The 54,095-nt window shown below is 61.8% G+C and carries 56 protein-coding genes and 1 pseudogene; 26 read left to right on the top strand and 31 right to left on the bottom strand.

What is annotated here, in order from left to right; translation table 11 throughout:
• From FH061_RS19545 to FH061_RS19530, 4 genes and pseudogenes are all read left to right on the top strand, one after another.
• Positions 1–456 (top strand): TRAP transporter large permease subunit (locus tag FH061_RS19545; protein ID WP_151637500.1); only part of this gene is annotated, 456 nt, incomplete at its 5' end.
• Positions 457–669: 213 nt separating this feature from the next.
• The gene (locus tag FH061_RS19540) at positions 670–1,446 is read left to right on the top strand and encodes an HpcH/HpaI aldolase family protein (protein ID WP_151637499.1); all 777 of its coding nucleotides are present in this window, start codon (positions 670–672) and stop codon (positions 1,444–1,446) included.
• A 27-nt stretch (positions 1,447–1,473) separates the two neighbouring features.
• A pseudogene (gene glxR / locus FH061_RS19535) lies at positions 1,474–2,391 on the top strand (2-hydroxy-3-oxopropionate reductase); the annotation flags it as partial.
• Between the two features lie 21 nt (positions 2,392–2,412).
• The gene (locus FH061_RS19530; protein ID WP_225984737.1) at positions 2,413–3,684 is read left to right on the top strand and encodes a glycerate kinase type-2 family protein; all 1,272 of its coding nucleotides are present in this window, start codon (positions 2,413–2,415) and stop codon (positions 3,682–3,684) included.
• A 118-nt stretch (positions 3,685–3,802) separates the two neighbouring features.
• Here the strand turns inward: FH061_RS19530 and FH061_RS19525 are convergent, their stop codons facing one another.
• The 3 genes from FH061_RS19525 to FH061_RS30565 all read right to left on the bottom strand — a co-directional run bounded on the left by FH061_RS19525 (position 3,803) and on the right by FH061_RS30565 (position 5,862).
• Positions 3,803–4,555, bottom strand: a complete 753-nt coding sequence (locus FH061_RS19525; RefSeq protein ID WP_151637496.1) for a FadR/GntR family transcriptional regulator — start codon at positions 4,553–4,555, stop codon at positions 3,803–3,805.
• Positions 4,556–4,676: 121 nt separating this feature from the next.
• The gene (locus FH061_RS19520) at positions 4,677–5,402 is read right to left on the bottom strand and encodes a FadR/GntR family transcriptional regulator (RefSeq protein WP_151637495.1); all 726 of its coding nucleotides are present in this window, start codon (positions 5,400–5,402) and stop codon (positions 4,677–4,679) included.
• Positions 5,403–5,700: 298 nt separating this feature from the next.
• Positions 5,701–5,862, bottom strand: a complete 162-nt coding sequence (locus tag FH061_RS30565) for a hypothetical protein (RefSeq protein WP_192805145.1) — start codon at positions 5,860–5,862, stop codon at positions 5,701–5,703.
• On the opposite strand from FH061_RS30565, the gene FH061_RS19515 reads away from it, so the two are divergent.
• On the top strand, positions 5,861–7,372 hold the full coding sequence (locus FH061_RS19515) for an Ig-like domain-containing protein (protein WP_192805144.1): 1,512 nt from the start codon (positions 5,861–5,863) through the stop codon (positions 7,370–7,372). The genes FH061_RS30565 and FH061_RS19515 overlap by 2 nt on opposite strands.
• Positions 7,373–7,857: 485 nt before the next feature.
• On the opposite strand, the gene FH061_RS19505 is transcribed toward FH061_RS19515, so the two are convergent.
• The 11 genes from FH061_RS19505 to FH061_RS19455 all read right to left on the bottom strand — a co-directional run bounded on the left by FH061_RS19505 (position 7,858) and on the right by FH061_RS19455 (position 16,502).
• Positions 7,858–8,058 carry a hypothetical protein gene (locus FH061_RS19505; RefSeq protein WP_151637494.1) on the bottom strand — a complete coding sequence of 67 codons (201 nt, stop codon included), beginning with the start codon at positions 8,056–8,058 and terminating at the stop codon, positions 7,858–7,860.
• Positions 8,059–8,148: 90 nt separating this feature from the next.
• Positions 8,149–8,391: a hypothetical protein gene (locus FH061_RS19500; RefSeq protein ID WP_151637493.1), complete on the bottom strand. Its 243-nt coding sequence runs from the start codon at positions 8,389–8,391 to the stop codon at positions 8,149–8,151.
• Positions 8,392–8,474: 83 nt separating this feature from the next.
• Entirely contained in the window at positions 8,475–9,452 is a 978-nt protein-coding gene (locus tag FH061_RS19495) for a 2-hydroxyacid dehydrogenase (RefSeq protein WP_151637492.1), read from the bottom strand.
• A complete protein-coding gene (locus tag FH061_RS19490; protein ID WP_151637491.1) occupies positions 9,453–10,409 on the bottom strand; it encodes a sugar kinase in 957 nt (318 codons plus the stop codon). It abuts the gene before it with no gap.
• On the bottom strand, positions 10,406–11,215 hold the full coding sequence (locus FH061_RS19485; protein WP_151637490.1) for a sugar phosphate isomerase/epimerase family protein: 810 nt from the start codon (positions 11,213–11,215) through the stop codon (positions 10,406–10,408). The genes FH061_RS19490 and FH061_RS19485 overlap by 4 nt, the downstream gene beginning before the upstream one ends.
• A gap of 26 nt (positions 11,216–11,241) precedes the next feature.
• Positions 11,242–12,027: an amino acid ABC transporter ATP-binding protein gene (locus FH061_RS19480; protein WP_151637489.1), complete on the bottom strand. Its 786-nt coding sequence runs from the start codon at positions 12,025–12,027 to the stop codon at positions 11,242–11,244.
• 11 nt (positions 12,028–12,038) lie between these two features.
• Positions 12,039–12,851 (bottom strand): transporter substrate-binding domain-containing protein, encoded by an 813-nt coding sequence (locus tag FH061_RS19475; protein ID WP_151637488.1) that lies wholly within the window; start codon positions 12,849–12,851, stop codon positions 12,039–12,041.
• An 84-nt stretch (positions 12,852–12,935) separates the two neighbouring features.
• Positions 12,936–13,589 carry an amino acid ABC transporter permease gene (locus FH061_RS19470; RefSeq protein WP_151637487.1) on the bottom strand — a complete coding sequence of 218 codons (654 nt, stop codon included), beginning with the start codon at positions 13,587–13,589 and terminating at the stop codon, positions 12,936–12,938.
• Positions 13,589–14,260, bottom strand: coding sequence for an amino acid ABC transporter permease (locus tag FH061_RS19465; protein ID WP_151637486.1), 672 nt, complete (start codon positions 14,258–14,260; stop codon positions 13,589–13,591). The genes FH061_RS19470 and FH061_RS19465 overlap by 1 nt, the downstream gene beginning before the upstream one ends.
• 155 nt (positions 14,261–14,415) lie before the next feature.
• Positions 14,416–15,471, bottom strand: coding sequence for a LacI family DNA-binding transcriptional regulator (locus tag FH061_RS19460; protein WP_151637485.1), 1,056 nt, complete (start codon positions 15,469–15,471; stop codon positions 14,416–14,418).
• Between the two features lie 71 nt (positions 15,472–15,542).
• Positions 15,543–16,502, bottom strand: coding sequence for a LysR family transcriptional regulator (locus tag FH061_RS19455; protein ID WP_151637484.1), 960 nt, complete (start codon positions 16,500–16,502; stop codon positions 15,543–15,545).
• A 130-nt stretch (positions 16,503–16,632) separates the two neighbouring features.
• Here FH061_RS19455 and FH061_RS19450 point away from each other — a divergent pair, with 130 nt between their 5' ends.
• The 5 genes from FH061_RS19450 (at position 16,633) to FH061_RS19430 (ending at position 22,792) form a co-directional block, all read left to right on the top strand.
• Entirely contained in the window at positions 16,633–17,823 is a 1,191-nt protein-coding gene (locus FH061_RS19450) for a fumarylacetoacetate hydrolase family protein (protein WP_192805143.1), read from the top strand.
• Between the two features lie 48 nt (positions 17,824–17,871).
• A complete protein-coding gene (locus FH061_RS19445) occupies positions 17,872–18,450 on the top strand; it encodes a TRAP transporter small permease (RefSeq protein WP_151637482.1) in 579 nt (192 codons plus the stop codon).
• Positions 18,447–19,730, top strand: coding sequence for a TRAP transporter large permease subunit (locus tag FH061_RS19440; RefSeq protein WP_151637481.1), 1,284 nt, complete (start codon positions 18,447–18,449; stop codon positions 19,728–19,730). Before FH061_RS19445 ends, FH061_RS19440 begins: the two co-directional genes overlap by 4 nt.
• A 162-nt stretch (positions 19,731–19,892) precedes the next feature.
• Positions 19,893–20,897, top strand: coding sequence for a TRAP transporter substrate-binding protein (locus tag FH061_RS19435; protein WP_225984739.1), 1,005 nt, complete (start codon positions 19,893–19,895; stop codon positions 20,895–20,897).
• 89 nt (positions 20,898–20,986) lie between these two features.
• Positions 20,987–22,792, top strand: a complete 1,806-nt coding sequence (locus FH061_RS19430) for an IlvD/Edd family dehydratase (protein ID WP_151637479.1) — start codon at positions 20,987–20,989, stop codon at positions 22,790–22,792.
• Between the two features lie 441 nt (positions 22,793–23,233).
• Here FH061_RS19430 and FH061_RS19425 read toward each other — a convergent pair whose 3' ends face one another.
• Entirely contained in the window at positions 23,234–24,352 is a 1,119-nt protein-coding gene (locus FH061_RS19425; RefSeq protein WP_225984736.1) for a TRAP transporter substrate-binding protein, read from the bottom strand.
• A gap of 176 nt (positions 24,353–24,528) precedes the next feature.
• On the opposite strand from FH061_RS19425, the gene FH061_RS19420 reads away from it, so the two are divergent.
• Positions 24,529–25,218: a DJ-1/PfpI family protein gene (locus FH061_RS19420; protein ID WP_151637478.1), complete on the top strand. Its 690-nt coding sequence runs from the start codon at positions 24,529–24,531 to the stop codon at positions 25,216–25,218.
• A 40-nt stretch (positions 25,219–25,258) separates the two neighbouring features.
• On the opposite strand, the gene FH061_RS19415 is transcribed toward FH061_RS19420, so the two are convergent.
• Together FH061_RS19415 and FH061_RS19410 are read right to left on the bottom strand one after the other, a co-directional pair.
• Positions 25,259–25,585 (bottom strand): ferredoxin family protein, encoded by a 327-nt coding sequence (locus FH061_RS19415; protein ID WP_151637477.1) that lies wholly within the window; start codon positions 25,583–25,585, stop codon positions 25,259–25,261.
• Positions 25,586–25,615: 30 nt separating this feature from the next.
• Complete coding sequence (locus FH061_RS19410; protein WP_225984735.1) at positions 25,616–26,008, bottom strand: cupin domain-containing protein; 393 nt, start codon at positions 26,006–26,008, stop codon at positions 25,616–25,618.
• Positions 26,009–26,322: 314 nt separating this feature from the next.
• On the opposite strand from FH061_RS19410, the gene FH061_RS19405 reads away from it, so the two are divergent.
• Positions 26,323–27,009, top strand: coding sequence for a helix-turn-helix domain-containing protein (locus FH061_RS19405; protein ID WP_151637476.1), 687 nt, complete (start codon positions 26,323–26,325; stop codon positions 27,007–27,009).
• 974 nt (positions 27,010–27,983) lie between these two features.
• Positions 27,984–29,066, top strand: coding sequence for an extracellular catalytic domain type 2 short-chain-length polyhydroxyalkanoate depolymerase (locus tag FH061_RS19400; protein WP_225984734.1), 1,083 nt, complete (start codon positions 27,984–27,986; stop codon positions 29,064–29,066).
• A gap of 410 nt (positions 29,067–29,476) precedes the next feature.
• Here FH061_RS19400 and FH061_RS19395 read toward each other — a convergent pair whose 3' ends face one another.
• Positions 29,477–29,941, bottom strand: a complete 465-nt coding sequence (locus FH061_RS19395) for a hypothetical protein (protein ID WP_151637475.1) — start codon at positions 29,939–29,941, stop codon at positions 29,477–29,479.
• Between the two features lie 117 nt (positions 29,942–30,058).
• On the bottom strand, positions 30,059–30,646 hold the full coding sequence (locus tag FH061_RS19390; RefSeq protein ID WP_151637474.1) for a DUF4214 domain-containing protein: 588 nt from the start codon (positions 30,644–30,646) through the stop codon (positions 30,059–30,061).
• Between the two features lie 452 nt (positions 30,647–31,098).
• Here FH061_RS19390 and FH061_RS19385 point away from each other — a divergent pair, with 452 nt between their 5' ends.
• A complete protein-coding gene (locus tag FH061_RS19385) occupies positions 31,099–31,305 on the top strand; it encodes a hypothetical protein (protein ID WP_151637473.1) in 207 nt (68 codons plus the stop codon).
• Entirely contained in the window at positions 31,302–31,541 is a 240-nt protein-coding gene (locus tag FH061_RS19380; RefSeq protein ID WP_151637472.1) for a hypothetical protein, read from the top strand. The genes FH061_RS19385 and FH061_RS19380 overlap by 4 nt, the downstream gene beginning before the upstream one ends.
• Before the next feature lie 80 nt (positions 31,542–31,621).
• Here FH061_RS19380 and FH061_RS19375 read toward each other — a convergent pair whose 3' ends face one another.
• The gene (locus FH061_RS19375) at positions 31,622–31,900 is read right to left on the bottom strand and encodes a hypothetical protein (RefSeq protein WP_151637471.1); all 279 of its coding nucleotides are present in this window, start codon (positions 31,898–31,900) and stop codon (positions 31,622–31,624) included.
• A 35-nt stretch (positions 31,901–31,935) separates the two neighbouring features.
• Here FH061_RS19375 and FH061_RS19370 point away from each other — a divergent pair, with 35 nt between their 5' ends.
• Positions 31,936–32,283, top strand: coding sequence for a phage protein NinX family protein (locus FH061_RS19370; protein ID WP_151637470.1), 348 nt, complete (start codon positions 31,936–31,938; stop codon positions 32,281–32,283).
• Between the two features lie 235 nt (positions 32,284–32,518).
• Here FH061_RS19370 and FH061_RS19365 read toward each other — a convergent pair whose 3' ends face one another.
• From FH061_RS19365 to FH061_RS19335, 7 genes are all read right to left on the bottom strand, one after another.
• The gene (locus tag FH061_RS19365) at positions 32,519–34,033 is read right to left on the bottom strand and encodes a tripartite tricarboxylate transporter permease (protein ID WP_151637469.1); all 1,515 of its coding nucleotides are present in this window, start codon (positions 34,031–34,033) and stop codon (positions 32,519–32,521) included.
• Positions 34,033–34,509 (bottom strand): tripartite tricarboxylate transporter TctB family protein, encoded by a 477-nt coding sequence (locus tag FH061_RS19360; RefSeq protein ID WP_192805142.1) that lies wholly within the window; start codon positions 34,507–34,509, stop codon positions 34,033–34,035. Before FH061_RS19360 ends, FH061_RS19365 begins: the two co-directional genes overlap by 1 nt.
• 255 nt (positions 34,510–34,764) lie before the next feature.
• Positions 34,765–35,733 (bottom strand): Bug family tripartite tricarboxylate transporter substrate binding protein, encoded by a 969-nt coding sequence (locus tag FH061_RS19355; protein WP_151637467.1) that lies wholly within the window; start codon positions 35,731–35,733, stop codon positions 34,765–34,767.
• A gap of 138 nt (positions 35,734–35,871) precedes the next feature.
• Positions 35,872–36,633 (bottom strand): SDR family NAD(P)-dependent oxidoreductase, encoded by a 762-nt coding sequence (locus FH061_RS19350; protein WP_151637516.1) that lies wholly within the window; start codon positions 36,631–36,633, stop codon positions 35,872–35,874.
• Between the two features lie 93 nt (positions 36,634–36,726).
• Positions 36,727–37,692 (bottom strand): C-terminal binding protein, encoded by a 966-nt coding sequence (locus FH061_RS19345; RefSeq protein ID WP_151637515.1) that lies wholly within the window; start codon positions 37,690–37,692, stop codon positions 36,727–36,729.
• 22 nt (positions 37,693–37,714) lie between these two features.
• Positions 37,715–39,277, bottom strand: coding sequence for a UxaA family hydrolase (locus tag FH061_RS19340; protein WP_225984733.1), 1,563 nt, complete (start codon positions 39,275–39,277; stop codon positions 37,715–37,717).
• Positions 39,274–39,573 carry a hypothetical protein gene (locus FH061_RS19335; RefSeq protein WP_151637466.1) on the bottom strand — a complete coding sequence of 100 codons (300 nt, stop codon included), beginning with the start codon at positions 39,571–39,573 and terminating at the stop codon, positions 39,274–39,276. Before FH061_RS19335 ends, FH061_RS19340 begins: the two co-directional genes overlap by 4 nt.
• On the opposite strand from FH061_RS19335, the gene FH061_RS19330 reads away from it, so the two are divergent.
• The 3 genes from FH061_RS19330 to FH061_RS19320 all read left to right on the top strand — a co-directional run bounded on the left by FH061_RS19330 (position 39,556) and on the right by FH061_RS19320 (position 42,276).
• Complete coding sequence (locus FH061_RS19330; RefSeq protein WP_151637465.1) at positions 39,556–40,314, top strand: SDR family NAD(P)-dependent oxidoreductase; 759 nt, start codon at positions 39,556–39,558, stop codon at positions 40,312–40,314. The genes FH061_RS19335 and FH061_RS19330 overlap by 18 nt on opposite strands.
• The gene (locus tag FH061_RS19325) at positions 40,314–41,384 is read left to right on the top strand and encodes an Ldh family oxidoreductase (RefSeq protein ID WP_151637464.1); all 1,071 of its coding nucleotides are present in this window, start codon (positions 40,314–40,316) and stop codon (positions 41,382–41,384) included. Before FH061_RS19330 ends, FH061_RS19325 begins: the two co-directional genes overlap by 1 nt.
• A gap of 109 nt (positions 41,385–41,493) precedes the next feature.
• Positions 41,494–42,276, top strand: coding sequence for a FadR/GntR family transcriptional regulator (locus FH061_RS19320; RefSeq protein WP_151637463.1), 783 nt, complete (start codon positions 41,494–41,496; stop codon positions 42,274–42,276).
• Between the two features lie 441 nt (positions 42,277–42,717).
• On the opposite strand, the gene FH061_RS19315 is transcribed toward FH061_RS19320, so the two are convergent.
• The gene (locus FH061_RS19315) at positions 42,718–43,809 is read right to left on the bottom strand and encodes a malate/lactate/ureidoglycolate dehydrogenase (protein WP_151637462.1); all 1,092 of its coding nucleotides are present in this window, start codon (positions 43,807–43,809) and stop codon (positions 42,718–42,720) included.
• A 261-nt stretch (positions 43,810–44,070) separates the two neighbouring features.
• On the opposite strand from FH061_RS19315, the gene FH061_RS19310 reads away from it, so the two are divergent.
• The 5 genes from FH061_RS19310 (at position 44,071) to FH061_RS19290 (ending at position 49,066) form a co-directional block, all read left to right on the top strand.
• Positions 44,071–44,769, top strand: coding sequence for a FadR/GntR family transcriptional regulator (locus tag FH061_RS19310; RefSeq protein WP_151637461.1), 699 nt, complete (start codon positions 44,071–44,073; stop codon positions 44,767–44,769).
• Positions 44,770–44,851: 82 nt separating this feature from the next.
• On the top strand, positions 44,852–45,898 hold the full coding sequence (locus FH061_RS19305; RefSeq protein WP_151637460.1) for an L-idonate 5-dehydrogenase: 1,047 nt from the start codon (positions 44,852–44,854) through the stop codon (positions 45,896–45,898).
• A gap of 103 nt (positions 45,899–46,001) precedes the next feature.
• Positions 46,002–46,970, top strand: coding sequence for a sialic acid TRAP transporter substrate-binding protein SiaP (locus FH061_RS19300; protein ID WP_151637459.1), 969 nt, complete (start codon positions 46,002–46,004; stop codon positions 46,968–46,970).
• Positions 46,971–47,076: 106 nt separating this feature from the next.
• On the top strand, positions 47,077–47,658 hold the full coding sequence (locus tag FH061_RS19295; protein ID WP_151637458.1) for a TRAP transporter small permease: 582 nt from the start codon (positions 47,077–47,079) through the stop codon (positions 47,656–47,658).
• 1 nt (position 47,659) lies between these two features.
• On the top strand, positions 47,660–49,066 hold the full coding sequence (locus tag FH061_RS19290; RefSeq protein ID WP_151637457.1) for a TRAP transporter large permease: 1,407 nt from the start codon (positions 47,660–47,662) through the stop codon (positions 49,064–49,066).
• 521 nt (positions 49,067–49,587) lie between these two features.
• Here the strand turns inward: FH061_RS19290 and FH061_RS19280 are convergent.
• Positions 49,588–50,493: a LysR family transcriptional regulator gene (locus FH061_RS19280; protein WP_151637456.1), complete on the bottom strand. Its 906-nt coding sequence runs from the start codon at positions 50,491–50,493 to the stop codon at positions 49,588–49,590.
• A 135-nt stretch (positions 50,494–50,628) separates the two neighbouring features.
• Here FH061_RS19280 and FH061_RS19275 point away from each other — a divergent pair, with 135 nt between their 5' ends.
• On the top strand, positions 50,629–51,447 hold the full coding sequence (locus FH061_RS19275) for a phytanoyl-CoA dioxygenase family protein (protein ID WP_151637455.1): 819 nt from the start codon (positions 50,629–50,631) through the stop codon (positions 51,445–51,447).
• On the top strand, positions 51,444–52,346 hold the full coding sequence (locus FH061_RS19270; protein ID WP_151637454.1) for a phytanoyl-CoA dioxygenase family protein: 903 nt from the start codon (positions 51,444–51,446) through the stop codon (positions 52,344–52,346). The genes FH061_RS19275 and FH061_RS19270 overlap by 4 nt, the downstream gene beginning before the upstream one ends.
• 53 nt (positions 52,347–52,399) lie before the next feature.
• On the opposite strand, the gene FH061_RS30560 is transcribed toward FH061_RS19270, so the two are convergent.
• Both FH061_RS30560 and FH061_RS19265 read right to left on the bottom strand, forming a co-directional pair.
• Positions 52,400–52,567, bottom strand: coding sequence for a hypothetical protein (locus FH061_RS30560; protein WP_192805141.1), 168 nt, complete (start codon positions 52,565–52,567; stop codon positions 52,400–52,402).
• Positions 52,568–52,764: 197 nt separating this feature from the next.
• Entirely contained in the window at positions 52,765–53,910 is a 1,146-nt protein-coding gene (locus FH061_RS19265; RefSeq protein WP_151637513.1) for a glutathione-independent formaldehyde dehydrogenase, read from the bottom strand.
• Positions 53,911–54,095 lie beyond the last annotated feature (185 nt).

The following is a 54,095-nucleotide window of genomic DNA, read 5'->3' as shown; positions in this document are numbered from 1 at the left end:
GTGGTGCTGCTGCTGATCGGTATCTCGGCGGTGTTCCAGCACCTGATGAGCCTGTATGAAGTGGCCGAGCTGACCGGCGAGATGATGTCGAGCATTTCCTCGAGCCCGTGGGCGATCTTCGCGATGATCAACATCATCCTGTTCCTGCTGGGCACCTTCATGGACATGGCCAGCACGATCCTGATCTGCACGCCGATCTTCCTGCCGATCGCGATGAAGTTTGGCATGGATCCGGTGCAGTTCGGCATGCTGATGCTGATCAACTGCGCGCTGGGGCTGAACACGCCGCCGGTGGGCACGACGCAGTTCGTGGGATGCGCGATCGGAGGCATCAGCGTGGGGCAGGTGATGAAGACGATCTGGCCGTTCTACGGCGCGCTGATCGCGGCCATGCTGCTGATCACTTACGTGCCGTCGTTCTCGCTGTGGCTGCCTTCGATTATGCTGGGCAAGTAAGGCCATAAGCAGAGCAGCACAAGCCGCCGGAACCATCTGGAGGCACCTGAATAACGGAGCGCCGGCTGGTGCTCCGTTATTCACAAGGAAACAAAAGAAAAAAGAAGCCTTGCCAGGCAAGCGTATTGTCTATAAAAACAACATGCCGGCCCGGACCGAAGCATCAGCAAGATCCCCGCACGCCGTCGTCCTACTTGATCCATCGAGGCTTCCATGAAAACCAATTCCTTCAAGGCACGATTACAGGCACGACAGCAGCAGATTGGCATATGGAGCATGCTTGCCAGCTGCAACGTCCTGGAAGTGCTGACTCAATCCAGCTACGACTGGGTACTGATCGACAGCGAGCACGCGCCCAATGACGTACCCATGGTGCTGGAGCAGCTGCGCACCGTTGCGCAGAGCGACATGCCGGCACTGGTGCGGCCCGCCGTCAATGACACCATCATCATCAAGCGCATGCTCGACATCGGCGCGCAGACGCTGGTGATCCCGATGGTGGACTCCGCCGACGACGCCCGCCGCGCGGTGGCCGCCATGCGTTATCCGCCGCTGGGCATCCGCGGCGTGTCGGCCGGCACCCGCGCCAACCGCTATGGCCGCGACGCCGATTACTTTGCGCAGGTCGACAACGAAACCTGCCTGGTGGTGCAGATCGAATCCGCCGCCGGCCTCGCCAGCATCGAAGAGATCGCCGCGGTCGATGGCGTTGATGCGCTGTTCGTCGGTCCTTCCGACCTGGCCGCCGCGCTTGGACATCTTGGCGACAACAAGCATCCCGACGTGCAAAAGCAGATTCATTCCGCGCGCGAGCGCTGCCATGCGGCCGGCAAGCCGATCGGCATCCTGATGCCGGATGCGGTGCTGGCTGCGGAATACGTGCGCAGCGGTTTCGATTTCGTCGCCATTACCACCGACATCACATTGCTCCGCAGCGGCGCTGAAGCAGCGCTGCGGAATCTCGCCGAATCAACCCGGCAAGGCGCCTGAGCGCTTGCCTGCCGCAAACGGCAGGCAGCCCGGCGTCGCTCAATCATCGTTAAGGAGAACTACATGGCAAACCTCGGTTTCATCGGACTGGGCATCATGGGCGCGCCCATGGCACTGAACCTGCAGAAGGGCGGACACCAGCTGTTCGTTCATACCCGCACCAAGCCGGCGCAGGATCCGCTCAACGGCCAGGCGACTTACTGCGCTTCGGCGGCGGAAGTGGCGAAAAGCGCGGACATCATTTTCCTGATGGTGCCGGACACGCCCGACGTCGAGAAGGTGCTGTTCTCGGAGAACGGCGTGGCCGCGGGATTGTCCGCGGGCAAGGCCGTTGTCGACATGAGTTCCATCTCGCCGATCGAGACCAAGGAATTCGCCAAGCGCGTCAATGCGCTCGATTGCGAGTATCTCGACGCGCCGGTGTCCGGCGGTGAAGTGGGCGCCAAGGGCGCCACCCTGACCATCATGGTCGGCGGCTCCGTCGAAGGCTTCGAACGCGTCAAGCCTTACTTCGAACTGATGGGCAAGAACATTACCCATGTCGGCGAGAACGGCGCCGGCCAGACCTGCAAGGTGGCCAACCAGATCATCGTCGCACTGACCATCGAAGCCGTCAGCGAAGCCTTGCTGTTCGCCTCCAAGGCCGGCGCCGATCCGGCGCGCGTGCGCCAGGCGCTGATGGGCGGCTTCGCCGCATCGCGCATTCTCGAAGTGCACGGCGAGCGCATGGTCAAGCGCACCTTCGATCCGGGCTTCCGCATCGAGCTGCACCAGAAAGACCTCAATCTCGCGCTGCAGGGCGCCCGCTCGCTCGGCGTCACGCTGCCCAACACCGCGACGGCGCAGGAACTGTTCAATACCTGCGTGGCCAACGGTTTCGGCAAGAGCGATCATTCCGCGCTGTGCCGCGCGCTGGAACTGATGTCGAATCACCCGATCGCCTGATCGGTCCGCATGCCTGCTGCCATGACCAGTCAACATCGGACCGCGCCGCGCGCGGATTTGCTTGACCTCTTCGGCGCGGCGGTGACCGCGGTCAGCGCGGCGGGCTGCGTGCCCGCGCACCTGCCCGCGCCGCCGGCAGGACGCACCGTCGTGATCGGCGCGGGGAAGGGCGCGGCGGCGATGGCGCAGGCGGTAGAGGCGCACTGGCAGGGCGAGCTGTCGGGCCTGGTGGTCACCCGCTATGGCCATGGCATGCCGACGCGCCGCATCGAAGTGGTGGAGGCGGCGCATCCGGTGCCCGACGCCGCCGGCGCGGCTGCGGCGCAGCGCATCCTCGCGCTTGCCGGATCGTTGAAAGAAGACGACCTGCTGCTATGCCTGATCTCCGGCGGCGGGTCTTCGCTGCTCGCGGCTCCGGCGGAGGGGCTTGCGTTCAGCGACAAGCAGGCGATCAACCGGGCGCTGCTACGCTCCGGCGCCAGCATTTCGGAAATGAATTGCGTGCGCAAGCATCTGTCGGCAATCAAGGGCGGCCGCCTGGCGGCGGCTTGCAAGGGGCGTGTCCATACGCTGCTCATTTCCGACATTCCCGGAGACGACCCCAGCCATGTGGCAAGCGGACCGACGCTTTCCGATGCCACCACCTGTGATGAGACATTGAACATCATCGCCAGGTACGGCATCGAAGTTCCCGCCGGTATCAAGGCCCGCCTGGCTTCCGGCGAACTGGAAACGCCCAAGCCCGGCGACCCGCGCTTTGCCGCTCACTCCCATGAAGTCGTCGCGACAGCCATGACGGCATTGGAAGCCGCGGCGCAAAGGGCGCGTGCGCTCGGCATGGAACCGCACATCCTGTCCGATCACATCGAAGGCGAGGCGCGCGAGGTGGCTGCCGCGCATGCGGACAGCGTGCGCGAACTCCGGCGGCGTGCGAAGGCCGGCGGCAAGCCGCAGGTGCTGCTGTCGGGCGGTGAAACGACGGTGACGGTGCGCGGCAAGGGACGCGGCGGACGCAACGCCGAATTCCTGCTGGCGCTGGCGGTGGCGCTCGATGGCATGCCCGAGGTGCATGCCATTGCCTGCGACACGGACGGCATCGACGGCTCCGAAGACAATGCCGGCGCGGTGATCGGTCCCGATACGCTGGCACGTGCCGCCACGGCCGGAATCGATGGCCGCGCCATGCTGGCCGACAATAACGGTTATGGCTTTTTCAGCGCGCTCGGCGATCTCGTCGTCACCGGTCCCACGCTGACCAATGTCAACGATTTCCGGGCAATCCTGGTTCTCTGAACCTGCAGCTGCCGCAACAAGCTAAAAGAAAAGGCCCGGAACCTTCCGGGCCTTTTCTTCAACCGCCGATACAGATTAGAGCTTGCCGGCGGGCTTGATCAAGCATGATCAAGCCCGGTTATGCCGGGCGCGGTTCTTCCGCGATGGCATTGCGCAGGCGCTCAAGGCTGCTGGTCAAATGGGCCAGCATGGCTTCGTGGGCGCGCTCGGCGTTGCCATCCGCGATGGCCTCATAGATGGCCTTGTGCTGCTCGTTCACGATATGCATGTACTGCTGGCGCGGCAGCGGCTGGAACTGATGCGTGCGGACCTGGGTGCGCGGGATCGCGCGGGCGCCGAGAAAACTGAAGGTGTCGGCGTAATAGCGGTTGCCGCTGGCGCCCGCGATGCTGTTATGGAATGCGAAGTCGGCGCCGGAAGTGTCGTCGCCGCGCGTGCGCTGTTCCACCAGTTCATCGAGCGCCGTCTTGATGCTCCGCAGTTCCTCTTCGCTGCGGCGCAGGGCGGCCAGATAAGCGGCTTCGGGTTCGAGGCAGATGCGGAATTCGAGCAGCTGCAGCACTTCGCGGATGGTCTGCACCTCCTTTGGGTCCGTGGCCACGCGTACCCGGCGGCTGGGTTCGAGAACGAAGGTGCCGATGCCATGGCGCGTCTCCACCAGGCCGTCCGCCTTCAGGCTCGATACCGCTTCGCGCACCACGGTGCGGCTGACCCGGTATTGCTCGATCAGCTCGATCTCGGTGGGAAAGCGGTCACCCGCCTTCAATTCGCCGTTCTGGATGCGTTCCGTGAGCAGTTCGACCAATTGCCGGCTGAGGCTGCCGACGTTGCTCCGGTTCGGGTTGTTGGACACTGCAGTGTGGATATCCATGGAGTTCAGATCAATATGGTCAAAAAGCGGAGGTGGAATTCATTTTACACCGGCGATTTGCGCGAAAGCCTCGTCATGACTGCCTGACGGAGGGCTTGCACGATCAAGCCGGCGCTATCCATCACTTGTCGCTGCCGAGGATGCGAATCATCGAGTTGTTGATGTGCGCGCGCATTGCCGCCGACGCCGCCTCCGGGTCCTGCCTTACGATGGCATCGATGACCGCCCGGTGTTCCTTGTCCGCCGACGCCATTCGCTGCGGCCCTTGTTCCCGCGACAGATTGCGCGACAGCGACATGCTGAACAGCGTCTGGCTGCGGATCGCTTCCAGTACCGACTGGAAGAAGGGATTCTTCGCCGCCATGGCGATCGCCATGTGCAAGGCGAAGTCTTCTTCCACCGCGATGTCGCCGCGCGCAGTCACCGTCTGCAGCCTCTGGTAGGCCGAATGGATGCGCTCGAGATCGGCCGCGTCGCGCATTTGCGCAGCGTGGCCGGCGGCGCCGGCTTCGATGCCGCGCCGGAATTCGTAGCACCGCTGGAAGTCGGCGACGCTGGCAATTTCAGTGAAGCTGAGCGCCGGCGCCTGCTGCGGACGTCCGACATAGCTGCCCGAGCCCTGGCGCGATACGATGATGCCGCCTGCCCGCAGGCGCGCCAGGGCTTCGCGGATGGTGGGACGGGAGACGCGGTACTGCTCGCTCAGCGCCTCTTCGCCGGGGAGCCGGTCGCCTTCCTTCAACTCGCCTTCAAGGATGGATTTCAGGATCGAGTTGTAAAGCACGTCGGCAAGCTTTTCGCGCTTCTTGGTCGGGTATGGAGCATTGAGGACAAGTTTGGACGCCACGGCGAAATCACGATTCCTGTTTGGCTTGCAAGATCGTTGTCCGCGTGGGGCGGGGAACAGCCCGCCCCACGCGGACTACGATCTTGCAGCGGTTGTAAGTTCAGACATCTTACAACATAGTGGCGATGAAGTCATTCCCGTGCAGTTGTAAAAACCATTGCGCTTGATAAATGCGTAATCGCCTTCGGCGCAAGGACCGGGACACAGGGTCTTGATGACAGCCCGTCATGCTTTCTGTAACAACGGGTAAGAGTGGGAACGGAGTATGTTTCCGGCAGACAGGCGTTCCTCGTTGGAACTATTCTCTGCCATCGCCTTCACCTGGATTTCTCATGCCTTGCATAACCATGCCGTCCTCTTCGTCTTCTTCGTCCTCTTCCTGCGTATCGCCCGCCCTTGATGCAAAACGCAGCAGCATCGCTGTGGCCATCACTCTGCTCTTTGCCGGGATGCCGGGCATGGCGTTTTCCGCTACCTTGCCGGTCGGTCCGGGAAAGCCATATTCCACACCCTGCAAGGCCATTGCCGCCGCGCAGGCCGGCGATGTCATCGAGATCGACGGAGCGCTCGCCTATACGGGCGACGTCTGCGGCATCTACGCGCATAACCTGACGATCCGCGGCGTCAATGGACGGCCGAAGATCGACGCCGGCGGCAGGAATGCGATGGGCAAGGGCACCTGGGTCGTGGTCGGCAATGGCATCACGATTGAAAATGTCGAGATGTTCGGAGCGAAAGTCCCCGATCGCAACGGCGCCGCGTTGCGGCTTGAAGGCACGGGCTTCACCCTGCGCGGCAGCTTCCTGCATGACAATGAAAACGGCATTCTTTCCGGCGCAAACACCGCATCCGACATCCTGATCGAAAACACCGAGTTCGGCCATAACGGTTATGGCGATGGTTATTCCCATAACGTCTACATCGGCCAGGCGAGAAGCCTGGTGTTCCGCAACAACTATTCGCACGATGCCAACGTCGGCCACAACCTGAAGTCGCGCGCGCATACCAACACCATCCTGTATAACCGGTTTTCAAGTACCGTTCCCGGCCAGGCAGGCACCACGGCAAGCGGACAGCCGAGCTATGAGATCGATCTGCCGAATGCGGGCACCGCCTATGTCATCGGCAATGTGATCGAACAGCCTTCGGCAAATCAGAATCCGGGCATGCTCGCGTTCGGCGCGGAAGGCGCGACCAATCCCGCCCAGGACCTCTACGTCGTGAACAATACCTTCCTCAACGACGACAGTTCGCGCGGCACGTTCATCCTGGTCGGCGCCTCGGTCACCACGCCGATCCTCATGCAGAACAATATCTTTTCAGGAGTGGGGGAAGCCGCAACGCAGGGTTCGGCAATCGACAAGACCAATTACCGCTCGCTCAGCCCGGCCTTCGTCAACCGAGCCGCCTATGATCTCCGCCCGGCCAGCGGTTCGCCCGTCATCAATGCCGGCTCCGCGCCGGGCAGTTCGCGCACGGGCGTCTCCCTGGCAGCCGTGTCGCAATACAAGCACATTGCCTCTGCCGAGCCGCGCGTACTCGACGGGCAGATGGATATCGGCGCCTATGAGGCGAGCGGAACGGTGCCAACGCCAACGCCAACGCCAACGCCAACGCCGACGCCGGCACCAGCACCAGCACCAGCACCAGCACCAGCACCAGCACCAGCACCAGCACCAGCACCTTCGACCCCCGATACGACGGCGCCAAAAGTTTCATTCGCGAGCCCGGGAAACGGTGCAACCGTTTCCGGAACCGTGCGTGTCTCGGTGCGCGCAAGCGACAATCGGGCAGTCTCGAGAATCATCCTGATGATCGACGGGAATCGGGTCGCAACAGCTGCAGGCGGCGCGCTCGATTACAGCTGGAGCACACGCTGGCTGCGCGGCACGCATACCCTGACCGCCATTGCCTTTGATACCTCGAATATCGAGGCGCGCAGCACTATTCAGGTGAGGGTTCAGCGATAGAAGGGCGATCGGGCGGGTGGCGGTTTGAGCGCCTCCTGCCCTAGGCTGTGTTTGATAAGCTGCTACGCAATCCGGATTGGCGCCTGCGGTGCTCGGCGTACCCTGCGTACGCGTGCGCTCCTCGGCACCACTCCGAACCGCTCGCAACGCTTATCAAACACAGCCTAGTGCGGGAGTGATGCCGGCGGCTCCACCAGGGATGCGCATGGGTGACCGGCAAAGGCTCTTTTTCGGATGAGGGGGAGGTAGCGAAGGGATGGTTCGACCTTCCGCGGTTTTGCGGAATCCCTCACCCCTACCCCTCTCCCGCCTGCGGGAGAGGGGTATTCTTTCTCCGCATCGACTTATTTCAAGTCCTTCAAGTCCTTCATGCAATTCATGCCTTCGCGCCACTGCCCGATTTCGTCGACCCCGCCAGGCCCAGTGGGCAGCGGGGGAATATCACGGCGAACAGCTTGACGGTGGAGCAACGGTAAAGGCAGGCATCAATTCTTTTTCTTCATGCTCTTCATGCCGCTGGAACGATAAATGGTGGCTGCCGGCAGCATCAGCAGTACCAGGGAAATGGTTCCCGCCTTCCAGCCGGCGAAAGCGCCAACGATGGCTGCGGCAATGCAGGCAAATGCGACGATGACGAACAGGACGACGCGCAGTGTCTTGTTGTCCGAGGTTTCATGATTGGCCATGGGGGGCGCTGGCAAGGGCGGAGTGCAAGGAAGGGGGAATAGTAGTCCATGTGCGCTTGCAAAGCCATCTCTCCGGCGGCGGAGTTTTTGTCAGGGCTGAGGCTTGTCCGGCTTTTCCGCGACCGTTCCAGGCCTGGCGGCATGCAGCGCATTGTCCAGGCGCAAGAATTCATCCCGTTCCGCCTCGGTGACAGCGCCATTGCGGATTTTCTGCGCGAGTTCCTGATGGCGTTGCCGTTGTGCCATCAGCTCGACGCTGTCGCCGATGCGAAAGCTGCCGGCTTCCGTCATGCCTTGCGTTTTGCCGCGTTCCCCGCGTTCCCCACGTTCCATTTACCGCTCCAGAGTGATTGAAGGTCAAAGCAGCGACTGCGAGCAAACATCATTGCCCTGCGAACAGCTTGCGCCGCAGCCTCTCAGCCCAATGCATACAGCGCCGCCGGCCGTTCCCCGGCCAGCGCCTGCAGGAGGTTGGTGGTGGCCAGCTCTGCCATGCCGTGCCTGGTTTCGTGCGTGGCCGAACCGATATGCGGCAGCGCGGTGACGCGCGGATGCAGGCGCAGCGGAGAATCGAGCGGCAAGGGTTCGGTGGCGAAGACATCCAGCCCCGCCGCCCGCAGGCGTCCATCATTCAATGCATCAAGCAACGCATCCTCCTGCACGATGGCGCCCCGCGCGCCGTTGATCAGGATAGCCCCCGGCTTCATCGCCTGCAACTCGCCCCGGCCTATCATTCCGCGCGTCTCCGCAGTCAGCGGCAGCGTCAGGACGACGATATCGGCTGCGGCAAGCAGCGCCTCCAGCGAGACCCGCGTGGTTTTTCCTTCCAGTCCCGGCGCCTGCACATCGCGGCGGCCGCTGTACAGCACCCGCATGTTGAAACCGAGCGCGGCCCTTCTGGCGACGGCCTGTCCGATGCGGCCGAAGCCGATGATGCCCATGGTCTTGCCATGCACGTCCCAGCCGAACAGGTCCTCGCCGATATTGCGGTTCCAGCGGCCTTCGCGCACATGCAGCGCCAGTTCGACCAGGCGCCGCGAGGTCGCCATGACCAGCGCGAAGATGGTATCGGCGGTGGTCTCGGTGAGCACGCCTGGCGTGTGGCAGAGCGTAATGCCGCGCTCGCGCAGTGCGGGCAGCGGATAGTTGTCGACGCCGACCGATATGCTGGAAATCACTTCCAGACTGGCGGCGCGCTCCAGCAGCCCGGCGTCGACCGGATAGCTGGAACCGATCATTCCCTGCACGCGGGGCAATGCCTGCTCGAACAGGGCAAGCTGTTCCGGCTTGCGCGGGTTGGCCACGATCACATCATGGGCGGCATGCAGGCGCGCCAGCTGATCGGGCGGCAGCTCGCGGAATACCAGGACGCTCTTGCGCGGGGCAGGCTGCATTCAAAGCCCCGCTTCGGCCAGCTGCGCCCTGGTCGGCAAGCCTTCGGTGTCGCCCAGTACCTGCACCGCCCGCGCGCCTATCCATGCGGCGCGGCGCACCGCCTGCGCCACCGGCAAGCCTTCCAGCAGCGCGGTGATGATGCCGACCGCGAAGCCGTCGCCGGCGCCGACGGTGTCGATCACCTTGTCGACGGGGAAGGCGGGCGCATAGCCGCTGGCTTCTTCATTGCCCCACTCGCCGTCGAAATAGGCGCCGTCCGGTCCCAGCTTGACCACCACCAGTTCCGCGCCGCGCTCGCGATAGAAGCGGGCGATGCCTTCGGGCGTCTGCTCGCCGGTGAGAAATCTTCCTTCTTCCAGGCCCGGCAATACCCAGTGGGCATGCGTCGCCATGCGGTTGATGCTGTCGCGCATCAGCTCCGGCGTTGCCCACAGGGTCGGCCGCAGGTTGGGGTCGAAGGAGACGGTGCGCCCGGCTTCGCGCATCAGGGTCATGGTCGCGAGCGCCGCTTCCCGGCAGGAGTCGGAGATCGCGGCGAAGACGCCGGTCGCATGCAGGTGGCGCGCCGACTGCAGCCAGGGCACATCGATGTCGGCCACCGTCATCTGGCTGGCGGCGGAACCCTTGCGGTGGTATTCCACCGGCGGATCGCTGCCGTCCGTGACTCGTCCCTTGAACTGGAAGCCGGTCCGCTGCGCGGGGTCGCACACCACATGCGAGCAATCGATGCCTTCGCGCTGCATCGCCTTGAGCAGGTAGCGGCCCATGGAATCGGTGCCGAGGCGGCTCGCCCACCCCACCTTGAAGCCGAGCCGCGCCAGTCCGATGGCCACATTGGTTTCCGCGCCCGCGGTGCGCTTGTACAGGGCTTCGGCATCCTCGATCGGGCCGGGGCGGTCCGTCACCAGCAGCAGCATCGCTTCCCCGAAGGTCACCACGTCCAGTGCCTGGCTCATTGCATTGTCTCCCTGGCGGCAGAGGCGGAAGCGGCCATGATGGCGCGCAGGCCGCTGATTTCGGATTGCGTCACGGCGAGCAAGTCATCGCCGATCAGCGGGTATTCGATCGCGCACGGCACGTTGGCAGGCAGCGCGCGCAGCAAGGAGCGCCAGGCGGCGCCCGACCGGGTCATCGGCACCGCCGCCCAGCGCTGCGCCTGATGCTGCACGCCCTTGCAATGGATGTAAGCCACGCGCGCGGCGAACGCTGAAGCCGCCTGCTGCGGACATTCGCCGGTCCAGTGCCAGTTGCCCATGTCGAAAGTCATCGGCAGCGAAAGCCCGGCCGCGTCCGCCGCCGCGAAAAACGCCTGCAGCGCATCGACCGTGCCGGCGCTATCGGTCTGGTCGTTTTCGATGACCAGTTCGATGGCGGATTCGGCCAGATGTTTCTTCAGCGCCGGCAGGAAAGCCGGCGATGCCGGTCCGAAATGCCCGATGGACATTTTCAGCCGCGCCGCGCCCAGGCGGCGGGCAATAGCGAAGGCGCGCTCGACGGCGGCCGCATCGAGTTCGCCGCCGCGGGCGAACATGCCCTCGGGACTGGAATACACCACGCGCAGTTTCAGCTCCCGCAGGCCCGCGGCAATGTCGTCGATCTCGCCGCCTGCATGGTGGTCGTCCCGCAGCAGTTCCCCGCGCACCTCGACGCCGTCGGCTCCGGCGGCATGCGCCAGCCTGGCGAACCAGAGCTGGCCGTGGCGTCCGACCTCGGCCGCGCCGAACGAGGAAAGGGAAATGAAGACGGCGGGAGAAAGAGTCATTGTGGGAAAGTTGGAAAGTCGGGAATCTAGTGGGAGCTCAGGATCTGGCCGAGGAAATTGCGCGTCTTCTCGTGTTGCGGCTGGCCGAAGAACTGCGCCGGCGGCGCCTGTTCGAGAATGCGCCCGTCGGCCATGAAGATGACCCGGTCGGCGACGCTGCGCGCAAACCCCATTTCATGCGTCACGCACAGCATGGTCATGCCGTCCTCGGCCAGGCCGACCATGGTGTCGAGCACTTCCTTGACCATTTCCGGATCGAGGGCCGACGTCGGTTCGTCGAACAGCATCACCTTGGGTTTCATGCACAGCGCGCGGGCAATCGCCACGCGCTGCTGCTGACCGCCCGACAGCTGGCTCGGATACTTGTTCGCCTGGTCGGGAATGCGCACCCGCGTCAGGAAATGCAGCGCGATGTCCTGCGCTTCCTGGCGCGTCATGCGTCCCGACTGCACAGGGGCGAGCGTGCAGTTTTCCAGCACCGTCAGATGCGGAAACAGGTTGAACTGCTGAAACACCATGCCGACTTCGCGCCGCACCGCTTCCACATTGCGCCCGCCGGCGGTGAGATCGATGCCGTCGACCAGGATGCGTCCGTGCTGCACGGTTTCCAGCCGGTTGATGCAGCGGATCAGGGTCGACTTGCCCGAGCCGGACGGTCCGCAGATGACGATGCGCTCCCCGGCTTTCACCCGCAGGTTCACATCGGTCAGTACCTGGAAACTGCCGAACCACTTGTTGATGCCTTCCAGGCTGATGATCGCCTGTTCCGGCGCGGCATCGTCACGCACCGCGGCGCTTGCGCTAGCTGTCATGGCCGCTCCGCTCAGCTGCCGGACATCGCCGGCAGGTCGGTTTCCAGCCATTTGCGATACAGCTTGTTGAGTTCGCCGTTGGCCTTGTTGCGGGCAACGAAATCATCCACGGTTTTCTGCAGCTCGGCCTGGCCGGGGCGCATGGCAATGCCCATCACCTGCTGGCGCAGCACGAACTTGTTTTCGAAGGTGTTGGCGGGAGCGCGCTTGTCGATCTGCGCAGCCACCGTGGTCGAGCAGCCGATCGCGTCCACCTGGCCCGACATCAGCGCCTGCATCGCCGAGGCGTCGTCATCGAAGCGGCGGATCTCGGTGCCTTCCGGCGCGGCGGCGGTCAGCGCGATGTCCTGCGTGCTGGCGCGGGCCACGCCGACGCGCACGCCCTTGAGGTCGGGCGCGGCCTTGATGTTGGCCTTCTTGGTGCCGTAGAGAACGATGGTCGCTGCCGCATACGGCTGCGAGAACTGCACCTGCTTGGCCCGCTCCGGCGTCACCGCCAGCGAAGCGACCAGCACGTCGACCTTGTTGGTCAGCAGGAAGGGAATGCGGTTGGGGCCGGTGACCGGCACCAGCTTGACATTCACGCCTAGGTCCTTGGCCAGCAGGCGCGCCACGTCGGCGTCATAGCCGTCGGGCTGGTTGCTGCTGTTCATCGTGCCGTAGGGCGGAAAGTCGACCAGCATGCCGACCGTGAGCTCGCCCTTTTTCTTGATGTCGGCGACCGTCTGCGCGGAAGCGGCCGTTGCGTTCATGCCGAGCGCGGCGGCGATGCCCAGCGCAAGCATCGACGATGTTGCAAGGCGGCGTTTGAAGAAGGATGTCATGGCAAGTCTCCTGTGGTCGTTGTTGGTTGTCTGTCGTGGATCAGGTGTTCAAGATGTGCGGCGTCAAAAATCGAGAGTGGTTCGCTACCGCGCCAGCGCGGCGTTGCGGCGGCGTTCCATGCGCCCGGCCAGCAGCGAGAGCGGCCAGCAGAGAATGAAATAGACGGCCGCGATCACGCTGAACACGATCAGCGGCTGGAAGGTGGCGTTGTTGATGATCTGCCCGGCGCGCGTCACCTCGGTGAAGCCGATGATCGCCGCCAGCGAGGTGCCCTTGATGATCTGCACCATGTAGCCGACGGTGGGCGGCAGCGCGATCTTGAAGGCCTGCGGCAGGATGACCTTCATCATGCGCGACCTGTAGGACAGGTTGAGCGCTTCCGCCGCCTCCCATTGTCCACGGGGAATCGCTTCGATGCAGCCGCGCCAGATCTCGCCGAGGAAGGCGCTGGTATTGAGGATCAGGGCGATGCCGGCCGCCACCCAGGGATTGATGTCGAGCCCGAGGATCGGCGCGCCGAAAAACACCAGGAACAGCTGCAGCAGCAGCGGCGTTCCCTGGAACACCAGGATGAAGACGCGCGACGCATGGCGCGCGAAGGCCAGGTCCGAGGTGCGGCTCAGGGCGATGACGAGGCCGCCGACCGCGCCGCCGAGGAAGGCGATCAGCGACAGCGCCACCGTCCACTGCGCGGCCTCCAGTATGAACCACAGGTCGCCGATGCCGAAGGTTCTCATTATCTGCGCTCCGGATAGCTCAGCCAGCGGCCGGAGATGAGTTTGAACACGGCGGAGAACGCCAGCGACAGCAGCAGGTAGATGATCGCCACCACGATATAGATTTCGAAGCTGCGGAAGGTCTGCGACTGCAGGTTGGCCGCCACGGATGTGAGGTCATCGGCCGAGATCGCCGACACCACGCTGGAACTCAGCATCAGCAGGATGAACTGGCTGGTCAGCGCCGGAAAGATCGCGCGCAGCGCCGGCTTGAGAATGATGAAGCGGAATACCTGCAGGCGGTTCAGGCTGAGCGCCAGCCCGGCTTCGATCTGTCCCTTCGGCACCGACTCGATGCCGGCGCGGATGATTTCGGTGGCATAGGCGCCGAGATTGACCACCATCGCCGTCAGCGCCGCGGTATGCGCGGACCAGCGCAGGCCGAGCGCGGGCAGCGCGAAAAAGAAGAAGAACAGCTGCACCAGGAAGGGCGTGTTGCGGATGACCTCGATGTAGGCGTTGACCAGCCAGCGCACGGGAGCCGGTCCTTCCGTCTTGCCCCAGGCGCAGATGATGGCCACCACCAGGCCGATCGCCATCGCGAGAAAGGACAGCTGGATGGTGACCCAGACGCCTTTCAGCAGCAGCGGCCATGCGGCCAGCACGTCTCCGAATTGAAATGTGTAATTCACGATGCTCCCGGCATGATGCGGCGGCTCATAAACGAGCTATACGACAGGCTCTACAAGGCGATGTAACGGGCTCTGCGATGGGGCCCTGAAAATCATTCTACTGAAACCGGTTTCAAAGCGCAAGAAACCGGTTTCAGAAATCTTCAAAAACAGTTTCACTCCGGCATGGTGGAGCCGCGCGGCGTCAGTCTTCCCGACAGCAGGATCTGGCGCGGCGGCAAGTCGATGCCCTCGATGCGTTCGATCAGGCAGCGTGCCGCCATGCGCCCGAGTTCGTCGGTCGGCTGCGCGATGGTCGTGATGCCGGGGCCGATCAGCGGCGCCCATTCGGCGTCGTCGAACCCGATCAGTCCGATATCCTTGCCCAGCTGCCAGCCGAGACGCGCCGCGACGCCAGCCACGCGCAGCGTCATCACCGCATTGCCGGTGATGATCGCCGGGCGGCGGGAAGGGCGCTTGCCGAGCTTGCGCAGCGCCTGTTCCAGCGCCTCGACGTCATCCTCGGCGTTTTCATGCGTGGCGCCGCTCGCCTTGGATGCGCGGCCGGCGATGCAGTTGCGAAACGCCGTTTCCCGCTCGATGCGGGAACTGACGTTCGACAGCGGCTGCGTCACGAACAGCAGTTCCCGATAGCCGGCCTCCAGCAGATGATCGACCGCCATCGTCATGGCACTGGCATTGTCCAGCGAAACGAAGTCTTCCTGCATGTCGGCATGGCGGCGGTCGACCAGCACCGCGGGCTTGCCGTAATGATTCGGCTGGCGCGACTTGCTCGCCATGTAGCCGGAAGTGTTGAGGATGAAACCTTCCACCTGATAGGACGAGAGCGCGGCGATGGCTTCCTGTTCCCGTTCGCGGTCATTGCTGATATTGAACAGGATCACCAGGTAGCCGGCTTCGCGGCAGGCAGTCTCGACCCCGCGCAGCACGGCGACAGAGTAGGGATTGGTCACATCGGCAACCACCAGCCCGATCAGCCCGGACTTGCCGCGCTTGAGCGACTGGGCCATGGGGCTGGGCGTGTAGCGCAGGCTGGATATGGCGGCCTCGACCCGGCTGGCGATATCGGCGGAGAGCAGCTTGTCTCCGTGATTGAGGAAACGCGATACCGTGGCCTTGGAAACGCCGGCTTCCCGGGCGACGTCGGCGATGGTGGTTTTGGCGGCCGGCGCCGTGCGTTTCGGCGCGCGCTGTATGGTCTTGGATGGCATGGGGACTGAATCGGCTCCACATAAGCAGCGTTTGGGAACCGGCTTTTGAAACCGGTTTCAGCATCCTAACATCAAGTGCTCTTCACCGCCATGCCGCCGTAATGCGTCTGCGCGGCCGTCCTCAGGAAGCCGAGCAGTTCGGCGGCGGTGGGCGACAGCAGATGGCCGCGGCGGGTGATGATGCCGAAGGAATCCATGGTGCAGGACAACTGCAGCGGCAGGATGCGCAGGTTGCTGCCGGCACAATGCCGCGCCGCTTCGGTGGGCAGGATGGCCAGCATGTCGGTGCGCTGCACCAGCGCGGCCAGCGTCTGCAGTTCGACGGTTTCCACCAGGCGCCTCGGCGGGCTGACATCCTGCTCGCGGAACAGCATGTCGAAGCGGTGGCGCAGCCGTCCGCCGGGCGGCGGCACCACCCAGGCCGCCTCGGACAGGGTCTGCCAGGACAGCTTGCGCCGCTTCTGCCAGGGATGGTCGCGGCGGGCGACGAAACAGATCGCTTCCTGGTCGACCAGGGTCTCGTAGTCGTAATTGGTCTTGTCGCCGTCCACCACGAAGCGCCCGATCATGATGTCGATCTCGCCCTGGGCCAGGCGGGGAAACAGCACGTCGCTCGACTCCACCACCACCGAGACGCGCGCCATCCGGTCCTCGCGATAGAAGGCTTCGATGGCGCGCGGCACCATGCTGATCGCCGGGGCCATGATGGAACCGACGGTGACCCGGCCCGAGCGGCCCGACTTCCAGTCGGCGATTTCATCCCAGGCGGTGTTGAGCCCGCGCAGCACCATGCGCGCATGCCGCACCATGGTTTCGCCGTACCAGGTCGCCTGCATGCCGCGCGGCAGCCGCTCGAACAGCGCCACGCCCAGCACCTCCTCGATCTCGCGCAGCAGCTTGGAGGAGGCCGGCTGTGTCATGCCGAGCACCTCCGCAGCCTTGTTGATGCTCTTGTGATCGTAGATGGCAACGATCAGCCACAACTGCCGGGTCTTGAGGCGGTTGCGCACGAACCAGTGTGGTGTCTCCATGGTTTTCCTGTTTTTTTGAGGTATATCGAAATCGGCATAGGTACGGCGCGATATTTCATTGGAATTATATGGTTACCGCGCCTAAGATTCGATGGATATACAAAAATCAACAAGAAACGAAGGAGACAACGTGATTGAAGCGAGCGCCAGCCGCTGCCTGCCCGAGGACCTGGAGCAGGCACTTCTTGTAGGACGCATCTGGGATGCCGCAACGGGCGGCCCGAGCGTCGTCGTGGTACGCGGCGGCATGATGTTCGACATCACATCGACCGTGCCGACGGTTTCCGATCTGCTCGAAGCCGACGACCCGGCGAGCCTGGCACGCAGCGCCGCCGGAACCGGCCTCGGACCGGTGCTGGCATTCATGCAGCGCAGCATCGAAGCCGGCACACCTTCCTTGCAAGCCTCGCCGCAAGCTTCGCCGCAACTGCTGGCCCCCTGCGATCTGCAAGCCGTCAAGGCTTGCGGAGTGACATTTGCCGTCAGCCTGCTGGAGCGGGTCATCGAGGAACAGGCGCGCGGCAAGGCCGAGGATGCGCCGCGGATCCGGGAAACCATCACGGCGCTGGTCGGCACCGACCTGTCCCGGGTTCGTCCCGGCTCCGATGCGGCGAACCGGCTCAAGGCCTTGCTCCTGGAGCGGGGCGCCTGGTCGCAATACATGGAGGTCGGGCTCGGCCCCGATGCCGAGGTCTTCACCAAGGCGCAGCCGATGTCGTCGGTGGGTTTCGGCGCGCCGGTCGGCCTCGCGCACGAGTCGCGCTGGAACAATCCGGAGCCGGAAGTCGTGCTGGCGGTGAACAGCCGGGGGGAAGTGGTCGGCGCCTCGCTCGGCAACGACGTCAACCTGCGCGACATCGAAGGCCGCAGCGCGCTGCTGCTGGGCAAGGCCAAGGACAATAACGGCTCCTGCGCGATCGGACCTTTCATTCGCCTGTTCGATGAGGATTTCGATATCGATGCCGTACGCCAGGCGGAATTGTCGCTGCGCATCAAAGGCGCCGACGACGGCTTCGTGCTGCAGGGCAGCAGCCGCATGAGTGAAATCAGCCGCGACCCGCTGGAACTGGTCGCCCAGACCTGGGGACGGCATCACCAGTATCCCGACGGCTTCATGCTCTTCCTGGGCACCATGTTTTCTCCGATCCAGGACCGGGATGCCGACGGCGCCGGCTTCACCCATCACCTTGGCGATGTCGTCACGATTTCCACGCCGCGCCTCGGCGCCCTCGTCAATACCGTGCAGCTGTCGACCGAGATTGCGCCCTGGACCTTTGGCGTGCGCGACTTGTACCGGTATCTTGCGCGCCGCCGGAGCTGAAGCGATCAAGATCCATGCATGGCGTGCAACGCCGGTTCGGGAGTAGGTATGAATGAAAGATGGAAATGGGCGCGACGGGCCATCGAGGCGCTGCTTGCGCTGATGCTGTTCGTGATGTGCGTTCTGACGTTTGGCAACGTGGTATTGCGCTACGGCTTCAACTCCGGCATCTCGTCGTCGGATGAGATTGCCCGCCTGCTGCTGGTATGGCTGACCTTCATCGGCGCCGTGCTCGCAATGTACGAGGGCGCGCATCTCGGCGTCGACACGATCGTGCGGCGCGCGCCGATGGGCATGAAGAAAATGCTTTTCCTCGCAAGCAATGTCCTGATGCTGATCTGCTGCGTGGTGCTGGCCAGCGGCAGCTGGAGCCAGGTGGTCATCAACCGCACGATCCTGGCGCCGGTCACCGGATATCCGATTGCATGGATGTATGCCGCCGGGCTGTTCGCCGCGGTGGGCCTAGGACTGGCGGTGCTGCGCAACCTGTGGCGGCTGGCCACCGGCCGGCTGAGCGCCGACGAACTTCTGCAGGTGGCCGACAGCGAAGAAGACGTGCAAGCCGCGACCGAACATGCCAGGACCGAAGAGCCGCTTCCCCATGGCGCGCAGGGGAGAACCACATGACGCTGCTCGTCTTTCTCGGTTCGCTGCTGGGGGCGATGGGGCTCGGCATGCCGATCGCGTTCGCACTGATCGTCTGCTCGCTGGCGCTGATGCTGCAGATCGGCAATTTCGACTCGCAGATCGTGGCCCAGTCCACGGTCAACGGCGCCGACTCCTTCATCCTGATGGCCGTGCCTTTCTTCATGCTGGCAGGCGAGTTCATGAATGCCGGCGGCCTGTCGCGCCGCATCGTCAACCTGGCCTCGGCGCTGGTGGGGCATCTGCGCGGCGGGCTTGGCTATGTCGCGGTGTTCGCGGCCATCATCATGGCCAGCCTGTCGGGCTCGGCCGTGGCCGATACCGCCGCGCTGTCGGCACTGCTGATTCCGATGATGCGCGAAGCGAAGTATCCGATCGGCCGTTCCGCCGGCCTGATCGCATCGGGAGGGATCATCGCACCGGTGATTCCGCCGTCGATGGGCTTCATCGTGTTCGGCGTCGCCGCGCAGGTATCTATCACCAAGCTCTTCCTCGGCGGCATCGTTCCCGGGGTGCTGATGGGCATGGCGCTGATCACCGCCTGGTGGGCCGTCTGCCGCAAGGACCTGCCGGAGACGCGTCCGCGCGCCAGCACCGCGGAAATGCTCAAGGCGCTGCGCGAGGGCATCTGGGCGCTGGTGCTGCCTTTCATCATCGTCGGCGGTTTGAAGTTCGGCATCTTCACGCCGACCGAAGCGGCGGTGGTGGTGGCCTTCTATGCCTGGTTCATCGGCACGGTGATCTACCGCGAACTGACCTTGCCCCTGATCTACCGCAGCTTCGTCAGCGCCGCCAAGATGACCGCCGTCATCATGTTCCTGGTGGCGGCGGCAATGGTATCGGCCTGGCTGATCGCAGTGGCTGACATTCCGGCGCAGGTGCAGGCGCTGGCCGCGCCCTTCATCGACTCGCCCAGGCTGCTGATGCTGGTGCTCATGCTGGTCGTGGTGCTGGTCGGCACCGCGCTCGACTTCGTGCCGACAGTGCTGATCCTGACGCCGGTACTGATGCCCATCGTGAAATCGGCCGGCATCGATCCAGTGTATTTCGGCGTGCTGTTCATCATGAACAATGCGATCGGCCTGCTCACGCCGCCGGTCGGCACCGTGCTCAATGTGGTCTGCGGCGTGGCCAAGATACCGATGGAGTCGGTGATCAAGGGCGTGTGGCCGTTCCTGCTGTCACAGCTGCTGCTGCTGGGACTGTTGATTGCGGTGCCGGAGATCGTGACCATGCCCTTGCGCTGGCTGACGATGCGGTAGGGCCGGATCCGCAAATGTTAAGTAAAGAACGTTCCTCCTCCTTAAAAGGGGGATAAAAGGGGGAGCGAGGATTTCGCGACGCAGGCGTCGCGGCTGCGGATTCCAACAGCTTTCAATCCGCAACACCATGCACATCAAAAACCAGGAGACATCATGAAAATCATGCGAAGCCTTTCCGTTCTCACCGCCGCGCTGCTGCTGGCCGGCGCCGCCCATGCACAGCAGGCCAAGGAGCGTGTCATCCGCGTCGGCATCGGCCTCAACGACGAGCATCCGCAGGCCACCGCGGTGCGCAAGTTCGGCGACCTGCTCAAGCAGCAGTCCGGCGGCAAGATCACCGTGCGGCTCTATCCCTCGGGCCAGCTCGGCAACGACGTCACCATGACCTCCGCGCTGCAGGGCGGCACGCTGGACATGACCATCCCCGATACCTCGACCCTGGTCAGTCATGTCAAGGATTTCGGCGTCATCAACCTGCCGTTCAGCATCGCCAGCGAAAAGGAAGCCGATGAACTGCTCGACGGCCCCTTCGGCGAAAAGATCCTTGCCAAGCTGCCCGAGAAAGGCCTGATCGGCCTCGGCTTCTGGGAAAACGGCTTCCGCCACGTGACTAACTCCCGCAAGCCGATCCGCAAGGTCGATGACTTCGCCGGCCTCAAGCTGCGCGTGATTCCCAATCCGCTGTTCGTCGAAACCTTCAAGGCAATGGGCGTCAACGGCATTCCGATGCCTTTCCCGGAAGTCTTCAGCGCGATGGAAACCCGCACCGTCGACGGCCAGGAAAACCCGGTCGCCACCATTCTCGCTTCGAAGTTCTATGAAGTGCAGCAGCACCTGGTGCTGTCCAAGCACATCTATTCCGCCTGGGTCCTGCTGATGAGCAAGAAGACCTGGGACAGCCTGTCGCCTGACGAGCAGAAGATGGTGACCTCGGCGGCGAAGGAAGCCAAGCTCTTCGAACGCAAGACCATCCGTGAATTCTCCGCCAACGCGGTGAACGAACTGAAGAAGAACGGCATGACCGTGACCGAACTGCCGGCATCCGAAGTCGATGCGCTGCGCACCAAGGTGCAGCCGGTGACCGCGCGCTTCTCCAATGAATTCGGCACCGCAGCCGCCAGCGAAATGCAGGCCGAGCTGACCAGGATCCGCGGCACGGTCAAGTAATAGACCACGTGCGATCGATACCGTCCCGGCCCGCGTGATGACGCAGGCCGGGACCGGCGCAAGCATTACCACCCATCCAGGACAATCCAATGAGCAAAGACGATGTGAAGCACGGCGCGAAGCCGGGAGAGCGGCTGCGCAGCCGCCGCTGGTTCGACGATCCCGCCGACCCCGGCATGACGGCGCTGTATATCGAGCGCTACATGAACTACGGCATTACCCGCGAAGAACTGCAGTCGGGCAAGCCCATCATCGGCATCGCGCAGACCGGCTCCGACCTCTCGCCCTGCAACCGCCATCACCTGCAGCTGGCATCGCGGGTGCGCGACGGCATCCGCGATGCGGGCGGCATTCCGCTAGAGTTTCCGATGCATCCCATCCAGGAAACCGGCAAGCGCCCGACCGCCGCGCTGGACCGCAATCTCGCCTATCTCGGGCTGGTGGAAGTGCTGCACGGCTATCCGATCGACGGCGTGGTGCTGACCACCGGCTGCGACAAGACCACCCCGGCCTGCCTGATGGGCGCGGCCACCGTCAACATCCCGGCCATCGTGCTGTCCGGCGGCCCGATGCTCGACGGCTGGTGGAAGGGCAGGCTGGCCGGGTCCGGCACGGTCATCTGGGAAGCACGCAAGCGGCTGGCGGCGGAAGAGATCGATTATCCGCAGTTCATGGACATGGTGGCCTCGTCGGCGCCTTCGGTCGGCCACTGCAACACCATGGGCACCGCGCTGTCGATGAACTCGCTGGCCGAGGCGCTCGGCATGTCCCTGCCAGGCTGCGCGGCGATTCCGGCGCCGCACCGCGAGCGCGGCTGGATGGCCTATGAAACCGGCCGCCGCATCGTCGGCATGGTGCATGAGAACCTGCGGCCATCGGACATCATGACGAAGCAGGCGTTCGAGAATGCGGTGGTTGCGGCGGCGGCGCTCGGCGCTTCATCCAACTGCCCGATCCACATGGTGGCGATCGCGCGGCACATGGGCGTCGAACACTCGCTGGAAGACTGGCAGCGGCTGGGCGCGGAAGTGCCGCTGCTGGTCGACTGCCAGCCGGCCGGGCGCTTCCTCGGCGAAGCCTTCCACCGCGCCGGCGGCGTGCCGGCGGTGATGAAGGAACTGCTCGATGCCGGCCGCCTGCACGGCGATGCGATCACGGTGACCGGGCGCACGCTGGCCGAAGATCTCGCCGCCGTCGAGGAGCCCGACCGCAACGTGGTGCGCCGCTATGACAATCCCCTGAAGGAGGCCGCAGGCTACGTGGTGTTGTCGGGCAACCTGTTCGACAGCGCGGTGATGAAGATCAGCGTGATCGACGAGGAATTCAGGAAGCGCTTCCTGTCCGACCCGGAAAATCCGGACCGTTTCGATGTGAAGGCCGTCGTGTTCGAAGGCCCGGAGGATTATCATGCGCGCCTTGATGACCCGGCGCTGAAGATCGACGAGCGCTGCATTCTCGTGATCCGCAATTGCGGCCCGGTGGGATATCCCGGCGGCGCCGAGGTGGTCAACATGCAGCCGCCGGCCGCCTTGATCAAGGAAGGCATCGAGACGCTGCCGACCATGGGCGACGGACGGCAGAGCGGCACGTCGGCCAGCCCTTCCATTCTCAACGTCTCTCCGGAAGCGGCGGTGGGCGGCGGCCTCGCGCTGCTCAAGGACGGCGACATGCTGCGCATCGACCTCAAAGAGCGCAGCGTCAACCTGCTCGTTCCGGCCGAAGAACTGGAAGAGCGGCGCAGGAACTGGGTGCCGCCCAAGCTCGACAACAAGACGCCCTGGGAAGAGATCTATCGCAGCATGGTGGGGCAGAACGGCAGCGGCGCCTGCCTGGAGCCGGCGGTACGCTATCTCAACATCATCGAGCTGCGCGGCGAGTCGCGGCACAATCATTAAAGATCGTTCATGACGCAGGAAGGGCGGGGCCATGCCGTGCACCGATCTTCCTGGCTGGCGCCGCGTGTCGACAGCATCTGCGGCGTCAGCCGCAGGCTGCCAAGGCTTCGTATCTGAGCGTTGCTGAGCCATAGCGCGCATGGCGACGCTGGTCGTCACTGGTGCGGCCCACAGCACGGCGCTCCTCCCGCCTTGCCCTGCGTTCCAGCGCAAACCGATTCTTCCAGCCACTCGGCTGCAATCCGTCCCAGGCATTCGCACTGGCGCCTCAACGGCTTTCGTCGCCTTCCATGAAGTATTGCCGGGTCTATTCAAGCGAAGGGCTTATCATGTCTGCGATCTGCCGCAAACTTGACGGCTGGCGGATGCCTGACCGTGACCGTGCTCACGCCAAAATGCCCGGCGGCGCTGAGTGAAAGTTGCCGCGATGTTCTTTGCCGTTTATTTTGCCTGCCGTTTGCCGTAATAATGCCGGTATGCGTAAGCTGTTGGCATGACCGTAGTATCCTGCCACCAGACGACGCGGTTCGCCCACGCGCGCTGGGAATCCACGATCTTCTTGAACAGCGGATTCTTCGCGGAATGTCTTTCAATGACCTTGTCCCACGCTTGCAGTTGCGCTTCGAGAATCGCGGCAGGCGTTTTCCTGACCTGGACTTTTTTCGCGCTCATCAGCTCGAGCAGATCGGTCGACATCCTGTCCATCGATTTCCAGGAGATGTCCGAATTCGTGACCATCGCAGCGTACTTGAGAATCTTTTTGAGCTCGTCCGGCAGTGCGGTGTAGACCTTCTTGTTGATCATGAGGTCAAAGACGTTATTCGCCATGTGGTAGCTCTGCTGGTAATAGTTTTTCGTTACATCCGAAAAACCCATCATGCGGTCATCGGTTGCATTGGCGAATTCAGCCGCATCAAGTACGCCTCTATCCAGCGATGGAACAATATCGCCGGGCGCCATCTGTGTCGGCGCCATCCCCATTTCCTCGAACAGTTCCACGGCGAGTCCCGACGTCCGGAATTTCAATCCCTTGAGGTCGGCCACAGTGTTGACGGGGTTTCTGAACCAGCCGAGCGGTTCCACCGGAACAGGCCCGTGAAGAATGCTGACAACGTCGAGCCGCGTCGAGGCAAGCAATTCCTCATAAAGCGCGGCGCCTCCGCCGTATTCGATCCACCCCAGCATTTGCGTTGAGTCCATGGCGAAACTAGGCCCTGCGCCATACAGGCCGAATGCGGAATTTTTCCCGAACCAAAAACCCGGCACGCCATGGCCCGCATCAATAACGCGGCTGCTGACCCCGTCCATCACTTGCAACGCCGGTATCACGGCACCTGAGGCCAGTACCTGGAATTTCAGCTTTCCGCCGGATAGCGCCTCGGCGTGCCGCGCGAAATCACCGCAAAACTCATGGAAGATCGATTTCTGAGGCCATGTGCTTTGCATCTTCAGCGTTATGGAGGACTGTGCTCTGGCAATCATGGGCGCCCCCATGACGCCGGCGCCGGCAGCCAATCCCATCTTCACTGCAGTTCGACGGCTCTGATCCACAATTTTCATGACGACTCTCCTTGAGGGTGATTGCTGCATGAGTCCTTGAAACAAAAGTGCAATGCGTTGTTGCAATGGCTTCGTCTGTACGGTTGTGAAACGATGAGCAGCGCCTTCACTTGCCTCGATAGCCGGGCGCTCAGGCCGCGCCTCTTAAGGCAGGCGATAAAGAGTTTTGATTTTTATTGGCTTCCGGTTTAAGATGGTTTCGTATTAGGAAACTTTATATCAAATTATTGAAAATGGCCATGAAAAAAATAGGAATATTTATTTACGAGGGAGTGGAGCCGATTGAGATCGCCATCTTCGGCACCCTGTCGATGGCCAAGCGCGTCATCCCGGACCTTGAAATGTTCCTGATCAGCGAGAGCGGCGGCGATGTCCTTCTCGCGAACGGCCTTGTAGTCAAGGCTCACCACGATTTCGCAAGCTCCCCGCCGGTCGATGCGCTGATCATCTGCGGCGGGCCAGGCTGGCCCGCACAGGTAAAAAACACGAAGGTGCTGCAATTCATTGATGCTCATCGGGAAACACTCACCGCCTCCGTCTGCACGGGCGCCATGATCTTTGCGGCCACCGGACTGCTGGATGGAAAAGTAGCGACCACCAAGGCAAGTTATGCGGATGGAGAGGCCGATCCCTTCGAAGTGTTCCGCGAGCGCTTTCCGAAGGTCGGACTGAACCGCGCCGCGATCGTCGACCTTGGAAATCAGGTGACAGGCGGCGGCGTCAGTCTCTGCATCGACACTACGCTGCATGTGCTGGCGAAGCTGTACGACGAGGAGACGGCGGACAAGGTGGCGCAGGTGATTTGTTATGACGTCGCGAGAGCGGCGAACCTGCGGGAACGCGGGATCGTTGCCGGGACGCGCTGACAGGCGCTAACCACGCCTGCAGACTTGCCGGGCAATCAATCTAGAGGCCTTCGAGAAGCGGCCCCTTATCCGGCACGTCGACCCATTGTTCGGCATCGGCGGGAACATTGCCCTTGGTCGTGATCTTCGGCCATTGTTTCGCCAACCGCGCATTCAATTCCGCGTAGTCGCTGAATCGTTGCGGCAAGCCGGCGCGCGGCATGATGGCGAGGACGGGGCAAACCATCTCGCATAAGGCGCAATTGGCGCAATCCGAGGGATTGATGACGACGGCGTTCGGGCCTTCATGGAATGCATGGGTAGGACATACCTCCACGCACTCCATGAATTTGCACTTGATGCACCCTTCCGTTACGACGTAAGGCATGCCGCCCTCCCTGCCGGAACCTGGCGCATTTCAGAAGCCTGCATCGACATCGAAGAAAACGTTTGGTTTGCGGTAGATCGCAAGGATAATGCAGCCTTCGTCCGATCGGGTCTCGTGAAGAGACCCCGGTTTTCTCCAGGTAAACTGGCCGGCGCGCGCAATGCCGTCATGGTCGTAAAACGAACCTTCAAGCACGAACGATTGCTCGATTTCGGGATGACGATGAAATGGCAGGACCGTACCTGGCTCCCATTTCAGCAAGCAGGTCAGTTCGCCATTGGCCGCGTCTTCGTACAAAGGCTTGATCTGGATGCCTTTGAATTTCGTCGGCTTCCACTCCAGCTGCGCGGGATCGACATAGGTAGAGCCGTTGACGGTCGGCTCCAGTTTTCCGGAAAGGCGTTTTTCCATGGTGGCACTCATCAAATTCTCCTGATTTTGGCTAGGCTTGCGGCAGGATTGCCTTCAGGCCGAAAAGCCAGGTAGCTGAGCAAAATCGACGCATAGCCTCTGGCAGCCGTCTTAGAATATCATAGGTATCTCAATATGCAACATTTAATGAAAAAGTTTCATTGGCAATGGGCAGGTTGTTTGACTGCAAGCAAGAGGCATTCTTAGATGGAACTCCTCCATCCGTCTACAATTCGCGATATGTAAACCAGACGATCAAGCTGTCCGCCTGCTTGGCATCTTGAAGCGCTACGACATCACTTTTGAACACCTCGCCTAGATTATTTATGAGTACTCACCCAGAGAACAACGATGCAGGGCGCATTATCGACATCCAACCGGTCGAACCACAAACACAGCTTTCTGAAGTCGAGCAGCGATTAGGGCGGCGTCTCTATGATCTTCGGAGTGCGCGCGGATTCACGCAGGACGAACTGGCAAGAGCAACCGGTTTTACGAAAGGCTACCTGTCGAAGATCGAAAACTCGAAAGTGATCCCGCCGATTGGAACGCTGGTGAAGCTGGCGGAGATCCTCAAGATTGAATTGGCCGACTTGCTCGGTTCCGAATCCTCCGCCGAACGCAACGATGATATTTGCGTTGTACGCTCATGGGAGCGGGAACCCGTACTTCGGGGTGGAAGTTCATTCGGCTACGACTATGTATCGCTGGCGCAGAAGAAACGCCACAAGCACATGGATCCCTTCATCATGGTCTTCCCGTCCAACATAGAGAAAGACGTGCGTTTCGAGCATGACGGCGAGGAGTTTCTTTTTATTCTCGACGGCGAGATCGAATTTGGTTTCATCATTGAAGGCAAGGAACGCTTGTGGGTCTTGTCCCCTGGCGACAGCGTCTACTTCAATTCACGGATCCCTCACCGCGGACGGTCCCTGAAAGGAGAATCACGTGCCTTGGTTGTGATTTACCGCACTCCCGAAGGTGCTGCTGGTTCAACATTTTCAGCCACTTGAGAGTGAAAACGCTCTACCCAATCGGGTCTGTAACAAGATGATGGGGAAGCGGCCTGGCCATCGAACATAGTACGGCCAACAACAACATGCTTTTGGCTGTCAGGTTGGCCAGCGAGACCGTAGTCCGTACAGGCGGACAGCAAGCAGATAAACCAGATACGCCCCGAGAGAACCCGCCAGTGCCCCAAGCCTGCCCTGACTGGATCATCAAATGTGAAGTGAAAAAATTTAGCAGCAGGACGGAAATGAAAAGGCCAATGAATCCTGCCGTGCCGAACAGGAGCGTAGCCAGCAAGCGCATACCCGCCGGCAGGAAGACTCAGTTGATTCCGTACGTGAATTCGAGTGCGGTAAAGAACCATTCATTAAACGTGTTCAGTGATAAAAAGCATCATGGTTGCAAGAACCATGGGAAATTGCAGTGAAAGCGAAGCCATCATTTGAAACTTCTGTTGAGGTAAAGCGATTCTTGGCTTGGTGATACGATGCGAGAACTCGGAGCGGACCAGAGCTTAACTTAAGGGCCAATTTGCGTATAGCGTTGGTAAGTCCCTCGCCAGATATCGTGGCAGGCTGATTGGCTGTTCACTTCCCTCGCTGCGGCAGCATCCACCTTCCCGATTACATTCACGGAAAACAACTACCGCGTGTTTTACGGTGGCGCAGTCACGCATGGACTGCAATACCTGGCGCCCGAGCACCGGCGGGTCGGTCCATTCAACTTCTTGAACGGATCAGGCGGCCCCAATCGCCGGCAATGACGCTATTGCCTGACGACAGGCCACCGGGCGATTAAGCTCGTGCGCAAACCCACGGATGAACGCGGAATAAAAACTAGAGTCTCAACAACATGCGGATTTGCATCAGCCCTGAAAATATCGCTTTCAGGCGTATTGAAAACAAATCTGCGGCAAATCAAAAAACCGGCGCTGAAGCAGCCTTAATTTTCCTGAAGCAACGAGGAGACAATCATCATGAGAAAAATTAATTTTCGGTGGGCATGGCCCGCCATGTTCGCCATTGGATTTGTTGCGGCCACGAGTGCTTCTGCACAGACGACAGCGGCGCCGTCCGCCGAAAAACTCCAGCGCTATCAGATCGACCCGGCGAAGGTCTTCGTCGCAGGCATATCCTCCGGCGGCTTCACCGCGGTGCAGATGCACGTGGCCCATTCCGCGACCTTCAAGGGCGCCGCCATCTATGCGGGCGGCGTCTACTGGTGCGCGGGCGCCGGCGGTGCCGCGGCCGCTCTTGCCAACTGTGGCGGCCAGACCTTGCCGACGAACGAAGCGTCCTATAACAGCATGCTTGCCCAGTCGATCGCTTATCTGGACACCCAGTCTGCCCTGGGCACGATCGACTCATCGGTGAACCTCAGCGGTCAGCCGGTTTATCTATGGTCCGGCACCAGGGACGCCACCGTCAATCCACGGCAGATGGCCGACCTCAATGCGGAGTACCTTCACTATGGAGCGAAGGTGGTGTTCGATAATGGCTTTCCAGCCGCGCACGGCTGGGAATCGCCGAACGGTGAACTTGACTGCGGCACCCCGGGCAGCCCCTTCATGGTGAAATGCTTCGTCAATGGCGCCCCCTACGATTCTGTGCAAACCTGGCTGAAGCACTTCCTGGGACGACTAAGCCCGCGCAACAATGGAAAGCTGCAAGGCACGCTGTCGACCTTCGACCAGACCGAATTCGGCGCAGCGCCCAACGTGTCGCTGAATTCCACCGGTACTGTCTTCGTGCCGAAAGCCTGCGAGCAGGGAAAAACATGCGGCATGGTGCTGGCACTGCATGGCTGCAAGCAGTATTCGGCACTCATCGGCAATCGCTGGGTAAACCAGGCGGGCATCAATGAATGGGCCGACACCAACAACCTCGTGGTTGTCTATCCCGACACCATCGCCTCGTCCGCGCCAGAACCGACCAACCCGAATGGATGCTATGACTGGTGGGGCTATTCAAATCAGGTCGACCCCAACTATGCGCTGAAGAGCGGCGCGCAGATGTCGGTACTCTACCGGATGGTGCAGCGTGTGACGGGACGGCAGTAGTACATATCGGCATGGAGACGCTCACGCCCCTTCGCTTACGCTCAATAAGCGAAGGGGCGTGAGCGTAATTCTTTTTGCGGAGGAAACGCCACAGTTCGAGCCACATCGGAAAGTCCGTTCGAGGTGCCACAGTAGACGCAGTGAAGATCGCCTTGAGGGGTTTATATCGACCATCGACCCAGAGCAGCCGCCCACTGCCGGCGGAAAGCCGACTGGATTGAAATTTCTAGTTGTGGTGGTTCGATTTAGCCCTGGATTACAAAGATAGTTAAGGGCTTCGTCTCGGCCAGGCTGTGTTTGATAAGCTGCTGCGCAATCCGGATTGGCGCCTGCGGTGCTCGGCGTACCCTGCGTACGCGTGCGCTCCTCGGCGCCAATCCGAACCGCTCGCAACGCTTATCAAACATAGCCTAGAAACGGCAGTAATACTGAACTGTCGCGAAGTCTGCCCCTCCAGCGAGAACCGGGATATATCGGACGTTGTTTCTTTGCCAGCCATACGTATTGTAATAGACCAGGAATTCAGCCCATGCATACCAAAGGCCGGAACCTGCAGCCATATTGAAAGTCTGCGCTTGCGCAACAGATGTGCCGGGGTTAATGACTCGCCAGGCGCCGTATGCGTTCTCTCTGGTATAGGCATTGGTTACATTGATGCGCACGGCCACATGGGATGGAACGGCAAGCTCCAGGTCTATCTGTGCAGTGAGGGTTGGCGGTGCGTTATTGCAAATTGCGCTTTCAGTCAAAGCGTGTGCGGGCGCAATAACACTTGTGCTCATTGCCAATGCAGCGATTCCATTGCTAATAAGTCGTCCGGATGTGCTTCCACTGCCTTTTTCATCTGAACCTGATCCTGAATGTAGATGTGCCATGATCTTCTCTATCCTGAAATATTGAGCCCGGGCGTATATGCAACGCTCATGAACTCGCTGGGATGCTGATCCGCAGAACTTGATGTGACGAGCAATATGGATACAAGCTATTTGCTGTTATCGGGCCGGGGGCGGTGCCGGAGGAAGCGGTATGTCCGTCGAGGCAGGAGGTGGAGATGAAGGTGCCTGTGGCGCACCCGTTGAAGTGCCGCCTACAATCGAAGCCACGCGAAATGTGTGTTCCAAGGATTCGGAGAAAGCGTACAGCGTATTGGGACGATCAGCTCTTCCTGCGTCAAGATTCTGCACGTGGAAGGCAAAGCCCTCAGAATCAGGTTCTCTGCCTAGCGTATTGCGGTACAACAGCTGTATGAACTGTGCATTGCTCAAGCTGCCGTATCGCTGCTGAAATTCGGGACTGTTGTAGAACCCATGGGTAAGGTCAGCCAGGCTTGCTGATTTGCTTGCCAGGGCTTCGGCCCAATAATGCAGTCCTTGCGGGTCGGGTGCACGACCAAGCGCTGCATAATACATGCGGTGCACGACACCAGTGGTTCCTTGCAGGCTGTCTGGACTGCTGATGCTGATGTGGGATCTTAGATTGGTTGATGCAGCAGACACTGCCTGATCAGAAGATGTACCGCCGCCGCATGCGACGAGCAGAGAACACAACAAGGCAGTGGTCGCCAACGCCATGTGCTTCATGGTGGACCTCGAGAGACTGTGGTGTACTCCCTGAGTCAATTGCTTTGTACAGAATCTTATGCATTCACCGTACAGTAGCAGTCAGCCCGTCATTTGATATTACTCAACCAACCCCTTGTGGTCAGTATGCAGGTTGTGCTGTTCTCCAAATTGTGAAAGCCCAGGCTCAGCGATCCGTCTACCGGCGCCGTCGGCAACGCATCCGCAATCTGCAAAGAACGCCGCCCGCCGTGTACGGCCAATCATGGCAACCAGGTTGGCGATTTTTCATCTTGCATGTTTTTCAACTGGGACATTTTGTCTCAATGTATAGGAATTGCTTTTAAGTAGAATGCATTCGGAACGTGCAGCGACACCATCCTTGCATGGCGGTTGCTAACATTTGCTCCTCTCTCAACGGCATTCGGCGAACCACTCCGCTGGATGCCATTGTTATTTCATAGATGGATGTAATGAAAGATTCAAACGGCATGCCCGGGACTTTTGCCCTGACGGCTGATCTGGAATGCGCGATGGCACTCGACCATACTTGTCTGGTAAAGCGCGTCCGCACCTGCGCCATACGCATAAGGGGACTTGGTTTTGACCTCGTTCGTCATGGTCTTGCCCTTGGTTCAAAAACGACAAGCCATGTTAATGCCTGGAAATGCTCAAAATGATGGATTGGGTTCCTATAGTCTTGGTTACGTTCAAGGTTCTCGTGTTAGGCACGGGCATGTTCTTCGCCATCAAGTGGCATTACGATCAAGGGCAGAAGGAGAAGGCGATGGACAAGCGCGCGGTGCTACGCGCGGGCGGCAAGGTGGCCGCCGTCTTTGTGCTATCGCTGCTGTGCCTGGGGCTCGTCACCTTCGCCCTTAGCAGGATGCTCGGCTTGGACTTGGGCGTTCCATGACGGCAAAGAATGGTCAGCCGATATCCAGTGATGCGGTAGCAAATCCCCGATGCGGCTATCGGGCAGCGTCGGCAGGCCGGTCAGGGCAAACAATGAGAATCTTCTCCTTGACCGGTGAGAAGAACAAGGCAGCCTTCCGCATACATCTCACGCGGGTCTGCCATGGGACGGACATTGATTGCCGACCGGCCGATGCCGCGGCCATGCGTCGTGCAATCGCAGTCATCATCAATCAAGTTGCATTCAGACGCAATTCTCTTTGCATGCTGCATCCGTGTCGTCAGAGCCAACTCAACGCCGACTATTTTCCGATGGACATTCCCATGAACCATCATCCATCCGACATGGTCAGATTTCATTGCATGATCGGAACTTCACCAACATAAGGACAGCGATGAAAGTCATTGACCTGGATAACACACAGCTCGACCATTGGGTCGCGAAAGCGGAAGGCATCGACGTGAAATATACCCATGCCGGCGAATTCTGGCGCGTCATGGATGAACCGACGGAAATCCAGTGGATACCGCACAAGGATTGGACGCAGGGCGGGCCGATCATCGAACGCGAAGGCATCGGCTTCTATCGCGCGCCCAGCCCCGACCAGCCGGATTACGGCGACGAACCGTGGATCGCCTCCGACGCCCGCGATACCTTCACCTATCGCGGCAGCACGCCGCTGATCGCGGCGATGCGCGTGTATGTTGCAAGCAAGTATGGCGAGGATGTGCCGAATCAGTAGATCCTGAGCGAGCGCGGGAACCTTTGTCCTGCAATGTATCAAAGTGTACGCGGGGCCCTTCTCTAACCCGGTAAATTATCAGGGCGGCGAAGCCGGCTGCCCTATTCTCGACATGGAGAGTATCCGGGCCTCGCCTTGCTTCACCTTCGTTTCGCCCCTACGTCTCACCAATTCCCTCATCCATCCCGCCATTTTTTTCCGCGTTTCCATTGCGCCGGCGTAACCGCGCTGCATCTCAGCCGGCCGTTCCTTCCGCAAGACGCCGCGCGCCGCGCCGGTGGCGCCAGGCCCAGCTCAGCAGGGGCCAGAACAGGATCAGGAAAGTCAGCGCCGCCAGGCTGCCGGCGATCGGACGCGAGAAGAAGGGGGCGATGCTGTAATCCGACTTGATCATCGACGTCACGAAATTCTCTTCCAGCATCTGTCCCAGCACGACGCCAAGGATGGCCGGCGCGGTGGGGAAGCCATTCTCCTCGAGAACAAAGGCAAGCAGTCCGAAGCACAGGATCAGCACCACGCCAAACACCGAGTTGTTGATCGCGAACGCGCCGACGATGCAGAACAGCAGGATGGTCGGCATCAGGATGCTGCGCGAGATCTGCAGCACCTTGCGCGCAGCCTTGATCATGGCCCAGCCGAACGGCAGCATGATGAGGTTGGCCAGCACGAAGACGAGGAATACCGCGTAAATGTCCTGCGGATTGTTGACGAAGATGGTCGGTCCGGGATTCATGCCCTTCATGTACAGCACGCCGATGGCAATGGCGGTGATCGAATCGCCCGGGATGCCGAACACCACCGCGGGAATCCAGGCGCCGGCCAGCGAACTGTTGTTCGCCGCGCCGGATTCGATGATGCCTTCCACGTGGCCGGTACCGAATTTTTCCGGCTCCTTGGAGAAGCGCTTGCTCATCGCATACGACATCCACGACGCCATGTCGGCGCCGGAGCCGGGCTGGATGCCGATCACCGTGCCGAAGGCGCTGCCGCGCAGGACGCCCCACTTGTAGCGCTTGGTCAGTTCCCACATGCCCTTGAAGACATTGCCGACCTGGGCCACCTTCGTTTTCATTTCCGGCGCGGTATCGACCGCGTAGCGCAGGATCTCGGAGACGGCGAACATGCCGACCATCATGGGAATCAGGCTGATGCCGCTGGCCAGTTCATTGTTGCCGAAGGTGAAGCGGGGCAGCCCGGCGGGGTTTTCCATGCCGACGCAGGCGATCAGCAAGCCGAGCATCAGCGACATGACCGCCTTGGTGATGCTGGCGGAGCCGATGAATACCGCGCCTGAGAGGCCGAGCACCACCATCCAGAAATATTCGAAGGAACTGAACTTCAGCGCCACCTCGGCCAGCAGCGGCGCGGAGGTCATCATGACCACGGTGCCGAACAGGCCGCCGATGACGGAGAACATCAGGCCCGCCCCGAGCGCAAGGCCGGCCTGGCCTTTCAGGGTCATGGCATAGGCTTCGTCGGTATAGGCGGCCGAGGCCGGCGTGCCGGGAATGCGCAGCAGCGCGCCCGGGATGTCGCCGGAAAAGATGGCCATCGCCGATGCGGTGACAATGGCGGCAATCGCCGGCACCGGCGGCATGAAGAAGGTGACCGGCACCAGCAGCGCGGTGGCCATGGTGGCGGTCAGGCCGGGAATGCAGCCGACCACCAGGCCGTAGAGCGCCGATGCGGTAATCACCATCAGCACATACGGGTCGAAGACCAGTTTGAGGGCAAGCAGATAGGCGTCCATTACCAGGCCACTCCCTGAAGCAGGCCCCAGGGCAGCGGCACCTTGAGCATTTTGTAGAAGATGGAATGGATCAGCAGCGTGGCGGCGACAGCCGTGCCCAGCGTGACGATCCACCTGACGCCGAATGCGCGCAGCAGTCCCGTCATCAGCAGGATGCCGGTGATGACGAAACCGAGCGTCTGCGCCGCGGCGAGATAGAACAGCAGCGCGGCGACGACGGCGGCGAAGCGCAGCACATGCCGCGGTGAGCTCAGCCAGTCGCCCGCTTCAAACCAGCGCTGCCTGGAACCGGCGCCGCGCACGCCGCGCACAATCAGCAGCAGCGCACAGACCGCCATGATGGAGGCGACAACCGTCGGAAAAGCGCCGGGCCCGATCTGCTGGCCGGGAATGGCGGGAAAGCTCCGTGCGGTGATCAGGACCGCAATCGCCAGCACGAGAAACACTGCGCCGAAAACGGCGTCGTTGAATTTCATGATGAAGCCTTCAAAAGCGTGCCTAGTAACAGGCCCGGGTGATGGTGGGAAGAGGATGCCTCGACAACAGTCGGACTCCCGTTCTTTCAAGTGGGCCATTCAGGGGAGGGCGCAGACAAGCTTCCATCGCAGACGGATGCCACCCGTCCATCTCCCAAGCCCCAGCTCGAAGAGGTGTCCTTCATTTGCGAGGGCGGTCGACTATGCGGGTGCAACCCGGATGCCGACACATCCTCCCTGCTGCATTTCAGGAGCCTACTTCGCGATACCCACCGCCTTCATCGTCGCGCCGAGATCCTCGTCGGACTTGGCCATGAACTTGCCGAAATCCTGCTGCTGCGCCCATACCACGCCGAAACCGCGCTGCGCCATGAAGTCCTTGTATTCCTTGCTGTCATAGACCTTCTTGAGCGCGGTGGCAAGCGCGTTCTCGATGTCCTTCGGCAGGCCCTTTGGCGCGACGATGCCGCGCCATGCGCCGAGCTTGGTGGTGCTGCCGGTGACGGACTTGAGCGTGGGCACGTTCGGGAACAGGGCGGACGGCTGTTCATCCATCACCGCGAGCGAGCGTACCTTGCCGGCTTCGATCAGCGAACGCGCTTCGGGCAGGGAGCAGGGCACCACTTCGACGCCGCCCGCGACCAGATCCTGCAGTCCCGGCGCGGCGCCGTTGCTCGGCACCCAGGGCACCGAAGCGGGATCGATCTTCAGATCCTTGAGCATGCTGGCGATGGCGAGGTGCCAGATGCCGCCCTGGCCGGTGCCCGATGCCTTGAACTTGCCGGGATTGGCCTTGATCGCATTGACAAGGTCGTTGACCGACTTGTACGGCGAGTCGGCGCGCACCTGCACGCCGGCCGGATCGAAATTGACCAGGCCGATCGGGGTGTAATCGCTGTACTTCAGCTGGGTCAGGCCCATCCAGTGCATCATGCCGATCTCGACGGTGGCCATGCCGATGGTATAGCCGTCGGGCGAAGAGGAGGCGATGGCCTGGTGGCCCACCACGCCGTTGCCGCCGGCGCGGTTGACGACGTTGACCGGCTGCTTGAGTTCCTTCTCCATCAGCGTGCCGATGATGCGGGCCGTGGCGTCGGTGCCGCCGCCCGCATTCCACGGCACGATCAGCGTGATGGGGCGCTCGGGATAGGCGGCGTGCGCCAGTCCGGTAACGGCGGCGATGGTTGCTGCGAAAATTCCTTTGAACACGGTTCTGCGATCCATTGTCTGCTCCTTGTTATAAAAATGTATGGTCGTAGTGCTCCTGCCTTGCTTTTTTCTTCCTTCTTCCTTCTTTTCTCTTGCTGCAGGTTCCGCCGCGCGGACGACCGCATGTGCCGTCGCGGCGGCCTGTCGCCGTCCTTATGGCATCAGCTGCCCGCCGTTGACTTCAACGATCTGCCCCGTCACATAAGCGCTCAGCTGGTTCGATGCGAGATACAGGAAAGCGCCGGTGCATTCATCCGGCGTGCCGGGGCGCCGCATCGGGATGCCGGCATTGAAGGCTTCCATCTGCTCGGGCGAGGTATGGCGTTCATGGAAGGGCGTGGCGATGACGCCCGGGGATACGGCATTGACGCGGATGTTGTCGCCGACGAATTCCTTGGCCATGCCGCGCGTGACGGTGCTGACGAAGCCCTTGGATGCCGCATACAGCAACGCGCCGCCGCCGCCGCCATGGCGCGCCGCAATCGAGGTCACGTTGATGATGTTGCCGCCGCCCTGCCTGCGCATGTAAGGCACCGCCTCCTTGCAGGCCATCAGCACGGAGCGCATGTTCAGATGCGCCACCTGGTCGAAAAACTCATCCGTCATTTCGGTGATGGGCTTGCGGGCGACGAGGTCGCCGGCATTGTTGATCAGTACATCGATGCGGCCGAAGCGCGCCACCGTCTGTTCCACCAGGGCCTTGATGGCCGCGCTGCTGGTCACGTCGGCCTGCAGCGCTACCGCCTCGCCGCCGCCAGCCTCGATATCGGCCACCACCTGCTGCGCCGGGCCCTCGCTGCGGTTGTAGTGAACCGCCACTTTCGCCTGGTTGGCGCCGAAGGCGCGCGCGACGGCGGCACCGATGCCGGTGCTGCTGCCGGTGATGAGTACGACCTTGCCTTTCAAATCTTCGATCATGCTTTTCCTTGCGTATGAATCAGTGGTTTGACAAAAAAAGGTTCGATGACATGGCGGCGCATTGGAAAACCAACCGGCCCTCGGGCTGGCTCAAGCCGATTGCTTCTCGCCTTGCACCACCACGTAGGTCGGCCGCCCGTTGCGTTTCCAGTCGATCAGGTTCTGCGCCGCCTTGCGGCGCAGTTCTTCTCCCGCCACTTCGGAATAGAAGGCCGCATGCGGCGTCAGCAGCACGCGCGGATGCCGGACGATGCGCGCATCGATGTCGGGAGGCTCGACCGGCAGGACGTCGAGCGCGGCGCCATCCAGCCCCCGGGCATCGAGTGCGTCCAGCAGGGCGTCGATATCGACCACCGCGCCGCGCGAAGTATTGACCAGCACGCCGCCGGCCTTCATGCGGCTTAGCAGCGGCGCATCGATCATGTCCCTGGTTTCCTCGTTCAGCGGCACATGCAGCGACACCGCATCGGCCTGCGAGAACAGGTCCTGCAGTGTTACCCTTTCCACATAAGGCGGAAAGTCGCCATCGATGATGTAGGGATCGCAGGCGATCACCCGGCGGAAGCTGTTGCGGGCAAGATGCGCCATGCGCTTGCCGATTCTTCCCAGGCCGACGATGCCCAGCGTCATGTCGCCGACGCGGCGCATCTTGCCGGCGCTGGTGTAATGCCAGATGCCGGCCTTGATGTCGCGGTCATAGAAGGCGATATGGCGCAGCAGGCTCAAGGTCATGGCCAGCGCATGCGTGGCGACTTCGCCGACGCCGTAGTCGGGCGAATTGGCGACCCAGACGCCGTGCCGCGCGGCATCCGCGGTATTGACGGTGTCGAAGCCCGCGCCGTAGCGGCTGACGATGCGAATCTCCGGGCGAGCCGCGAACACCCTGGCATTGACCGGCGCATATTGCACCAGCAGGCCGTCGCAACCGGCGGAGGCGGCAATCACCTCGTCCTCGCTGCGGCATTGCGCGGTAACCAGTTCGACGCCGGCATGACGGAACAGGGTCCGCTCCAGCTCGATATCGGGAAAGTCGTAGTCTGTGATCAGTATCTTCATCATGGATGGCCTGCCGGACCGGTCACATCGTCGGGCCGATTATCCACGGCGCGAATTCATCCTCGCCGAAGCCATGCTCCTCGCTCTTGCTGCGCCGTCCGGAAGCGGTCTCGATGAGGAGGCGGAAGATCTGCTCGCCGGATTCCTGCACGGTCAGGCCGCCGTCGAGAATGTCGCCGCAGTTGATATCCATGTCTTCGCGCATCCGGTGATACATCGGCGAGTTGGTGGCCAGCTTCAGCGACGGCGAGGGCTTGCAGCCGTACACCGAGCCGCGCCCGGTGGTGAAGCAGATCATGTTCGCGCCGCCCGCCACCTGTCCGGTGGCGGAGACCGGGTCATAGCCGGGCGTATCCATGAATACCAGTCCCCTGGTGGTGACAGGCTGTGCATATTCGAAGACATCGGCCAGGTTGCTGGTGCCGGCCTTGGCCACCGCGCCCAGCGATTTTTCCAGGATGGTGGTCAGGCCTCCCGCCTTGTTGCCGGGCGAGGGATTGTTGTTCATCTCGCCGCCGAGGCGCGAGGTGTAGTCTTCCCACCACTTGATGCGCCTGACCAGCTTTTCGCCCACTTCGCGCGATACCGCGCGGCGGGTCAGCAGGTGTTCGGCGCCATAGACTTCGGGCGTCTCGCTGAGGATCGCGGTGCCGCCATGCTGCACCAGCAGATCCATCGCCGCGCCGAGCGCCGGATTGGCGGTGATCCCGGAGTAACCGTCCGAACCGCCGCACTGCAGGCCGACGGTCAGATGGCTCAGCGGCACCGGCTCGCGTCTTGCCTGGTTCGCCGCCGGCAGCAGTTCCTTCACCAGGGCGATGCCGCGTTCGATGGTGGCGCGCGTGCCGCCCGACTCCTGTATCGTCATGGTGCGCAGGCGGTCCGACTCGGACAGGTTCTCCGCGCCGAGCAGCGAGGTGACCTGGTTGGATTCGCAGCCGAGGCCGATGAACAGTACCGCCGCGAAATTGGGATGCCGGATGTAGCCGGCGGTCACGCGGCGCAGCAGGTCGATCGCTTCGCCGTTGGAAGCCATGCCGCAGCCCGACTTGTGGGTGATCGCCACCACGCCGTCGACATTGGGATAGGCCGCCAGCGCATCGCCGCGGAAGGCGTCGGCAATCTGCCGGCACACCGTCGCCGAGCAGTTGACGCTGCTGATGACGCCGATGTAGTTGCGCGTGGCCACGCTGCCGTCGGCGCGCACGATGCCGTCGAAAGTCAGCGGCAGTTCCGCCTTGCGTTCCGGCTTGCGGTCGGCGCAGAAGGCGTAATCGCGCTCGAAGTCCTGCATCGACAGGTTATGCAGGTGGATGTGTCCGCCGCGCGGAATGGCGCGGGTGGCGAATCCGATGATCTGGTTGTAGCGCCGCACCGGTTCGCCGCTGGCGATATCGCGCGCCGCGATCTTGTGACCGGCCGGCACGGTATCGGCCATCGTCAGCTTTTCTTCCGGCACTTCCGTGCCGGCGCGCAGTTCCTGCATCGCAATCAGCACATCGTCGTTGGCGTTCAGGCGCAGGACGCGGGCAGCGCTGCTGCGCTTGCCGATCGCCTCTACCGGTATCAGGGTTTCATGTGTCACGGTGTCTCCCGTTCAAGTTTGTGCTGTCGTGCTTGCAACCGCTGCGCAAAGTCTATTTGAGTTTGCGCGATAGGTAAAGTGGTAATACCAATATCCTGGCAACCCGCTGCTTCGGAACCCGCGTCCTTGCCGCAGCGACATTGATGCGCCTCAATCTCCATCGAAATGCGCACGGGCCTGTGGACATGCCGGCGCAGGCTCAATACAATTGGACAATTGGTCTGACCAATAGCGATGATAACAAACTTCAACCAAAAGCCAATAACAAGGAGACGAAGATGCAGGATCGCAATCACTATGACTTTTCGGGACGGCATGCGGTGATCACCGGCGGCGCGGCCGGCATCGGGCTGGCCATTGCCCGGCGCCTGGCCGAGGGCGGCGCCACCATCAGCCTGTGGGACAGGGACGAGGCAAGCCTTGAGGAAGCTTCCGGCCAGTTCGACCGGGAGCGGGTGCAGGCGGTGGCGGTCGACGTTGCCAGCGAAGAGTCGGTTGCGAAAGCGCGCGACGCCACCCTGGATCGCTTCGGCGCCGTCGACGTGCTGGTCACCAGCGCGGGGATCACCGGGCCCAACATGAGCGTGGCGGATTATCCGCCGGAGGAATGGGACCGCGTCATGAACATCAATCTGCGCGGCCCCTTCCTCTGCTGCCGCGCGCTGGTGCCGCATATGCGGGAAAGGGATTACGGGCGCATCGTCAACATCGCCTCGATTGCGGGCAAGGAAGGCAATCCCAATGCCTCCGCCTACAGCGCTTCCAAGGCCGGCGTGATCTCCCTGACCAAGTCGCTCGGCAAGGAACTGGCGCAGACCGGCATCCGCGTCAACTGTGTCACGCCGGCGGCGGTGCGCACCGGCATGTTCGCGCAGATGACGCAGCAGCACATCGATTACATGCTGTCCAAGATCCCGATGAACCGCTTCGGCACGGTGGAAGAAGTCGCCGCGCTGGTGACCTGGCTGTCTTCCGCCGAATGTTCGTTCTCCACGGCGGCAGTGTTCGATGTGTCGGGCGGCAGGGGGACCTACTGATGGCGGCCGGCGCGGCGTCCGCGGACCGCTACGGTGCGGAGGACCTGAGCATTTTCGCCATCCGCCTGCTGCAGGCGGCCGGCATGGATTCGGTGATCGCCGAAACGGTGGCGCATGTACTGGTGGAGGGCGATTTGCTCGGGCATGACACGCACGGACTGGCGCTGCTCGCGCCGTATGTGCGCGAACTCGAGCAGGGAAGCATGGCGCGATCCGGCGAGGCGACCGTGATCGCCGACCGCGGCGGCGCGCTCACCTGGGACGGCGGCCGGCTTCCGGGACCGTGGCTGGTGATGAATGGCATCAATGCCCTGATGCCGCGCGCCCGCGAATACGGCAGCGCCACCCTTGTCATCCGGCGCAGCCATCATATCGCCTGCCTTGCCAGCTATCTGCTGCGCGCCACCGGCGCGGGATTCATGATCGTGCTGTCCTGCTCCGATCCGGCGGTCGCCAGCGTGGCGCCGCACGGCGGCAAGCGGGCGGTCTTCACCCCCAATCCGATCGCCGCCGGCATCCCGACCTCGGGCACGCCTTTCCTGATCGACATTTCCGCATCGATCAAGACCAACGGCATGACGGCCCGCCTGCACAAGGCCGGCATGATGTATGAAGAGGATTGCCTGCTGGATGGCGAAGGCCGGCCCAGCCGCGATCCGGCGGTGCTGGCGGCCAGTCCGCCGGGCACCATCCTGCCGCTCGGCGGCCTTGCCGGCGGACACAAGGGATTCGGGCTCGCCCTGCTGATCGAAGCCCTTACCGGCGGACTGGCCGGGCATGGCCGCGCCGATCCGGCCGAAGGCTGGGGCGCGAACGTGTTCCTGTCGCTGTATGATCCGCAAGCCTTCGGCGGAAGCGACGCCTTCCTGCGCCAGATGGACTGGGTGGCCGACGCCTGCCGCAGCAACCCGCCCCGGCCCGGCGCCACCGCGGTGCGCATGCCGGGCGACCGCGCGCTCGCGGTGCGCGAAGAGCAGCTCGGGCAGGGCATCGCATTGCATCCCGCGATACCGCCGGCGCTTTCCGAATGCGCCCGGCGCTACGGGCTGGAATTTCCGCCGCCGCATTGACCGCTCCGGGCAACTATTTGAGGGATTGGTCTAAAGGTCATACAGCCTGCGCAGGCGGCCTGCTGCATAATTGAAACCCGTCTCGTCATTTCCGTACCAGAACACCGTCATGCCAATCCAAGCCATCGAGCCGAAGCGTCTCTACCGACAGATCAGCGAGCAGCTGCGCACCCTCATCCAGCGGGGGGAATTCCCTGTCGGCTCACGCCTGCCCGCGGAGCGCGACCTTGCCGAAAAGCTGGGCGTCAGCCGGCCTTCGCTGCGCGAAGCGCTGATCGCGCTGGAGGTGGAAGGGTATATCGAGGTGAGGATGGGTTCGGGCATCTATGTCTGCGAACCGCCATCGAACCAGCCCGGCCACGATCTCGATGCCGAGGAAGGCCCGCTCGAACTGATCCAGGCGCGCGCCGTGCTGGAAGGCGAAGTGGCGGCGCTCGCGGCGAAAACCGGTCGCAAGGCGCAGTTCGATGCGGTCGAGGAAGCCATCGACGCGATGGAAGCCGATGCCGACGCCGGCGTCAAGCCGCTGGAGACGGACCGGCTGTTTCATATCCGCGTGGCCGAGGCGACCGGCAACAGCGTGCTCGTCGGCACCGTGCGCCGGCTCAATGACCTGCGCCTCGGGCCGCTGTACGACCAGTTGCACAGCCATTTCGAAACCGAGGATACCTGGCGCCAGGCGATCGAGGAGCACCGCGAGGTGCTGGCCGCACTGCGCGCCAAGGACCCGGTGAAGGCGCGGGCCGCGATGCGGCGCCACATGGACATCGCCTACAAGCGCATGACGGCGACGCTGACGCCGACACCGAAGCCCAAACCGGCCGTCAAGGCGGTTCGCGCCGCCGCCCGCAAACCGGCGGTGCCGGTGAAACGTGTGAAGAAACTTGGCTGATTCGAGTCGGGCGGGTTCAACTTGTCGGCATTCCGCGTTTGCAGGGGTTGCCGTCTGGCTCTGTCTGCCGGCAACTGAGTGATTTGCCTGGGTGGCCGGTGGATGCAGACAGCATCTTTTAATTCGCAGGCAGGGGTTGACGCAGGCGCTGCGGCATTTCGCCGAAGCTGACTTGCTCCCTTCTCCCGCAGGCGGAAGAAGGGTTGGGGATGAGGGCGGCAGCACGGCCTTCTGCTGTCTTGGCGATTCCCCTCACCCCCTGCCCCTCTCCCGCCTGCGGGAGAGGGGTTTCACTCTCCATATCAGGATTCCGTCGATGCTTGCCTGCTCCCTTCTCCCGCGGGCGGGAAAAGGGATGGGGATGAAGGCGGCAGCAAGACCTCCTGCCGTCCTGGCAATCCCCGCCATCCCCGCCATCCACTCCCAGGCCTGCCAGCCTGATCAGCTTTGATCACTCCGCACCGCAGGCACCGCCACCGCAAACTGCCGAGCCGCATCCAAGAGCTGCTCCCAGGTGGTGCCGTCGATCGGAATCCCGTTGTCGCCGCGTTCCCGCCGGCGCGCCAGTTCCGGCTCGCCCGGCACCTGGATTTCTCCGGCGTCCTGCTGCAGCGGCGAGGCCTTCACCCAGGCGAGGAAAGCCTCGGCTTCGGCATCCGCATCCGGCGCATCGAACGCCGCCGGGTCAAGAATCACCGACAGCATGCAGTTGATGATCGCATTCGAGTGCACGATGGTTTCCGCATGCGTGGTGAAGCCGCCGCTGAGCGCGCCGGCGAACACTTCGCACATCGCCGCCAGTCCGTAACCCTTGAACTCGCCCAGGGTCAGCAGCGATCCGCGCGGCGTTTCATGCATCACGCGCGGATCGGTGGTGGGTCGGCCCTGGTGATCGATCACGCAACCCTCGGGCAGCTGCACGCCCTTGTTGTAAGCGACCCTGGTCTTGCCGAAGGCAACCCGGCTCGTCGCGAAATCCAGTACCAGCGGCGGCTTGCCGCGCCGCGGATAGGCGGCGCAGAACGGGTTGGTGCCAAAGCGCGCGTCGATGCCGCCGAAAGGCGCCACCAGCGGGTCGCCGGCGACATTGACGAAATGAAAGGACACCAGTCCCGCTTCCGCGCATTGCTCCGCCCAGTGCCCGATGCGTCCGATGTGATGCGCGTTGCGCAGGCCGACCGCGCAAATACCCAGTCTCTTCGCGCGTTCGATGCCCATGTCCATCGCCTCCCTTGCTGCCACCTGTCCGAAGGCCAGACCGCCTTCGACAGTGAGGACCGCGCCGGCGTCGCGCACGAGTTTCGCATGCCGGTTCAGCGTCAGTTCGCCATCCGCCAGCGAACGCAGATAGCGCGGAATCATGCCGACGCCATGGGAATCGTGTCCGGAAAGATTGGCTTGCACCAGATGATCGGCAACGAGGACCGCTTCCCGTTCCTCGCTGCCGGCGCTGCGCCAGATGGCGCAAACGAGCGCATGCAGGTCGGCCGCCGAGATCTTGATGCCTGTTGAAAAATGCTTGGTGTCGTTCATGTGTCTGCTCCGGGTTGTATTGGCTTTCCTCGCATCATCGCGCTCCAACGGGCACCATGCGCACCACTGCGCCCCCGTGCCGCCAGAGCACGCGGATGCCCGTAATGCATTGCCTGCTTGACCGGTGCGAGGTGCGATGTTTTATCTGCTTGACAAGCGCAATCGGAAATGAAATTATCCGGTCTATTGGTAAGGCCAATTTACCAGAAAGTCGGAGAAAAAGGCAACGCGGCGCCACTCCCCATGAACGGAAACGATCTCATGCCGATACAACTCATCGAACCGCAGCGCCTGTATCGCCAGATCGCCGACCAGTTGCGCGAGCTGATCCGCTGCGAGGAGTTCAGGCCGGGCAGCAGGCTGCCTCCGGAACGCGATCTGGCGCTGCAGCTCGGCGTGTCGCGGCCCTCGGTGCGGGAAGCGCTGATCGCGCTGGAAGTGGAAGGCTGCGTCGAAGTGCGCAAGGGCGCCGGCATCTATGTCTGCGAGCGCCGCGCCGACCGCTCGATGCCATCGGACTTGCTGACCGACATGCACGGACCGCTGGAGCTGATCCGCGCGCGGGCGGTAATTGAAGGCGAGATCGCGGCGCTTGCCGCGCGCGCGGTCAAGCCGCGGCAGCTGGCGCTGCTGGATGAAGCGCTCGACATGATGCGACGGGAAGCCGATGCCGGCGGCGTGCCGATGAAGGGTGACCGGCTGTTTCACCTGCGCCTGGCGGAGATCGCCGGCAACGGCGCGCTGATCAGTGTGGTGGCCCTGCTGTTCGACCAGCGCAACAATCCCATTTCGGCCAAGCTGGGACAGCACCTGGAAAATGCGGAGAGCTGGAGGGCTGCCATTGAAGAACACAGGAAGGTGGCCGACGCGGTTGCAGAAAGAGACGCGGCGGCGGCGCGGGCAGCCATGCAGAAGCACATGGACCGCTCGCACCGGCGCCTGACCAAGCGCCTCGATTAACAAGACAAGAACAACGTCGGCAACAACAACGTCGGCAAGAACAACGCCAACCAGATAACGCCAAGCGGCGGGGGACAGGGCCATGACATTAGCATGCAAGATTCACGCAGCCAACGACTTGCGTTTCGAGCAGCAGGAAGACATCGCGCTGGCACCGCATCAGGTTGAAGTGCAGCTTGGCGCGGCCGGCATCTGCGGTTCCGATCTGCATTATTACTTCCACGGCCGTGCCGGCGCCTTTCAGATCCGCGAACCGCTGACGCCCGGACATGAAGCCTCCGGCCTGGTGCTGCGCACCGGCAGCGCCGTCGCCTCGCTGGCGCCGGGCATGAAGGTGGCGATCAATCCATCCCAGGCCTGCGGGAGCTGCGATTACTGCCGCAAGGGCAGGGAAAACCTGTGCACCCAGATGCGCTTTCTCGGCAGCGCCAGTATCTATCCGCATGTGCAGGGCATGTTTCGCGAGAGCTTCGTGCTGAATGCGCGCCAGCTGACCGCGGTCGAAGCCGACATATCGTTCGGCGAACTGGCCTTCGCCGAACCGCTCGCGGTGGCGCTGCACGCGGTCAACCGCTGCGGCCCGCTGCTCGGCAAGACCGTGCTGGTCACTGGCGCCGGCACCATCGGCTGCCTGATCGTCATCGCGGCCCGGCTCGCGGGTGCGGCACGCATCATTGCCTGCGATGTCGCCGATCATCCGCTGCGGGCCGCCACTGCGGCCGGCGCGGATGCCGTGGTGCGCAGCGACCTGGACGCCGCCGCGATCAGCGATCCGGCCGGCGTCGCCGAAGTCTGCGTCGAGGCGGCCGGCAACGCGGCGGCGCTTGCTACCTGCATTGATGCCTGCCGGCGCGGCGGGCGCATCGTGCAGGTCGGAACGCTGCCTGCCGAAGGCCTGCATTTCCCGGCCAATGCCATCATGGCGCGCGAACTCGACTATGCGGGCGCCTTCCGCTTCGGCATCGAGTTCGACTGGGCCGTCGATTACCTGGTATCGCGCCGCATCGATGTGCGGCAGCTGCTGACCGCGCAACTGCCGCTGAAGGATGCGGTGGATGCGTTCCGGCTGGCGGCCGACAAGAGCAGGAGCACCAAGGTGCAGCTGATCGGGGAGGCGGCGATGTCATAGATGCGGAAACACGTGCGCGCCGCGGGCCCGCATACCGGCATACCGGCCTGACCAATTCCAATTCCAATAACAAGAACCACATCATCCAATCAAGGAGACCATCATGAAATTCTGGAAGAAAACCCTGTTCGTCGTTGCCGCGTCCGCACTCGCATTCAGCGCCAGTGCCCAGACCAAGCTGAAGTGGGCGCATGTGTACGAGACATCCGAACCCTTTCACAAATGGTCGGTATGGGCCGCCGGCGAAATCGGCAAGCGCACCAACGGCAAGTACCAGATCGATGTCTATCCGGCGTCGCAGCTCGGCAAGGAAAACGACATCAACCAGGGCCTTGCGCTGGGCACCGTCGACATGATCATTTCCGGTTCCAGCTTCGCCAGCAAGTCGTATCCGCCCATCGGCGTGACCTACTATCCCTATGTGTTCCGCGACGCCGACCATCTGATCAAGTACACCAAGAGCGACGTCTACCGCGACCTCACCAAGGGCTATGAGGACAAGACCGGCAACCGCATCGTCGCCACCACCTACTACGGCGCGCGCCAGACCACGTCCAACAAGCCGATCGCCAAGTGCGCCGACATGAAGGGCCTCAAGATCCGCGTGCCCGACGTGCCGGCCTATCTCGCCATGCCGCGCGCCTGCGGCGCCAACACTTCGCCGATCGCCTTTGCCGAGGTATACCTGGCGCTGCAGAACGGCACCGTCGAAGCCCAGGAAAATCCGCTTACCACGATCGAAGCGAAGAAGTTCTATGAAGTGCAGAAGAACATCGTCCTGACCGCGCATATCGTCGACCACCTCAATACCGTGGTGTCGGGCAAGCTGTGGAAGCAGCTTTCGGAAGGCGAGAGGAAGATCTTCAGCGAAGTGACGCAGGAAGCGGCGCAGAAGGCCAGCGCCGACGTGGTCGCGCGTGAAAAGGAACTGGTCGACGTGTTCAAGCAGAAAGGCCTGTCGGTCACCGAAGTCAACCGCGATGAATTCCGCGACACGGTGCTCAAGACCGTCAAGTTCGAGGACTTCGGCTATCGCAAATCCGACTGGGAACGCATCCAGGCCATCAAGTAACCGGATATCCCGCGCCGCGGACACCGGCGATCCCGGTCCGCGGCGCCGCCTGGTGCGTTGAGCGCCAGGCAGTATCGATATCCATCCACATCCGACAAGGTGTTTCATGGAACAAGCTGTCAAGCATCCCGCCATCAGCGCGGAAGAACTCGCCCACAGTTTCGAGGAAGCCGATCAGGTCGATGTCAGCCTGTCCGGCTATTCGACGGAAGACTGGATCACCCTCGGCATTTTCTGGGTCATGGTGGCGCTGGTCTTCCTGCAATTCTTTTCCCGTTATGCACTCAACGATTCCTATGCCTGGACCGAGGAACTGGCGACCTACTGCCTGATCGGCGTGGTGTTCATCGGCGCCTCGATGTGCACGCGCAAGGACCGGCACATCCAGGTCGACATCCTTTACCGGTTCATGCCTGCAGCCATGTCGCGGGTGCTGGCCACCTGCGTCGACCTGCTGCGCGTCGGCTTCATTGCTTATGTCACGCTGCTGGTCTGGAAGTACACCGAAATCGTCGGCGACGAGCCGATGACCACGCTGATCAACTGGCCCAAGAACGCCGTCTACTGGTTGGCGCTGGCGGGCTTCGCGATCATGACCATCCGGGCGGCGCAGATCGCATGGAAGAACTGGCGGCAGGGCTATTCCATCCTGGAAAAGCCGGAAGCCTACGACGGCACGGAGGACTGACATGGGTATTCTTATCGGATCGTTCCTGGTACTCATGCTGATCGGCATGCCGGTGGCGCTGGCCATGGTGATCGCCTCGATGCTGTACATCATCGCCACCGGCTCGGTGCCGGACGTGGTGGTGGCGCAGCGCATGATCGCCGGCGTGGAAAGTTTTCCGCTGCTGGCGGTGCCGTTCTTCATCCTCGCCGGCAACCTGATGAACATCGCTGGCATCACCGGCCGCATCTACAACTTCGCGGTGGCGCTGGTGGGCTGGATGCGCGGCGGCCTGGGCCAGGTCAACATCATCGGCTCCGTCATCTTCTCCGGCATGTCGGGCACGGCGATTGCCGACGCCGCCGGCCTCGGCACCATCGAGATCAAGGCGATGAAGGACCATGGCTATTCGCCGGAATTCTCGGTCGGCGTCACCGCCGCATCGGCCACGCTCGGTCCCATCATTCCGCCATCCTTGCCCTTCGTGATCTACGGCATGATGGCCAATGTCTCCATCGGCGCGCTGTTCCTGGCCGGCCTGCTGCCCGGCATCTTCATGACGCTGATGATGATGTTCACGGTGGCATATATCGCCCGCAAGAACAACTGGGGCGGCGATACCGCGTTTTCATGGAAGAGCCTCGGCAGCGCCGGCACCGAAATCCTGGTGGTGCTGGCTTTCCCGATGGCGGTCTGGCTGCTGTGGAAAGCGGGCATGTCGGTCAACATGGCGGTCGGAATTTCGCTGGCCGCGCTGCTGGCGCTCGACTGGTATTTCGACTTTTCCGCGGTGATGGCCCTGATGGCGCCGGTGATCCTGATCGGCGGCATGACGCTGGGCTGGTTCACGCCGACCGAAGCGGCGATGGCGGCGGTGGCCTGGGCGCTGTTTCTCGGGCTGGTGCGCTACCGTTCGATGACGCTCAAGGCGCTCGCCAAGGCCACCTTCGACACCATCGAAACCACGGCCAGCGTGCTGTTCATCGTGACCGCGGCATCGATCTTCGCTTGGCTGCTCACCACCAGCCAGGCGGCGCAGGTGCTGGCCGACTGGATACTGGGCGTGACGCAGAACAAGTGGGTCTTCCTGCTGCTTGCCAATGTGCTCATCCTTCTGGTGGGGTGCTTCATCGATACCATTGCCGCGATCACGATCCTGGTGCCGATCCTGCTGCCCATCGTGCTCAAGCTCGGCATCGATCCGATCCACTTCGGCCTCATCATGACGCTCAACCTGATGATAGGCCTGCTGCATCCGCCGCTCGGCATGGTGCTGTTCGTGCTGGCGCGGGTGGCCAAGCTCTCGGTGGAACGCACGACGATGGCGATCCTGCCATGGCTGGTGCCGCTGTTCATTGCCCTGATTGCCATTACCTACATTCCGGAAATCACGCTGTGGCTGCCGAAGATGGTCAATGGCATCAAGTGAAAAAAGTGACGGAAGTGAATAAAGTGAATACGTATCCTGTCAGCGCCGCGTCAGCTTTTCGACAGGGGGCTGACAGGAACGCCGTATAGCATGATGTCTAGTCTCCTCTAGACTTCGCCGAGAGGCGATTGGCCCGCGACCGCATGGTGCGGGCTTTTTTCATTTGCGCGGCATTATGTAGCTGTTGACGAAAGCCTAAAAAATCAACGCACTAGCGACGCTTCTCTTTGGGGCGGCTTGCTTTATCGGTTGAAAAATGACATTTTTGGAAGGTCTTGTCGAAGCGATTTGGAGCCTTACCCCGCTAGTGTTCTAGAGCGGATTGCAGGTGGATGTATGGAAACGTCTCCGCTATTGCGTTCTTCGATATCGATCCGATTTCCTGAATACAAGTTATGGAAGGCATGCAAGTCGTCGGGAAGAAAGCGGGTGAGGGCCAATGTGTTGGCCCGGATTCTCATCTGTCCTCGCGCTCCAGCATTTTAACGATGGCCAGTAACGAAGGTTGAGCATGCAGCTACTCATTCCGCGTTCGTTGAAAACTGTTCCTTCATGATCCGCTTTGAGCTTTCCACAAATGCCATGAGCAGCGAAGACGGGTTGACATGGGTCCATGCCAGGAATACTTCGCTTCGCAACTGTCTTTCTCTCAGCGGTTTGTACACCAGATTTTCGAAGCGCAATCTCTGTACCGAGGACGGCACGAAAGCCACCCCTACGCCAGCGCTGACCAGGCCAAGCGCGGTATATACCTGTCCCACTTCCAGATCTGCCTTCGGGACGAAGCCGGCCTTGGCACAGGCGAGATTGATCCCGGCGTGATAGTCGGGTGCCAGGCTTTGGGTGTAGTTGATGATGCGCTCCCCGGCGCACTCGTCGATGGAAACGACGTCTTGCCTGGCGAAGGCATGAGTGCTCGGCACGGCAAGTACAAAGGGTTCCTTGAGCAGCATTTCTCTGGAGACTCCTTCAAGGTCGACTACCGGTCGGACAAATGCAATATCGATCTCTCCCCGCATCAGTGCCTGGACCTGTTCGATGACTGGGAACCAGCGTAGCTGCACCTCGACGCCTGGAAAATTTTCTTGATAGGTACGCAGGATCGGCGGCAGCAGCGTGTATGCGGTCTGTTCGAAAAAGCCTACCGCGAGCCGGCCGATTTCACCGCGTTGAGCGCGCTGCGTTTCGACTATCGCCGAGTCGGCGGCGAGCAGGATTTGCCTTGCCTTTTCCAGGAAGACCCGGCCAGCATTGGACAGTTCGATATGGCGACGCGTCCGGATCAGCAAGGTAACGCCGAGTTCCTGCTCCAGTTCAAGGATCTGCCGGCTGAGCGGCGGCTGTGATATGTGCAGCCGTGCCGCGGCCTTGGTGAAATGCAATTCTTCCGCAACAGCAACGAAATACCTTAGATGGCGCAGGTCCACGGTGATACCTCAAGGGTATAAGAAACCAACCAATTATATATTTTACGAATGATCTTGTAGAACCTATGATTGCCTGAACGGGAGTACCGACAGAAGCAAAAACGTTACAGGAATCGCTCTTGAAAGGATGGAGACATGCAACTCTCGAAGACACAGTTGGAAACCTATGAACGTGACGGCTTCCTGATCATGCCTGGACTATTTTCGGCCGATGAAATCCGGGCCATGAAGGCTGAACTGGGGCGTATCCAGAACATCGATACCGATCATCTCGTGCGGGAACGTACCGGCGGCATTGCCAAGACCATCTATCGCGTTCATGAAGCCGACGGGCCGACGGCATCCGCGGTATTCCATGCGGCGGCACGCGCGCCACGTTTACTCGGCCCCGCGCGCGAGCTGCTCGGCGACGACGCCCTGTATGTGTATCACACCAAGTGCAACCTCAAGACTGCAATTGACGGATCGGTGTGGCAGTGGCATCAGGACTATGGCACCTGGAAAAAGGACGGTGTGCCGGAACCGATGCTCATGACCGCGCTCATCATGCTCGACGAGCCTACGCAATTTAACGGCTGTCTCTACTTCATTCCGGGTAGCCATAAATTGGGTAATCTCGACCCCCAGTTCGATGAATCGACCGCCTATAAATTCTGGGTAGTGCCGAAAGAGCGGCTGCTCGACATCATGGAGCATAGTCCCGAACCTGTACCAATCACTGGCGAGCCAGGCACGGTGGTATTTTTCCATCCCAATATCCTGCATGCCTCCGGGCATAACCTGTCGCGTCATGACCGCTGGGCTACCTATATCGTCTACAACCCGGTTGTCAACAGGCCTCTCGATGTTCCTGATCCACGGCCCGACTATGTGCGTTCCACCAACTTTACTCCGCTAATTGCCGGCACCGACGACATTCTGGCTGCGCATGCGGCGGCAGAGGCGACGACATGAGCGCAGTACCAGCAACGAAAGAGGACTGGTCTCGGGCACGCGCCCATGAACCGATGCTAAGCGCCGCACAGATTGAGGACTATCGGGCTGCCGGCTTTCTGACGATGCGTAACGTCTTTGATCCGACGCTGCTGCAGCGACTGACTGCGACGATCGACCGTTTGTGGAGTGAAGGAAGCGCGTTGGGGAACAAAACCAGGCATTTCGACCTCGATCCGGCGCATGGTCCTGGCAATCCTCGCATTCGCCGCATTTCCAGCCCGACCGAGCTCGACGATGTGTTCATCGAGGTGGCATTCGATTCCGTGCTGGGCGATATTGCCGCCGACCTGATTGGCGGCGCGGTGAAGTTCTATCACTCCAAGGTGAATTTCAAATTGCCGGACGGCGGCGCCGAGATCGGCTGGCACCAGGACTGGCCGGTCTTTCCGCATACGAACACGAACATCGTTGCGCTTAGCATACCAATCAATCCATCGCGCAGCGGCAATGGCTGTCTGCAGACCGTTCCCGGTAGCCATATGCAGGGGCCGCGCAGCCATTGGGTGAACGGCAAATACGCATTGAACTGCAATGCCGGCATGAGTGAAGAAGACTTCGCGCGCGTGGTGGACAATGAACTCGATCCGGGCGATGTCGTTGCCCATCATGGTCTGGCGGTGCATGGGTCGAGCGCAAACTTATCCGACATGATACGCACCACCTACATCATTCAGTATGTCGCGGCTGACGCCTTCGCCTATACGGCACCGGTCATCGACAGTCGCCACCGCAATCGGATGGTGCGCGGTGAGCCGGCACGATATGCGCGCGTCGAGCAGGGCTTGATCGAACTGCCTCCCGACTTCAGTGCCGGCTACACGTCCATCTACTCGCTCCAGGAAAGCAACAAGCGCTGATCTTCGGCGTGAGTCGGGTATGCGCCGCCATTGGATGATGTTCGGGGCCCGGCTCATCCGATAGTCCGGGTTGCCGGAATCTCTTCGAAAGCGTACGGCAGCAACGGCCTTGAGGAAAAATAAACGCGCCGCAGCCGCGCCCGTTTCTCTGCCGGCTTGCGGTTGCTGTCTTCCTGAAGCTGTCCGTGACCGAAAAGAGAGCCTTTCAGGACGATGGCCATAGCCCGCACCGGGACCTATCTCTTTGCGTTCTTGCGAGGTGGCAGGCAGGAAGCGCTCGGCTAGCCTTTCGTTGCAGTCGATCCGGAGCGGGCGCCGATCAGCATTTGTCTGGAAGCTGAGGCATGGAATGCAGGCCCAGCAAGTCTTCGAGCTGGGCTTGCCGGCGCCATTTATCTCAAGACAAGGCGCAATCCTTTCATTTTCCGGGTTTCAGGATGACTTTCGTCCAGCCGTGGTCGCGCGCATCGAAATGCTGGTAGGCGTCTGCCGCCTTGCTCAGTTCGATTTCATGCGAAACGATGAAAGAGGGCTTCGCCCTGCCGGCATGGATCAGGTCGCGCAGCTGGCGGTTGTAGGCTTTGACATTGCACTGCCCGGTGGCGATACGCTGGCCCTTGAACCAGGACATGCCCCAGTCGAACACGATCTCGCCTTTCTTGGCCAGATCATCGGATGCGCCGGGATCCTGCGGCACGAATACCCCGACCACGCCGATGCCGCCAGTGAACTTGACCGACTTGACGAGATTGTTCATGGTCAGATTGGGAATTTCGTGTCCAGCGTGATCATGGCATTGGTAGCCGACGCATTCGCAACCGACATCTGCGCCCAAGCCATGGGTAAGCTCCATGATGCGGTCGACCGGGTTGCACTTCGAATCGTCAATGGCGACCGCGCCTATCGATTCCGCAAGCCGGAGCCGGTCGGGGTGGCGATCGACCACCATCACATTGCAGGCGCCCTTAATTATCGCTGCATGTGCGGCCATCAGCCCGACCGGACCCGAGCCGTAGATGACGACGGCATCGCCCGGCCGCATGCCGGCCAGTTCGGTGGCATGCCAGCCGGTCGGAAAGATATCGGCCACCATCACGTAGTCGTTCTGCTTTTCCTCGGCGTCGGGAGGCAGCTTCAGGCAGTTGAAATCGGCCCAGGGAACGCGCAGGTATTCCGCCTGTCCCCCCTGATATGGCCCCATGTCGGCGAAGCCGTATGCGGCACCCGCCATGCCCGGTTGAGGATTGGCGGTGAGGCAGTATGCGGTCAATCCCTTTTCGCAATTGCGGCAATGGCCGCAGCTGATATTGAACGGCATGCAGACCCAGTCCCCGACTTGAAGGCGCTCGACGGCCGGCCCGACTTCCATGACCTTGCCCAGGTTTTCGTGCCCGAAAATCCTTCCTGTTTCGAAGTCGGTCCTGCCTTCGAACATATGCAGATCCGAACCGCAGATATTGGTGCTTGTGATCTGCACGATCGCATCAGTCGGCTTCTCGATCTTCGGATCTGGCACATTTTGCACGCTGACATCGCGCGGCCCTTTATAAACCACTGCTTTCATCATTTTTCTCCAGTTCTTGCGCCTGCCAGCCTGACGCAGATCCCTGGAGTGCCGGGATTCGTGAGCCGGACCGGACAGCGTTACCACACAACCCGCGCCGGTTGCGCGGGGCCTCGACTCCTGGATATCAAGCGTTATCCAGGACTGATCCGTGGCCTGCACTGCGGCCGTTTGCGACTGTTTGC

The organism is Noviherbaspirillum aerium (assembly GCF_008929045.1).
Lineage (GTDB): Bacteria > Pseudomonadota > Gammaproteobacteria > Burkholderiales > Burkholderiaceae_D > Noviherbaspirillum > Noviherbaspirillum aerium.
Note: the sequence above shows the minus strand (reverse complement) of the source record. Positions and strands in the feature narration are given on the sequence as shown.

Excerpts from the sequence above, each read along its gene's own strand:
- FH061_RS19540 (WP_151637499.1), top strand. The coding sequence starts at position 670 with ATGAAAACCAATTCCTTCAAGGCACGATTACAGGCACGACAGCAGCAG.
- FH061_RS19530 (WP_225984737.1), top strand. The coding sequence starts at position 2,413 with ATGACCAGTCAACATCGGACCGCGCCGCGCGCGGATTTGCTTGACCTC.
- FH061_RS19525 (WP_151637496.1), bottom strand. The coding sequence starts at position 4,555 with ATGGATATCCACACTGCAGTGTCCAACAACCCGAACCGGAGCAACGTC.
- FH061_RS19515 (WP_192805144.1), top strand. The coding sequence starts at position 5,861 with ATGGCGTTTTCCGCTACCTTGCCGGTCGGTCCGGGAAAGCCATATTCC.
- FH061_RS30565 (WP_192805145.1), bottom strand. The coding sequence starts at position 5,862 with ATGCCCGGCATCCCGGCAAAGAGCAGAGTGATGGCCACAGCGATGCTG.
- FH061_RS19505 (WP_151637494.1), bottom strand. The coding sequence starts at position 8,058 with ATGGCCAATCATGAAACCTCGGACAACAAGACACTGCGCGTCGTCCTG.
- FH061_RS19500 (WP_151637493.1), bottom strand. The coding sequence starts at position 8,391 with ATGGAACGTGGGGAACGCGGGGAACGCGGCAAAACGCAAGGCATGACG.
- FH061_RS19495 (WP_151637492.1), bottom strand. The coding sequence starts at position 9,452 with ATGCAGCCTGCCCCGCGCAAGAGCGTCCTGGTATTCCGCGAGCTGCCG.
- FH061_RS19490 (WP_151637491.1), bottom strand. The coding sequence starts at position 10,409 with ATGAGCCAGGCACTGGACGTGGTGACCTTCGGGGAAGCGATGCTGCTG.
- FH061_RS19485 (WP_151637490.1), bottom strand. The coding sequence starts at position 11,215 with ATGACTCTTTCTCCCGCCGTCTTCATTTCCCTTTCCTCGTTCGGCGCG.
- FH061_RS19480 (WP_151637489.1), bottom strand. The coding sequence starts at position 12,027 with ATGACAGCTAGCGCAAGCGCCGCGGTGCGTGACGATGCCGCGCCGGAA.
- FH061_RS19475 (WP_151637488.1), bottom strand. The coding sequence starts at position 12,851 with ATGACATCCTTCTTCAAACGCCGCCTTGCAACATCGTCGATGCTTGCG.
- FH061_RS19470 (WP_151637487.1), bottom strand. The coding sequence starts at position 13,589 with ATGAGAACCTTCGGCATCGGCGACCTGTGGTTCATACTGGAGGCCGCG.
- FH061_RS19460 (WP_151637485.1), bottom strand. The coding sequence starts at position 15,471 with ATGCCATCCAAGACCATACAGCGCGCGCCGAAACGCACGGCGCCGGCC.
- FH061_RS19455 (WP_151637484.1), bottom strand. The coding sequence starts at position 16,502 with ATGGAGACACCACACTGGTTCGTGCGCAACCGCCTCAAGACCCGGCAG.
- FH061_RS19445 (WP_151637482.1), top strand. The coding sequence starts at position 17,872 with ATGAATGAAAGATGGAAATGGGCGCGACGGGCCATCGAGGCGCTGCTT.
- FH061_RS19440 (WP_151637481.1), top strand. The coding sequence starts at position 18,447 with ATGACGCTGCTCGTCTTTCTCGGTTCGCTGCTGGGGGCGATGGGGCTC.
- FH061_RS19435 (WP_225984739.1), top strand. The coding sequence starts at position 19,893 with ATGCGAAGCCTTTCCGTTCTCACCGCCGCGCTGCTGCTGGCCGGCGCC.
- FH061_RS19430 (WP_151637479.1), top strand. The coding sequence starts at position 20,987 with ATGAGCAAAGACGATGTGAAGCACGGCGCGAAGCCGGGAGAGCGGCTG.
- FH061_RS19425 (WP_225984736.1), bottom strand. The coding sequence starts at position 24,352 with ATGAAAATTGTGGATCAGAGCCGTCGAACTGCAGTGAAGATGGGATTG.
- FH061_RS19415 (WP_151637477.1), bottom strand. The coding sequence starts at position 25,585 with ATGCCTTACGTCGTAACGGAAGGGTGCATCAAGTGCAAATTCATGGAG.
- FH061_RS19410 (WP_225984735.1), bottom strand. The coding sequence starts at position 26,008 with ATGAGTGCCACCATGGAAAAACGCCTTTCCGGAAAACTGGAGCCGACC.
- FH061_RS19405 (WP_151637476.1), top strand. The coding sequence starts at position 26,323 with ATGAGTACTCACCCAGAGAACAACGATGCAGGGCGCATTATCGACATC.
- FH061_RS19400 (WP_225984734.1), top strand. The coding sequence starts at position 27,984 with ATGAGAAAAATTAATTTTCGGTGGGCATGGCCCGCCATGTTCGCCATT.
- FH061_RS19395 (WP_151637475.1), bottom strand. The coding sequence starts at position 29,941 with ATGGCACATCTACATTCAGGATCAGGTTCAGATGAAAAAGGCAGTGGA.
- FH061_RS19390 (WP_151637474.1), bottom strand. The coding sequence starts at position 30,646 with ATGAAGCACATGGCGTTGGCGACCACTGCCTTGTTGTGTTCTCTGCTC.
- FH061_RS19385 (WP_151637473.1), top strand. The coding sequence starts at position 31,099 with ATGAAAGATTCAAACGGCATGCCCGGGACTTTTGCCCTGACGGCTGAT.
- FH061_RS19380 (WP_151637472.1), top strand. The coding sequence starts at position 31,302 with ATGATGGATTGGGTTCCTATAGTCTTGGTTACGTTCAAGGTTCTCGTG.
- FH061_RS19375 (WP_151637471.1), bottom strand. The coding sequence starts at position 31,900 with ATGAAATCTGACCATGTCGGATGGATGATGGTTCATGGGAATGTCCAT.
- FH061_RS19370 (WP_151637470.1), top strand. The coding sequence starts at position 31,936 with ATGAAAGTCATTGACCTGGATAACACACAGCTCGACCATTGGGTCGCG.
- FH061_RS19365 (WP_151637469.1), bottom strand. The coding sequence starts at position 34,033 with ATGGACGCCTATCTGCTTGCCCTCAAACTGGTCTTCGACCCGTATGTG.
- FH061_RS19360 (WP_192805142.1), bottom strand. The coding sequence starts at position 34,509 with ATGAAATTCAACGACGCCGTTTTCGGCGCAGTGTTTCTCGTGCTGGCG.
- FH061_RS19355 (WP_151637467.1), bottom strand. The coding sequence starts at position 35,733 with ATGGATCGCAGAACCGTGTTCAAAGGAATTTTCGCAGCAACCATCGCC.
- FH061_RS19345 (WP_151637515.1), bottom strand. The coding sequence starts at position 37,692 with ATGAAGATACTGATCACAGACTACGACTTTCCCGATATCGAGCTGGAG.
- FH061_RS19330 (WP_151637465.1), top strand. The coding sequence starts at position 39,556 with ATGCAGGATCGCAATCACTATGACTTTTCGGGACGGCATGCGGTGATC.
- FH061_RS19325 (WP_151637464.1), top strand. The coding sequence starts at position 40,314 with ATGGCGGCCGGCGCGGCGTCCGCGGACCGCTACGGTGCGGAGGACCTG.
- FH061_RS19320 (WP_151637463.1), top strand. The coding sequence starts at position 41,494 with ATGCCAATCCAAGCCATCGAGCCGAAGCGTCTCTACCGACAGATCAGC.
- FH061_RS19315 (WP_151637462.1), bottom strand. The coding sequence starts at position 43,809 with ATGAACGACACCAAGCATTTTTCAACAGGCATCAAGATCTCGGCGGCC.
- FH061_RS19310 (WP_151637461.1), top strand. The coding sequence starts at position 44,071 with ATGCCGATACAACTCATCGAACCGCAGCGCCTGTATCGCCAGATCGCC.
- FH061_RS19305 (WP_151637460.1), top strand. The coding sequence starts at position 44,852 with ATGACATTAGCATGCAAGATTCACGCAGCCAACGACTTGCGTTTCGAG.
- FH061_RS19300 (WP_151637459.1), top strand. The coding sequence starts at position 46,002 with ATGAAATTCTGGAAGAAAACCCTGTTCGTCGTTGCCGCGTCCGCACTC.
- FH061_RS19295 (WP_151637458.1), top strand. The coding sequence starts at position 47,077 with ATGGAACAAGCTGTCAAGCATCCCGCCATCAGCGCGGAAGAACTCGCC.
- FH061_RS19290 (WP_151637457.1), top strand. The coding sequence starts at position 47,660 with ATGGGTATTCTTATCGGATCGTTCCTGGTACTCATGCTGATCGGCATG.
- FH061_RS19275 (WP_151637455.1), top strand. The coding sequence starts at position 50,629 with ATGCAACTCTCGAAGACACAGTTGGAAACCTATGAACGTGACGGCTTC.
- FH061_RS19270 (WP_151637454.1), top strand. The coding sequence starts at position 51,444 with ATGAGCGCAGTACCAGCAACGAAAGAGGACTGGTCTCGGGCACGCGCC.
- FH061_RS30560 (WP_192805141.1), bottom strand. The coding sequence starts at position 52,567 with ATGGCCATCGTCCTGAAAGGCTCTCTTTTCGGTCACGGACAGCTTCAG.
- FH061_RS19265 (WP_151637513.1), bottom strand. The coding sequence starts at position 53,910 with ATGAAAGCAGTGGTTTATAAAGGGCCGCGCGATGTCAGCGTGCAAAAT.